We start from the raw sequence: 55631 nt of genomic DNA, 5'->3' as shown, positions 1-55631 counted from the left end.
CGACCGGCGAACGCAGAATCAGCCGGGCACCGTGGACGAATACCCCAACTGGCGCGTCCCTCTCACCGACTCCGATGGCAACCCGTTGCTGCTGGAGGAGGTTTTCACCTCGGCGCGTGCGGCGCGGTTGTGTGGCGAGATGAACAGCGGTCTATAGTGAACATGTGATCGAATATCAGGCATCGTTGCTCGACTTTGCGCTGCCAGATCCGGCGGTCGGTTTCTCGTCGGTTGCGAACATCCGGCGGACGTGGCTGTCTTCCAGCGCGTGGGTCGATCATCTGCCCGGTTGGCTCACCGGGTCCGAGGCGTTGTTCGACCGTCTGCTCGAACACGTGCCGTGGGTCGCGGAGCGCCGGTGGATGTATTCCCGTCAGGTCGACGTCCCCCGTCTTACCTGTCACTACGACACTGGTGAGCGGCTCCCGGACCCGATGCTGGTTCGGGCGCGTCGGCTGGTTTCTGACCACTACGAGGACGAGATGGGTGAACCACTGACCAGCGCGGGACTGTGCCTCTATCGCGGCGGCACCGATTCCGTGGCGTGGCACGGCGACACCCTGGGGCGGGGCAAGACCGAGGACACCGTCGTCGCCATCCTCTCCCTGGGGTCCGAGCGGACGCTTGCTCTGCGTCCCCGGGGTGGCGGCGCGGCACGGCATCGCTTTGCCGCCGGCCATGGTGACCTCATCGTCATGGGCGGCTCCTGCCAGCGGACTTGGGAGCACGCGGTGCCCAAGACCACGCGTCCGGTGGGCCCGCGCATCAGCGTCCAGTTCCGAGCGCGCGGCGTACGCTGACGCGATCAACAACCTCATCCCGAACCTCATCCCGGTCCCGGTGAAGAATCGCGCCGGCCTCTGGAGGTGTGCATCGGCCTCCTATGGGGGTGTGCATCGGTCCTCGCGATCTGACCCGTCGGACGGGTCAAAACACGAGGACGCGTGCCCCCATACCTGAAGCCGTGGCCGACGGTCCGAGGCGCCGAACTCCCGAGTCAGATGAACGCCAAGAATGTCGGACCTGTCTGAAACGGTTGTTCCATGACACAGACCGCCGTTCGTCCGCCCGTGACCGAGACCCCCGCGCCGGCTTTCGACGTGCCCGGCTTCATCCGGCGTTTGCGCCGAGCGCTCGACCTGAGCCAGATCGAACTGGCGGAGCGCATCGGGGTGTCCCAATCCACGATCGCCCGTTGGGAGACCGGTGCATGCGAGCCGTCGATCAGTGTTTTCGCCCAGATGATGGCCATGGCCGACTGGGTCCTCACCGTGCAGGATGTCGACGAGACCGAACCGGTGCCGCCGATGCGGCCGGACGGCGTGCGCGATGCCGCCGGCAGGCGTCGCCCCGCTCACCTGGACGTGACCTTCGAGCCGCCGCTCCCGTTCTGTCACGGGCGCAAGGTGACGGATCGCAGGGCATGGGGGCGGGATGCGCGGGACTGGTCGCGGCGGCACACGGGGATGGTTCCCGACGACCACCCCACCGAGGCGCACATTCGGGAGCACCTTGCGGAGTGGCAACGTGGCAACGAGGAACGAAACCGGCAGTTCGCGGAGCGCTTGAAAGCGGCCATGATCGCCCGTGGGGAGCCAGACCCCGACACATGGGAGTGCGAATGCCTGGTCGGCTGTTTCGAGGTCGCCGGATGTTTGGTGTCCTGCGACTGCAAGTGTGAACCCGCGCTGTTCGAGCCCGGCGGCACCGAGCCGGTCGCCTGGACCGATGTCGCAGCAGAGCTCTCGTTTCTTCTGAACTGAATCGGGCCGAATCAGTCCGGTTTGGCCTCGGTGCCCGCCTCGTTGGTGCCCGTCTCGTCGGTGGCCAGTTCGTCGATGGTTGTCTCGGCTTGGGTGCCCGACGGCAGGACGCCCTCGGTCGCGATGCCGCGCTCGCTGAACAGCACTTGGATGTCCGGGACGCGTTCGGGTGAGACGGCGGCTGTGAGGCCCAGCAGCACCGTTGTGCGCAGCCCTGCCTCCGCCGCGTCCAGTGCCGTGGCCCGGACGCAGTGGTCCGTAGCGATTCCGCAGATGTCGACGGTGTCGACGTCGTTGGTCCGCAGCCAGTCGGCCAAGGGTTGGCCGGCGGTGGTGGCTCCTTCGAAGCCGGAGTACGCGGCCTCGTGCTGGCCCTTGAAGAACACCGCGTCGAAATCGCGGAACTCCAGCGCAGGGTGGAAATCGGCGCCCGGAGTCCCCGCCACGCAATGGGCCGGCCACGTGTCGACGAAGTCGGGTGCCTCGGCGAAGTGCGGGCCCGGATCGATGTGATGGTCACGGGTGGCCACGACGAAGTCGTAGTCAGGGTCGCCGACCCCGGTGCGCCCGCCCAGCAGTTCGGAGATCCGCGCCGCCGTTGCAGCGCCACCGGCGACCGCCAGTGAGCCACCCTCACAGAAGTCGTTCTGAACGTCGACGACGATCAGCGCGTGCTTGGCTGCCTGTGAATCGGACATCAGTCATCCTCATCGAGATAGATGGTGCGAATGAGTGCTTCGCCGCGCGACATCTTTCGGGCCGCCAGCGGAAGCTCCGCGAACGACTGCGCGTGCCGTTCCCGAGCCTCGGCCAGCGTGGTGCGCCCGACGATCTCACCCTTGGTGACCATGGGAACGAGCAGCGGCCGATCGTTGTGGTCGCCCTTCGGTGGAGTGCCGACCCCGATCACCTCAGCCTCCGCGATGTCCTTGTCGTCGAGCCTGCGGAGCGCGAACTTGCGGCCGCCCACGGTGGCCTTGTTCTTCGACTTCTTGGCGACCGGGACCATCGCGGCGTCCTCGGCGTCGGAGTCGGCGCGGGACACGAGCTTGTAAACGAACCCGCTCGTCGGGTGCCCCGACCCCGTGACGAGCGAGGTGCCGACGCCGTAACCGTCGACCGGCGCGCCCGCCAAGGCGGCCAGCTGCCATTCATCCAGATCAGAGGTGACGATGATGCGGGTTTCGGTGGCGCCGAGTGAGTCGAGGAGCTGGCGTACCATCCGCGACATCTCCGGCAGATCGCCAGAATCGAGGCGGACCGCGCCGAGGCGCCCTTCGGTGAGGCGGACGCCGGTCCGCACCGCCTCCTCCACGTCGTAGGTGTCGACCAGGAGGGTGGTGTCGTCACCGAGCGTGTCCAGCTGCGCGCGGAACGCGTGCTCCTCGCTGTCGTGCAGCAGGGTGAAGGAGTGGGCGGCGGTGCCGGCGGTGGGTACGCCGTAGCGGCGGCCCGCCTCGAGGTTCGACGTCGATCCGAAGCCCGCCACATAGGCCGCGCGGGCAGCGGCGACCGCGGACTCCTCGTTGGTGCGGCGCGAACCCATCTCGATGCAGGGCCGGCCTTGTGCCATCGCCACCATCCGGGAGGCAGCGGACGCAACGGCGGAGTCGTAGTTGTAGATCGACAGCAGCACCGTTTCCAGCACGACGCACTCCGCGAACGTGCCCTCCACGATCATCAGCGGGGAGCCGGGGAAATAGATCTCGCCTTCGGGATAGCCCCAAATGTCACCGCCGAAGCGGTAATCCGCGAGCCACTGGCCGAGTCGGTCATCGATGATCTGGTGCTCGTGCAGGAAGTCCAATTCGGCTTGGTCGAAGCGGAAGGCCTCGATCGCGTCGAGTGCGCGCCCCACGCCGGCGACCACGCCATAGCGCCGTCCTTCCGGGAGGCGGCGCGGGAACAGGTCGAACACCGAGCGCCGGAACGCGGTGCCGGCCCCCAAGGCGGCCCGGACCATGGTCAGCTCATAGTGATCGGTCAACAATGCCGTCGAAGGCAGATGTGCGGTGCTGGGCGTCGAGGCAGTCACCAGGTCAGCCTAACGGGATGCCACGGAGCCCTGCAGGGGTGCCGGCCGACGGAAAGGGCGCCGCGCTTCGGCTGGACTGCGGGCGTGAGTGGAAGTCCGGCACACCTTTGTCAGAATGGACCCTATGTCCGAGACACCTGGAGGGCCGGTCCCCAACAGCGGGACCGCCGTGGCGGAGCGCCCCGCCGAGGAGACCGTCGCCCAGAATCCGTGGGTGACGATCGTGTGGGACGACCCGGTCAATACCCAGGTTTACGTAACCCATGTCTTTGTGACCTATTTTCACTATCCCAAGGCCAAGGCGCGTCGACTCATGCTCCAGGTCCACAACGAGGGCAAGGCCGTGGTGGCTTCCGGAAGCCGTGAAGAGATGGAGCGGGACTGCAACGCGATGCACCAGTACGGTCTGTGGGCCACCCTCGACAGAGCGGAGTGACCATGGCGCGCTATGCGTACGACGGTGAGACCGTGACTCTCTATCTCACCAACAACGACATCGAGTTGCTCGACTCTCTGGCCGACCGACTCATCGAACTCCTCTGCGAGGGCCAGCCCGAGACGTCTGCGCCGGCGGCTGACGATCCGTTCGCGCGCTGGGAAGCGGAACTGGCTGCGCCCGCGGAGGTGGACGACGACGAGGTGTCGGACCCGGCCATGCAACGGCTGTTCCCGAACCCGTATCCGCACGATGCCCAGGCGGCGTCGGACTACCGCCGCTATGCAGAGGGCGACCACCGTCGCCGGAAGCTCGACGACGCACGGGTCGTGCGACGATGTCTCGCCAACGGTCTGCCGGTGCGCATCGTCGAGGACGACGTCGATCCGTGGCTCAAGACTCTCAACGCTTTGCGGCTCGTGCTGGCGACCCGGCTCGGTTTGGACGACGAGGAGGCGGTCGAGGAGATGCATCGTCTGCCCGATGACGACCCGCGGGTGATGATGGGGGCGGTGATGGACTGGCTGGCGTACATCCAGGGCATCATCATCGAACTCCGCGAACCCGGGCTGGGCGACTGAACGAGCAGGGTCCGCATGAGCATGGTCCGTATGAGCAGGTCCGCATGAGCAGGGTCCGCGCGCTCACCTCTTGACCCGTCGGGCGGGTCAAAGGGTGAGGGCTCGAGTTCACCTGCCGAAGCCAGTGTGACGCGTCTGACTCCCCATCAGTTAGGTAAGCCTTAGTTCTCGGGCATATGCTGATCAGGTGCCGGAAATCAACGACGAGCCTGGCCGGCTCAACTTGGCCACCGCACCGCAGCGGGTGCGCCTTGCGGTGTTGGAGGTACGCACCGAACCCCTGCTCGCGAAACGCCTCGGAGCGTTGGGTTTGCGCCCCGGTGCACCGATAGAGGTGCTGCACGGCGTCAGCGGTGGTGGGCGGGTGATCTCCGTCGCGGGGTCTCGCTTGGTGCTCGATCGGACGATCCTGCGCGCGATCCGCGTGGACGGTAGCGACCGCGCCATCCCTGCCGGCGAGGTATCCCGGTGAGCGAGCATCACACGAATCGACCCTTGGCGCTCAACGGCCCCGCGGCTGTTCCGAGCTGCCATGCGCCGGGCACCGGAGGCGGTGCCGGGCCGGGGGCGCCGGTGGTGGCTTTGGCGGGTACGCCGAACGTCGGCAAGTCCACCCTGTTCAACGGGCTCACCGGCGCCAAGGTCACCGTGGGCAACTGGCCGGGCACGACCGTCGAGGTCGCACGCGGCGCGTGGCGGGAACTGGCATGCACGTTGATCGACCTGCCCGGCGCCTACAGCCTCGATCCCAGCTCCCCCGATGAAGCGTTGACCCGTGCGCTGATCCTGGACGTGCCGGCCGGGGAGGCGCCGGATGTCGTGATCGTCGCGACCGACGCCGCGCACCTCGCCCGCAGCCTCTATCTGGTCACCCAGCTGCGGGAAGCTGCCGTGCGGGTGGTCGTGGCGCTCACGATGGTGGATGTCGCCAGGCACCGCGGCATCGCGATCGACGCCGATGCTCTGGGCGAGGCACTCGGTTGTCCCGTTGTCGCCGTGGATCCACGCCGTCGCTCCGGGCTCGCCGAACTCACCGCGGTGGTGCGCCGCACGCTGGCTGGGCCCGTGCCTGCTCCGCGTACCGTCATCCGACCCGACCCCGTCGACGACCTCGCGATCGAGGACGAGAGGTTCGGCTGGCTGGAGCGGGCCGTCACGGCCGGCACCCACGACAGTGGCCACACCCGCGCCAGCTGGTCCGATCGGATCGACCGCGTCGTCACGGCCCCCGTCCTGGGCCCCTTGGTCTTCCTTGCCGTCATGTGGGTGGTCTTCCAGATCACCACCACGGTCGCAGCGCCGCTGCAGGACGGCCTCGACACGCTGTTCAGTGGCCCCGTGTCCACGGCCGCCTCGGCGGGTTTCGCGGCTGTGGGGCTGAGCGATAGTTGGGTGGAGGGGCTTGTGGTCGACGGCATCATCGCGGGCGTCGGCATGCTGATGACGTTCGTGCCCCTGATGGCGCTGATGTTCGTGTTGTTGGCGATGCTCGAGGATTCGGGGTACCTCGCCCGCGCCGCCGTCGTCACCGACCGGCTGATGCGCTCCATCGGTCTGCCCGGCCGGGCGTTCCTGCCGCTCGTGGTCGGTTTCGGCTGCAATGTGCCGGCCATCAGCGCCACCCGGATCCTGCCTCAGGCCAGGCAACGGTTGCTGACCAGCCTCCTGGTGCCGTTCACGGCCTGCAGCGCACGCCTGACCGTGTTCGTGATGCTGGGAACGATCTTCTTCGGGAAGTACGCGGGCACCGCGGTCTTCGCCATGTATGTCCTCTCCATCGTGTTCGTCATCGGTGTCGGCCTGCTTCTCCGAAAGACGCTCATCCGGACACTGGGCCAGGACCCGTTGGTGATCGACCTGCCGCCGTACCAACGTCCCACCCTCCGCCTCACCGCCGCCGTCAGTTGGCAGCGGCTGCAGGGGTTCCTCCGCACCGCGTCCGGAATCATCGTCGCCACGGTCGTGGTCGTGTGGTTCCTTCAGTCGATCCCGGCCGTGCCCGGCGCCGGGTTCGCCGAGGTACCCGTGGTCGACAGCGTCTACGGCGTCCTGTCCCGGGCCATCGCCCCGATCTTCGAACCCGCCGGCTTCGGACAGTGGCAGACCGTGTCGGCTCTGGTGGTCGGGTTCGTCGCCAAGGAGGCGGTGATCAGCTCGTGGGCGCAGACGTACGCGGTCACTGACCCCAACACCACAGGCAGCACGGTGGCCCTCGGAGAGCAGATCACGCAGGCGTTCGCCATCTCGTCCGGTGGGCACGTGCTGCCGGCGGTGGCAGCGTTCATGGTGTTCCTGCTCGCGTACACGCCCTGCATCGCCACCCTCGCCGCCCAGCGGCGTGAGATCGGTGGTCGCTGGACGGCGATCGGAGTGGTCATCCAGCTCGTGGTCGCGTGGATCATGGCGGTGGCCGTCTTCCAGATCGGACGGTTGTTCCTGTGAGTCGCAGAGCCGATCCTCCTGACCCACTCCACCCGGCGGACCATGCCCGACAGGCAGACCGTGCCCGACAGGCAGACCGTGCCCGACAGGCCGGATCCGCCGGTCCGCTGCGCGCTGTCCTGGCCGCGTTCGCCGGGGGTGCGGTGACTCTGGCCGAGGTAGGCAGCCGGACGGGTCTGCCTCCCGACCTGGTCCGGTTGGCGGTCGATCGCCTCGTCGCGATGGGTCGACTCGAGGCGGGGGAGCTGAGCACGGGATGTCCGTCCGGCGGATGCGGTGGGTGTGCGTCGGGGAGTGCGGATGGTACGCCGGGGTGCGGCTCCGCAAGCCCCTCCAGCGGTCGCCGCGGACCTGTGCTGGTCACACTGCGGCTGCGGGATCGGTGAGGGCTCGCGGGAATGACACGCGGCTGTGCCGAACGCGATGCACGCGGCACAATGAGCGACTGTGACCCCTGACCAAGTGAAGCCGGACCGCGACGCCCCGATCGGGATCTTCGACTCCGGGTTCGGCGGTCTGACCGTGCTGCGCGCGGTGGTCGACCAGTTGCCCGAAGAGGACATCATCTATCTCGGGGACACCGCGCGGGCCCCCTATGGCGAGAAGACGATCGCCGAGGTCCGGGAATATGCCCTGGAATGCCTCGACCACCTCGTTGACCTCGGGGTGAAAGCGCTCGTCATCGCCTGCAACTCGGCGTCCTCGGCGGTGCTCCGCGACGCCCGGGAACGCTATTCGGTGCCGGTCATCGATGTGATTCTGCCGGCGGCCCGGCGGACGGTCGGTGCTACCCGCACCGGACAGGTCGGCGTCATCTGCACTGAGGCCACCGCCACATCGCGGTCCTACGACGACGCGTTCATCGCCGCGCCGCAGATCCACCTGAAGACCCAGGCCTGCCCGCGGTTCGTCGAGTTCGTCGAGGACGGGATCACCGGCGGGCCCGAACTGCTGGGGGTTGCGCGGGAATATCTTGCGCCTCTGCAGGCCGCCGACATCGACACGCTGATCCTCGGTTGCACGCACTATCCGCTGCTGACCGGCCCCCTGTCCTATCTGCTCGGCGACTCTGTGACGCTCGTGTCGAGCGCGGACGAGTGCGCGAAGGCCACGTATGCCCGCCTCACCGCCCTCGATCTCCTCCACACGCCGAGGGCTGCGAACGGCCATCGCCGGCAGCAAGGCCGTCGGCGGTTTCTCACCACCGGCAATCCCGAACGGTTCGAGGGGATCGGGCGCCGGCTGATCGGCGATCTGGTCGCGGACGTCGAGCAGTTCAGCTGAGGGGTTAGCCCTCGCACTGTGGTTGTCCGAACCGGCGTTAACCTCTGGTGCTGTGTCGCGCGGTCCTCGCGGCTAGTTCGAATCAGAACCAAGGGTCCCCATGTCTCAACTGGCTGCTGCCGATCATCGATATGACGTCTTCATCTCGTACGCGCGCAAGGCGTCTACCAAGCAGGCGCTCGCACTCAAGCGGGGCCTGGAGAAGTTCAACAAGAAGTGGAGTCAGCCGTTCAGCACCCGTGTCTTCCTCGACGACAAGGCCTTGGTTGCGGCGCCTTCTCTGAAAGCTGCGATCCTCGCAGCTCTATCGAAGTCCCGATTCTTGGCGGTCCTGCTGACTCCTGCTGCCGCCAACTCACAGTGGGTGAACGAAGAGATTCAGTGGTGGCTGGAGAACAGGGAACCCGAAACACTGATTCTCGTCCACGCCGCGGGTGACGATGCCTGGACAGGTGACAACTTCTCCGGCGATTCCGTCATTCCTCCCGCACTACGCCGGCTGCAGGATGAGCCACGTTGGGTCGATTTCACGTGGTTCGACGCGGCGACTGCTCCCGAATCAGACCCACGCATGACGGATTGCGTCCTTGAGGTGTTCTGTCCGATTCACGGACTTGACCGCACTGATGCGGTGGCCGCGAACGACCGCACTGTGAGGCGCAACAAGCGGCTCTTCCGGGGTGGGTTGGCAGGCCTGATCGGGTTGCTGGTGGTCAGCTTGGCGCTTGCCGGAACCGCGTACACACAGGCTCTCGAGGCGCGGAGTCAAGCACGCGCCGCGACGTCGCGATCTCTTGCTGCCGCCGCGCGGCTCACCTCGCCCGACAACGACGTGCGCGCCCTTCAACTGGCGGTCAACGCAGTTGGTTTGGATGAGAATCCGGACTCGCTGGCAGCGTTGTACGCAACCTGGTTCGGGCAACCGGAGACGGGTGCGCAGCCCCAGAGCGGAGGCTCATTCGATGCCCCTGGGCAGGTGACAGCAGTCGTCTATCCAGCCGCGTCCGGGCCTGTCGTCGGTCTTGACGATGGCAGGGTCCTCCGTTGGGACGCGACGCAACAACAGCTCGTTGAGATCGGCTCCAGCGGAGAATCGGTGACATTCCTCTCCGCCAGCAACGACGGCATCGTCGTGGCTGCCAGCAGCGCCTTGCGCACCGTGGTGCTCGGCCCAGAGAAACAACTGCAGGGTGAAGGCGCCGGATGTGTTGCCCACTCCGGCGACCAAGTCGTTCTGGGTGGGGAGGTGATGGATTTGAATACCCAGAGACGTGTTGCTCTTTCGTTGCCGGTGCCGTTCTTCGACCAGTGCGCGTTCAGCGCTGATGACAGCTCGATTGCCATGTTGGCAGGGGGCGGATGGCTGCGGGTGGACGCGGCTTCGGGCAAGGTGGTCGCGCAGCAGGACTGGGCGGTCAACTACAACTACGGCTATCCCGTCATCTCCCCGGACGGTGAGAATTTCGTGCATCGGATGGGATCGGCCCCTGTCGCCAATGTCTACAGCGCCTCTGAGCCCGGGGACGTTCGGATGAGAGCCACGGTTGGGCCCGGCATCCATGCCCTCTACACGATCAGCGATAAGGGCGCCTTTATTGCCACGGCAGGTGGCAGGGATATCTACTTCTCAGAGACTCGCGCCGTGACGGATCCCGCCAGCAGCCCTTGGGATGCAGAGCCGACCGATTATCGGGTCCTTAACGGGCTGGGCGACGCGACCGCCTTGGCGCTGCGTGGGGACGGCGGGGGGTTGGTCGTTGCCGCAGGGCGCCAAGTTGCCATCTGGAATGTCGGAGTGCCCTTCCGGGGAGGGGCAGCGTCGGATGCGCCGCTTCCCCAACCCGAAGGTCTCATTGGGAGACGGATGGCGGTCAGCCCTGACGGGCGCCATGCGCTCGTCTGGACGGGGATGGAAGAGAGATCAGAGGTCTTTTTGATCGACGGGGAGACCGCCAACACAGTGCGCTTGAATATTCGACTGGCGACCTTTGACCAGGGCATTGCCTGGGCCGAGGATTCCACCGCGTTCGCTGTTCTGGATTTCGGGGGGAATCCTGTGGGGTGGTATGCGCCGGACGGCGTCGAACTGCCATCGTCAGCAAGTGCACATTTCACCCCGGCGAGGTCTGTCGATGCAGGACCACAACGTCTTGGTCCGCCGGATGCTACTGGGGTAGTGCACGTCCTGGGCGAAGGCGGTGCGCCGATGTTCACCTTCAACGAGTGGGATCCAGCTGCCAACTCTCGTGGGGAGTTGCAGACTCTTACGCAAATCTCTGCCAACGGGGCAACGATCTATTCCGTCACCAGCCCGGACCCGAAATGGGCTGGACAGTCGATTCGCGTGTTCGCCGTCGACAAGAACGAGGTTGTTCGCAAAGTCTGCTCGCAACTCGTGGGATCCAGTCCGATGAGCGACGAGGATTGGGAGCGATGGGCGCCTGGCATGGCCCGACCTCAGATCTGTCGTTAGCCGTTCTTTCGTGAAGTTGGCGCTCACCTTCTGACCCGTGGGGCGGGTCAGAAGGTGAGGACCCGATCGATGTCATCCGGACCCGTTAGCGTGAGGCTCGTGGAACTCACGATCATCGGCTGCTCCGGCTCGGCGTCCGGGCCCAAGTCCCCGGCGAGCTGCTATCTGGTCCGCCACGACGGTTTCAATCTCGTGCTCGACATGGGGCCCGGCAGCTTCGGTGGGCTGTGGCGACATATCGCCGTGAGCGACGTGCACGCGATCGCCTTCAGCCACCTCCATCCGGACCACTGTCTGGACCTTTGTGCCTTCAACGTGGCGGCGCTCTATTCGGCGAGCGCGCCCTGGCGTCGGATTCCGGTTTATGGCCCGCCGGATACGCAGGAGCGCATGAGTCGCGCGAACGAGCCGGTGCCCGGGACTCCGACCGACTGGGCCGTGGATTTCGTGGCCTGGGAGGAGACCCAGCAGGTCGGCCCGTTCACGGTCCGTCTGATTCCGGCTCCGCATTCGGCGCCGGCTTGGTCGATCCGGCTCGAGGCGGGTGGGCGATCGCTGGTCTATTCCGGGGATACCGGGCCCAATCCGGGCCTGATCGAGTTCGCCAGGGGCGCGGATCTGCTGCTTGCCGAGGCGTCGTTCCTGCACGCCGAGGACCTGCCGCCCGACCTCCACCTGTCGGGACGCCAGGCCGCCGAGCATGCGGCCGCTGCGGGAGTTCCCCGACTGGTGATCACGCACGTGCCGCCGTGGCACGAGGTGGCGGACGTGTTCGCCGAGGCCCGACCCCACTTCGGCGGGGAGCTCCAGATGGCATACCCAGGACTCTCCGTCACACTCGACTAAAGTGCGCCCCATGACGCGAGGCGATGGACGGGCACTTGACCAGCTGCGAGATGTGCGGTTCACGCGCAACTGGCTCGACCATGCGGAGGGATCGGTGTTGGTCGAGTTCGGCCTCACGCGCATTTTGGTCGCGGCGTCGGTCACCGAGGGAGTGCCCCGTTGGCGGCGGGGATCGGGGCTGGGGTGGGTGACGGCGGAGTACGCCATGTTGCCCCGCGCCACCCATGACCGGTCGGACCGTGAATCGGTGAAGGGCCGCATTGGTGGGCGTACTCACGAGATCTCCCGGCTCATCGGTCGCAGCCTGCGCGCCGTCATCGACTATCAGGCGCTCGGGGAGAACACGATCGTGCTCGACTGCGATGTGTTGCAGGCCGATGGGGGGACGCGGACCGCGGCGATCACCGGCGCCTATGTGGCGCTCAGCGATGCGGTGAGCTATTTGCGCCAGCGGGACCTGCTCGTGTCGGAGCCCCTGACGGGATCGGTGCAGGCCGTGTCCGTGGGCATCGTGGGCGGGGTGCCGATGCTCGACCTTGCGTACGCGGAGGACTCCACCGCCGACACCGACATGAACGTCGTGATGTCGGGGGACGGCCGGTTCATCGAGGTGCAGGGAACCGCGGAACAGGCGCCGTTCGACCGTTCGGTCATGGACCAACTCCTGGATCTCGCCGCGAAGGGATGCGCGGACCTCGACGTGCTGCAACGCGAGGCGCTCGCCTCATGACGACGACGCCACCGGCGGGCACCGTGGTGCTTGCGACCCGCAACGCGAAGAAGCTCACCGAACTGCGCCGCGTGCTCGCGGCCGAGGGCATCGAGGTGCTCGGGCTGGACGACGTCGCGGACTATCCCGAACCAGCGGAAACCGAGTCCACGTTCGAGGGCAACGCTGTGCTCAAGGCACGCGCCTGTGTTGCCGCGACCGGACTGCCCGCGCTGGCGGACGACTCGGGTCTGACGGTGCCCGCGTTGGGCGGGATGCCGGGCGTACGCTCGGCGCGCTGGGCCGGGCCCGGCTCGACCGACGCCGAGAACTTGGCGCTCGTCCTGCGCCAACTGGCCGACGTGCCCAATGACCGGCGCGGCGCACGCTTCGAGTGCGTCCTGGCGCTGGCGCTCCCGGACGGTCGGACCGAGGTGGCGCACGGCGCGGTCGAGGGCCGGCTGACGATGTGGGCGAGGGGGGAGAACGGGTTCGGATACGACCCCATCTTCCTTCCCGACGGCCACGACCGCACCACCGCCGAAATGGCGCCGGAGGAGAAGGATGCGATCAGTCACCGTGGCCGAGCGATCCGGGCGATGGCGCCCCTGCTCATCGCGGCGATGCGGGGGACGGCACGATGAAGCAATATCTCGATCTGCTCGACCACGTGCTCACGACGGGGGTGACGAAGACCGACCGGACGGGGACGGGGACGATCAGCGTCTTCGGGCACCAAATGCGGTTCGACCTGCAGGCGGGCTTTCCGCTGGTGACCACCAAGAAGGTCCATCTGCGCTCGGTGATCGGTGAGCTGCTGTGGTTCCTGCGCGGCGACTCGAACGTGGGTTGGCTGCAGGAGAACAAGGTGACGATCTGGGACGAGTGGGCGGACGCGGCCGGTGAACTGGGCCCCGTCTACGGCGTGCAATGGCGTTCCTGGCCCACACCCGACGGTCGCCACATCGACCAGATCCAGCAGGTAGTGGAGTCGATCCGCGCGAATCCCGACTCCCGGCGGCACATCGTGAGCGCCTGGAATGTGGGCGAGTTGGACAAGATGGCCCTCCCGCCTTGCCATGCCATGTTCCAGTTCTATGTGGCCCCGGCGCCGGCCGACGCGGCTGATCAGCGCGCGCGCCTGTCGTGCCAGCTCTATCAGCGGTCCGCGGACCTGTTCTTGGGCGTGCCGTTCAACATTGCGTCGTACGCGTTGTTGACGCACATGGTCGCCCAGATCTGTGGGCTCGGCGTGGGCGATTTCGTCCACACGCTGGGCGATGCGCATGTCTATCTGAACCACGTCGAGCAGGTCCGCACGCAACTCGCCCGCGAGCCCCGGGCACTCCCGCGTCTGACCCTGAACCCATTGGTTCAGAGTCTCGACGAGTTCGGGTTCGAGGACATCGCGGTGGAGGGCTACGATCCGCATCCCGGCATCAAGGCCCCGATTGCCGTATGACCCAGCAACGCACCCTGCCACCGACGATCACCGCCATCGCCGCCGTCGCCGCGAACGGTGTCATCGGTGTGGACAACACGATCCCCTGGCGCCTCGACGGCGATTTCGCCCGGCTGAAGCAGCTCACGATGGGCGGTGTGCTGGTAATGGGTCGCAAGACGTTCGACTCGATCGGGCGCCCGCTGCCCGGGCGGGACTCGTTCGTCGTGACACGCAATCCCGAGTGGCAGGCGCTTGGCGTACGCACCTTCGGCGACGTGGACGCCGCCCTCGACGCCGCCCTCGAGACCGGAAAACCAGTCTGGGTGTTCGGCGGTGGCGAGATCTATCGTCAGGCGTGGCCGCGCACGACCGCGCTCGAGATCACCCACGTGGAGCAGTCTCCGCCCGGCGACGCGACCTTTCCGGAGATCGATCCCGCGCAATGGCGGATGGTCGAGACGGAGGACCGCGAGGGGTTCTCGTGGGTGCGCTATGAGCGGATCAGGCGAGCTTGAGGATGAACTTCTGCTCGACGCGGTCCGTGATCGGGTGGCGCCGCGTCTGATTGGTGCCCTGCCAGCCCATGGCCTCATAGACGAAGATCGCGCGGATGTTGTCCGCATAGACCCACAGCTCGCCGGTGTCGAAGCCGCTGTCGCGCATCGCGCCGGGCACGGCGACAAGGATGCGTCGGGCCCAGCCTTCGCCCCAGTGCCCGGGAGCGACACCCATATAACGCATCTCGCCCACAGTGTCGTCCTCGGCCTCGCGAGCCGGCTGGACGGCGACGAAGACGAGCATCTCCTCGTTCTGCACCAGCGTCAGCAAAAAGGAGCGCTCTGAGGTGTCGAGCGTGTCCTGGATCAGCGGGATCGCCGCTGCATAGTCGTCGGAACTCGCGACGTTCTCGTCGCGTTTGGCGGTCGCATGGGCCCAGATGTGCGCCGCGCGATCAGCCGCTGAGGCATCGCGCGTCTTGACGATCTCCACTTGTTCTCCTCCTGCTCGTGGGGGCGGGCGCTCGGCGTGCCGAAGAAGGGACTCGAACCCTCACGCGCACGCGCACAGGAACCTAAATCCTGCGTGTCTGCCAGTTCCACCACTTCGGCCTGCGCTCCAGTGTATGCCGCGGGCTGGCATCTCGTTCTCGGGTGGTTGAGCGCTGGACTAGGTCAAATGCCCAGCTCGCGGCGCAAGCGGGCGACGTGGCCGGTGGCCTTGACGTTGTATTGAGCGATGGCGACCGTGCCGGCACCCGACTCGTCGACATCGATCACGAACGTCGACCGGATAACTCCTTCGACTTCCTTGCCGTAGAGCTTCTTCAGGCCGAACGCGCCATAGGCCTTCATCACCGAACGATCAGCGTCGGACAGCAGGGGGAAGCTGATCGATTCCTTCGCGACGAAACGTGCCAGCTTGGCCTCCGCGTCGGGGGAAATGCCGAGCACCTCGACGCCGGCACCGGTGAACTCGGCGTCCGCAGCCGTGAAATCGACGGCCTGGGTGGTGCATCCGGGTGTCATGGCGGCCGGATAGAAATAGACGACCACACGCAGACCGGCGAAGTCGGACAGGGAGACGGTCTTGCCTTCGGCGTCGGGCAGGCTGAACGCGGGTGCCGGATCGCCGGCTGCCAATCGGGTCGTCATGGCCACACCCTAGCCCGCTGGTGGCGGACGACCGGTGCTGTATAGGCTGTCGGACGAGCCGCTCCGGCGGCGGAACCGTCAGTTTGCAGGACCCCGGACAGGAGCACCATGGCCGATCAGACGTCCCATCGGAGCCGGTCGCAGATCGAGGCCGATCTCGCCGCCACCCGAGCCCGGCTGTCCGTAGCCCTCGAGGACCTCATCGACCAGGTGCATCCCGCCAAGGTCAAGCAGCGGCAGGTGTCGAACGTCAAGACCCTGGTCCGGGGCGAGGTCGACAATGCGAAGGCACAGTTCAAGACCGTCGCCGGTGACTGGCGACTCGATCGCATCGCGATGATCGGCGGCTCGGTGGTTGGTGCCATCGTGCTGGTCGCGGTCCTGCGCGGCATCGTTCGGCGCGGGAAGGTGAAGGGCGAGCTCGCCAAGTGACCGATCTCGATCCGTCCGGTGACGCCCTGCCGATCCGGATGTTGCACGACCGTGTCCTGGTGTCGACCGAGGGCGAGTCGGGCGAGCGGCGCAGCGGCGGTGGCATCCTGATTCCCGCGACCGTGGCAATCGGCCGTCGGCTCACGTGGGGTCGGGTGGTTGCGGCGGGTGGAAGCGTACGCGCGGTCAAGGTGGGCGATCGGGTCCTCTTCGATCCGCAGGAGCGCGCCGAGGTGGAGGTGCGGGGCAAGGACTATGTCCTGCTGCGCGAACGTGACCTTCACGCGGTCGCCGCTGAGCGACTGTCCGAGGGGCACACGGGCCTGTATCTATGAGCGTTCGGGCCGTCGCGTTTTGACCCGTGGGACGGGTTGGAAAACAACGACCCGAGAGCGTTCCGCTGAGGGAACCGGATTTGCGCGACGTGGAGGGCTTGGGTAATGTTTCACCTCGCGCGCACCGCTAGCTCAACTGGCAGAGCAATTGACTCTTAATCAATGGGTTCAGGGTTCGAGTCCCTGGCGGTGTACTGAACGAAAGGCCCTCTGACCAGGAGTTTTCCTGGTCAGAGGGCCTTTGTTCTTTGTCCGGCACAGGATCTAGAGATCGCCAATCCTTGCCACTTGTGGGCCAGCGCCCTCCTGGCTGGCCGACGAGCTATCGCGAGGGCGGCACCCCGCAGGTGGCGGTGGCGGTGTTGCCATCGGCGTCGGTCGCGGTCACCACGGCATCGCCCTTCAGGACGACTTTCTTGTTGACCGCGCCGGTGAACGGCGACACGGACGGTTTCGCACCGGGCGCTTGGGTCAACTTGATCGTGGTGCCGTCGGCGTACGGTCCGAAGACAGCCGCGGACTGTGCATCCTTGATCGTCAGCGTGACCGGAGCGGCGCCGCCGCTGGACTCGAGTCGGATGAAGCCGGACTGGGCCGCGTTCGGCATGACCTTGCCCGAAGGATTGGGCCCGGGAGCGCAGGTAACGGCAAGAGGCGACACCGGTGCCTCCTTGACGGTGACGGTGACTTTTTGGGTGTATTCAGCGGTTGCGGCGGCGCCGTTGATCGAGAACGGCACCGAGCAGGTCAGCGTCGCTCCCGGGGTGGCTCCCGGAGCGACGGTCAGCGTCTCGTCGAACACCGCGTCCGAGCCGCTGGGCACCGTTCGGGAGGCCGGGGTCAGCGAGATGCTGAGACCGGCATCGCAGATCGGCGCGGCCGTGACGGTCGCCGGAATGCTGGTCAGTCCCGAAAGGATGGTCGTGGACACGGCGGCCGCGTCGACGCCGGTGTAGAGGCTGCCGCCCGTCCCTTGGCTGATCGCGGTCGCCTGACCGGTTTGGTCGAGCCCTAAGTTCGGAATCCCGGCGTCGATCGCCACCACTCTGACGCCGCCAGCGGACAGCGAGGCGATCGCCTCGACCATCGTGTGACCGTTGCTCGGATCGTGTCCGTAGGCGTTACCCACCCACACGACGATGCGGGACGAACCCGTCCGCCACGCGATCGCTCCGCCGTCGCTCACCTGCCACAGGGCGTTGATCTGGTCCTCCGGCCAGTCGTTGCCGTTGGTCAACGGGATGCTGTCCACCGCTGTCTGGGCCACCGCTGCATCAGAAGTCAGGTTAGTAGCGACCGCGAACGGAATCAGGTCGGTCATATCGGCATAGGTCGCCACCGCGAACTGGGCATCCGGCTGCGCGGCCTTCACCGAGGTGATGATGTTGTTCATCCCGGACCGCACGTTGGCGATGGCGCCGGACATGCTTGCCGTGTTGTCGATAAGGAACAAGATGTCGGGCTTGGGCGAGATGCTGGGGGTCGAGACCGTCTTCGTGATGTGGACGACGTCGCCCGGATTGAGTGAGTCGGATACCGAGATCGGGTTGACCCCGGCACCGAATGCCAGGGCTGGGACGCTGATCAGGGCTGTCACCGCGCCAAGGGCGGTGGCAATAATTGTGCGAGCACGCATCAGGGACTCCTTCAGAGATATGCGTTGGTGCACCCTGATCAGGGCCAGGCTGGTCCGGTCAGGTGCGCACAGGCTAATAAGTCCAAAAGGGCCGGCGCAAGGCTCAGCGGGAGGTCTCCAGTCGGTGCCGCGCAGCGCGCCAGGACGTGACCGTCAGTGCCAGCGAGCAGATGAACATCGGGAGATGCAGGACGCCCATCCACCACCCGCTCGGGCTCAGGACGAACCAGGTCAGCAGGTTCCATGTGGCGAACAGCAGACCCACGCTGCCGACGGCGACGCGCAACCACGCCGGATGGGCGTCGGGCCGCAGGAACAGCGCTCCGGCGACGACTGTGGTGACCATGCAGAAGGTGACGCCGGCCCCGTTGGTCAGCAGGCCGTCCCACCCTGGGACGGGATGGCCGGCGACGACGGCGTACGGGAACGCTGCCGCGAACGCCATCAGCGGCACCGCCCACAGCCGGCCGGTCCGCAGCGGTGCGGCGTCCGCCGCGGTCCGACCGAGACTGATCAGACAGGCCGCGGCCAGGGCGAACTGGACCACGGCGTTGCCCGCGAGAAAGGCGAGGCCGGTGCCGGGCAGCACCGACGCGTTCTGGAAGAGGCCGGTGATGACGGACATGACCGCGAAATACGCGATCAACAGTCGGGGCGAGTGCCGGCTCCCGGTCACCGCGAGGATGCCGATCGCCACGAGCGCCCCCTTCGCGATCGGCAGCAGCACGGGCACCGACTCCGACAACGGAGCGGAGAGCACCCGCTGAACGACCTCGGCCACCTCAGGGCCGCTGACCAGTCGACCGGCCACCACGGCGGGCACGAGCATATTCAGCACGATCGGAACCACCAGGAACAGCCAGATCGGTCGTCGACGGGAACGGTGACGCATGGGGATCCTCTACTTCGCGCGCTGGTGGCAGCGTACTCCCGCGTCGATCCACGCACCTGCGTCGCGCGCGAGAGCGTCCCGGACTAGGCTCCTGCCGCAGGCGCAACGAGGCGTACGCAGACGGAGGGCTCCCATGAAGCTGCACGAATTCCCGCGGTATCCGCTCACCTTCGGGCCCAGTCCGCTGCAGCATCTGAAACGTCTCACCCAACACCTCGGCGGGGCCCAGATCTGGGCCAAGCGGGAGGACATCAACAGCGGCCTGGCGTTCGGTGGGAACAAGGTGCGGAAGTTGGAGTACATCGTCCCGGACGTCCTCGACTCCGGCGCGGACACGCTCGTCTCCATCGGTGGCTATCAGTCCAACCACACCCGGCAGGTCGCGGCCGTCGCTGCGCATCTCGGGCTCAAGTGCCGGCTCGTGCAGGAGACCTGGGTGCCCTGGGACGATCCCATGAACGACCGGGTTGGCAACATCCTGCTCTCGCGCATGATGGGCGCCGACTCGCGCCTCGACCCGCACGGATTCGACATCGGCATCCGCGATTCCTGGAAGGAAGCGCTCGCAGAGGTGGAGGCCAAGGGCGGCAAGCCCTATCCGATCCCCGCAGGCGCGTCGGAACACCGACTCGGTGGTCTCGGGTTCGCCAATTGGGCATTCGAAGTGGCCGAGCGGGAGAAGGAACTCGGCGTGCTGTTCGACACCATCATCGTCTGCACCGTCACCGGTTCCACCCATGCCGGGATGATTGCCGGTTTCGCCGCACTGGAGGATCTGACGGGCGTCAAGCGTCGCGTGCTGGGCATCGACGCGTCTGCGACTCTCGAGCAGACCCGGGACCAGGTGGGTCGGATCGCCCGGCACACGGCCGAGCTGATCGAGCTCGGCCGCGACCTCCGCGATGACGAGATCCAGGTGCTGGAGGGGTGGGCGGGGGAATTGTACGGCCTCCCCGTCGACAGCACGATCAACGCCATGGCCCTCGGTGCTCAACTGGAGGCGATGATCACCGATCCCGTCTATGAGGGGAAGTCGCTCGCCGGCCTGATCGACCTCGTCAAGTCGGGGGAGATCGGCAAGGACTCGACGGTGCTGTACGCCCACCTCGGCGGTCAGCCCGCGCTGAATGCGTACCACCGCCTGTGGGATTGACCCCTAGTGGCCGGTGAAGGGCTTGACGACGCCCAATCCGCACTCCCGGTCGTGGAGCGGGTGCTCCTCGCGGTGGAACTCGTCCCGGTCGGTCGAGTGGTCAGTTATGGCGAGGTGGCGGAGCTCGTCGGCACGAGCGCTCGACGGGTCGGTGCGGTGCTCAAGCTGCACGGTGGGGCGGTGCCGTGGTGGCGTGTCACCAACGCGCAGGGCGAACTACCTGCACCGTTGCTGGCCGAGGCCAAGACGCACTGGTCCGCCGAGGGGATCGGGATCGCTGCCTCCGGCCGTGGGTGCCGGAGGGCGCAGCACCGGGCGGATCTGACGGCGCTCGGTGCGGCGTACGACCGCGTCGCTTTTTGACCCGCCCCACGGGTCAAAGGGTGAGGGCGCAGACTCTCCCACCTGGATCCGGGCGCCGGAGCGCCAACTTCACGCCCGCACGGCCGCCAACCGCGCCCGCCGCAACGCGTCGTGGGCGGGCAGATAGAGGGGATCCAGCTCGTGGCCGAGCGCCAGCTCGAGCAGCCAGTCCGCGAGGGCGGGGTTGCGGGGAAGGACGGGGCCATGGGGATACATGCCCACGACCGTGCCCTGCAGGGCACCCTCGGTGCCGTCGTTCGCGTTGCCGACCCCGACCTCGACGTGGGCGAACGGCTGGGCGTCATCACCGAGATGGGTGTAACCACCGTGGTTCTCGAAGCCCGAGATCCACGCGTCGTCGCCGAACCGGCCGATCCAGCGGTGCAGGACCTCCCCGACAGCCCGGCGCGGCCCGCGGGTGGTGGTGACGTCCAGCAGGCCGAGACCCTCCCGGGGTTCGTCAGCGTCTCCGACGCCGAAACTGTGGCCGAGGATCTGATAGCCCGCACACACCGCGAAGACAACAGCGCCGCGGTCCACCGCACGATGCAGACCGCCGTCGGCCTTGAGCGCCTTGACCGCCGCGGTCTGTGCGCCGTCCTCGCCGCCGCCGAGCAGGAAGATATCGCCCGTTTCAGGCAGTGGCTGACCTGGCTCGACCCAGGTGACCTTGGTGTCGATGCCCCGCCACTCGGCGCGCTTCTGCAGCACCTTGGTGTTGCCCTGGTCGCCATAGATGCCCAGCAGGGACTGATAGACCTGCACGATCTCGAGGCTCATGCGAGCCCTCCCATCTTCCGCAGTTTCTGGAACGGGGTGTACGTCGCGATGACATCGATCGGCTCGGGGTGTCCCGCGAGGGCCTTCGCGAGGTCGGGCTCGACGCGGTGTTCGACCTCGGCGTAGGTGAGGCGTACGGCCAAATCGTCGGCCCGCGGACCGGATGCGATGACGGTGCGACCGGCCAACTGCTCGAAGTCGACGTCCCAGAGCCAGGACACGTCCTTGCCGTCGGCGGCCACGGAGTCGATCGCGAGCACCAGCGTCTCGGTCTCCGCGATCGGAAGCGCCTCGGCCCAGCCCGCGGGGTTCTTCGCGAGGAGCAGGCGTGCAGTGGTGGAGCCGAAACGGGCGGTGGCGAAGCGGCCGGCGGGGGAGGTGACGGTGCGCATCCCGCTGATCGCGGTGGCTGGATCGACGCCGAGCAGGGCCGCAGCGGCCAGGGCGCAGGCAGCATTGGAGACATTGAAGGCGCCGGGCACCCGCAAGTGGGGCTCCCACACGGTCCCGTCGGGCCCGATGATCGTGTCGCCCTGGACCCGCCAGGTCGTGGGTGGCTTGGCGAGGTCGCAGCCGGTGCAATGCCAATAGCCGGGAACATCCTCGGTCGGGTCGGTGCGCTCCAGGGTGGCCCCGCACTCCGGGCACAGCACCGAATCGGCATGCCAGACGGTCTCGGTGTCGACCCAGACGATGTCGTGGCCCTTCCGCGCGGCCCACACGATCAGCGGCTCCTCGGCATTCGCCACGACCACTGGACCACTGGCCCCGGCGCGCTCGAGCGCCTTGCGCCACGACGAACCGAGGGACTTGATCTCGTGGTGCCGGTCGAGCTGGTCGCGACTGAAGTTGAGCAGGACCAGCACTTCCGGGCGCCCGAGGCGGATCACGTCCGCCACCACCCGCTCGTCCGTCTCGAGCACCGCGATGTCGGCCCGGGGTGCCCGGCTCAGCGCCGATGCGATCCCGTAGTGCAGGTTCGCGCCGTCGGCGTTTGTCACCAATCGGCGCGCCGCACTGCCCAGCCCGGCGCGGACGGCCGCCGCCAGCAGATGCGTCGTGGTCGTTTTGCCGTTCGTGCCCGACACCACGACCGTTCGGCGGCCCTGGAGCAGTTTCGCGAGCGACCCCGGGTCGATGCGCTGCATCACCTGGCCCCTGATCGACGCACCGGATCCGCGGCGAGCGAGCCGGGAGGCGGTGGCGGCCAAGGCGCCCGCCATCACGGCAGTGTTGAGGCGAAGGCGCGAGAGCGTGGACATCGGTGGCGGCGTGGTGGCACGCCGGGTGAGCTCAGCGGACGACATGGCCCCCATTCTGTCCTAAGCCGGCGACCGAGCACCTGCGCGTGACGCGCGACGAAACGCGTACTTAACACGGTTGTTTCTCAGGCAGGCAGCAACTCGAGCTGGCTGAGCAGCGCGATCGTCTGCCCGATGCCGTCCTCCGCGCAGATCCGGGTGCGAACGTCCGCTGCCCGACGCTCGAAGCCGGCGGTATCGGGGCCCGCGACCAAGTCGTTCGTCAGGCGGGCGAGGCGTTCCGGTGTCAGCCGGAGGAAGGGAACCGGCTCGGGCCCGAGTCCGAGCCGGTGCAACCGCCACGCGTGATAGGGCTGGTCCGCTGCGAAGGGCGCGGCCACCGTCGGCCGTCCAGACCGCAGCCCCATCTGGGTGGTGCCCGCGCCGCCGTGATGGATCAGCCCGGCCATCTGCGGAAAAAGCAGGTCGTGCGGGGCGTCGGTGATCGCGTACGCGTCCTCGGCCACCCGCCCCGACGGCCCGGGGTCCGGTGCCGGGACGACCACTCGCCGGCCTGCCGCTCGGCCCGCGGCGATCGCCAGATCGAATCCCTCCCGACCCGTGGCGCCGGTCATGCTGCCCATGCCGATGAACACCGGCGGCGGTCCGTCGGCGAGAAACAGCTCGAGTTCGGGGTCGAGCCGGGCATCCGGGTCGGGTGCGAAGAGGAAGCCGGTTTGGTGTACGCCGGCGGGCCAGTCGGACGCGGGCGGAATCAGCACCGGGCTGGCGGCGACCACGCGCGGGTGTGCGTCAACTGCATCCCTGATCTGGTGGGTTCGCCACGCGGGTCGGCCGAGTCTGGCCCTGAGGGCCTTCGTGACGGGCGCGCCGACGGCCGTCACGAGCGACCAGTTGAGGTTGACTCCCCAGCGGTTGTACGCCTCCCAGCGCCTGAACCCATGCGCGAAATAGTGGCTCTCCCGGTGCAGCGTGGGGAACTGCCCGCTGAAGGCGATGGTGGCGACGGGACAGCCGCGCTCCTCCGCCAGAGTGGGGCCCACCCCGGCGCCGAGCACTCCGCTGAGCACAGTGTCGCCCGGTTGCACCGCGGACAGCACGGCGTCCGTCGCGGGCTCGGCCACGTGCCGCGCCCAGCGGTTCAACAGCCACCCCTGGCCGCCGGAAGTCGAGGCGAAGCGGCGCAGGCGCCCGGCCGTGGTGAGGATTTCGGCGAGCGACGCGTCGACCGGGACGAACGGCACGTCCTGCTGGGCAGCCAGCCCCGCGTACTCCTTGAGCGCCACCACCCGCACCACCGCACCCCGACGGCCCAGCGCGCCGGCGAGCCTCGCCATCGGCTCCACATCACCGCGCGAGCCGAGCGCCACGAACACGATGGCGGGCGTCACGCCGGATCGGTGGATCGGATGGTGGTGAGGATCTCCTCGGCGACCCGCTCGGGATGCTTCTCCGGCAGCCAGTGATCGGCGTCGATCTCCACGAAGCGATAGGGGCCCTGGCAATAGCGCTCGGTCGCCTCGGCCGCGACCCGGCCGAGATAGGCATCGCGGTTGCCCCAGAGATAGGTGGTGGGGACGGTGACGGGATTGTCGGCGAAGTACGCCCCGGCGGGCCGGGTCAAGAGTCCCCGATAGACCCCCAGTGTGGACCTCAACGCGCCCGGGTGGCGGAGCCAGCGGAGATAGGCACGTTCGTGATGCTCGGGAAGCCCGAGAGACGCCAGGCCGTTGCGCTTCAGGCCCCAGCCGAGGACGGCCTCGGGGAGTGCTGGGATTTGCATGGCAAGCATGTACCAACTCATCAACCCCTGTCGCGACCGCAATGATGCCCAGCGCGCCGCCGCCGGGTGGGGAGTGGCGATCGAGGTGAGCGTGCGCACGCGGTCCGGGTGCTGGGTCGCGAGAAGCCAGGCGATGCCCCCGCCCCAGTCGTGGCCGACGATGTGCGCACGGTCGATGCCCGCGGTGTCGAGCAGCGCGAGGGCGTCGGCGACCAAACGCTCTGTGCGATAGGCCCGCCGTCCCTCGGGCATCGCTCCGGCGGTGAAGCCGCGCAGCGCCGGAGCGAGACAGCGGACTCCGCCGGCGGAAAGCAGGGGGATCACATCCGACCAGGCGTGCGGCGTCTGGGGATAGCCGTGCAGCAGAACAGCGGTCTCCCCGTCGGTTGCGGTGATCCCCGAGGGTGCTGCGTCGATCACCTCGAACACGAGGCCGTCGTTCTCGAAGCGGTCCATTGTTTCTCCCGTCGTCCACCCCCATTCTGACTTATTCCACGACTGTGGAACAAGGGCTTCGGGTGCTCGCGCGGCAGAAGAACGGCGAGTGTGTCAGCCCTTTCGACGAGGGCTCTAGAGTATCGATATGTCACCCACCGCGCCGCCCATCACGATTGCGCTGGTCAACGACTATCAGGTGGTCATCCAGGGCGTCGCGCGCATGCTCGAGAACCACCCGCGACTCCGCGTTCTGGAGATCGATTCGCTGGCCGATCCGGACCGTCCGGTGGATGTGGTCCTGTACGACGCGTTCGCCGCCCAGCGGCGGGAGGCGGACCTGACCCGGCTCCTGCGGGACCCCCGCTGTGGGCGCGTAGTCGTCTATTCGTGGCACGACGGGGCAGCCGAGGTGCGGGAGGTTCTCGGGCTGGGCGTGCACGGCTATCTGTCGAAGGCCTTGGACGCACAGGAATTCGCCGACGCACTTGTGCGCGCCCACGCTGGCGAGCAGGTGGTCGAACCCAAGCCGGTCCCGGACGACTTCGCCGCCGGCGACTGGCCGGGACGCAGCCAGGGCCTGACCGCTCGCGAGGCCGAGATCGTTGCGCTCATCACTCAAGGGGTAACGAACCAGGACATCGCCCGCACGTGCTTTCTGAGCATCAACTCGGTGAAGTCCTATATTCGCTCCGCCTATCGCAAGATGGGCGTGCAGCGTCGCAGCCAGGCGGTGCGCTGGGGGATCGACCACGGCCTCCAGCCAAGGCCCGCCCGGGTGTCCGGCTCGGAGGTCAGCGGTCTCTGACCACCTTTTCGGGTGAGCCGCTCCCGCCGTCCGGCCAGCGCAGCTAGTGGTCCTGGCGCTCGTAGATGCGGATGCAGACCAACACGGACACGACCAGCCCGACCAGCCCCAGCGCCAGGAGGCCGAGCACTGCCCAGGACCCCCCCCGAGCCCAGGGACGCCACGAGCTCGGCCAGGGCTTCCTGCCCCAGGCCGAAGCCCACGACCCCGGAGATGGCCAGGGTGACGGCCAGCGCGACGAAGGATCCGGTGACCGCGCCCCAGCGAACCTGCAGCGGGATCATGAGCGACAGCACCACGAACAACGACCCGACCAGCGCGACCCCGGACAGCACGAGCCCTTCGATCGGCTCGCCGCGCACCACGGCCGCCAGGGCCGCGAACGCCAGCCCGATGACGACGGCGAGCGTCGTCACACCGACTGTGACGAGGTAGTGCGACACCATGACCGTGCGGCGCCGGACCGGGAGCGACCCGTAGAGCGTCGTCAGCTTGTTGGTCTCGGCCGTCCCGAAGAGGGTGAGGCCGATCATCATGCCGACCACCGCGAGCAGGGGCATCGAGAAGGTGACGCCGCCCGCGAACGCGAATACGGCCGACATCACGATGAAGATGGCGAACATGCGGCGCTGGGCGACCAGCGAGTGCAGGTCGAGGCGGAGCATGGGTGCGAGGTCAGACATGGCTCGGCTCCTTGGCGAGGTGGACGACGATCTCTTCCAGCGAGGGCTTCTCGACGACGACGCCGCGGCCCAGCGAGACGGTGTCCGGGGTGGACATCAGGCCTTCCCAGCCCTGCGCGTGTTCCCGCAGGCCCCGGACGAACGGGCGCACGGCGTCCAACTCGGACGCCGCCCCGTGCACCATGCGCCACTCGTCGGTGAGCTCGTCGCGGGCGGTGGACGCCAGCAATCGGCCCTCGTGGATGATCGTCACGTAGTCGGCGATCTTCTCCAAGTCGGTGGTGATGTGCGTCGAGAAGAGCACGGTGTGTGCCTCGTCGGTCATGAAGTCGGCCACCATGTCGAGCAGTTGGCTGCGCGCCAGCGGGTCGAGGCCGGAGGTGGGCTCGTCCAGGATCAGCAACTCGGCGCCGTGGCTGAGCGCCACCGCGAGCTGCAACTTCATGCCCATGCCGCGGGAGAGTTCCTTCACCTTCTTCGAGGCGTCGATGCCGGCCCAGGCGAGCAGGCTGTCGAACCGGCGCTGGTCCCAGGCCGGGTAGAACGGCGCGAGCGCGCGTCCGACGACGGCGGCCGTCCAGCCGGCGACATAGGCGGGCTGGTCGTGGACGACGCCGATCCGGTCGTGGCCGACCACGTCGACGATGCCGGCGTCGGGGAGGGCCATCCCGAGGGTGGTCTTGATCAGGGTGGTCTTGCCGGCGCCGTTGGCGCCGACCAGGCCCATGACGAAGCCGCGGGGCACGACCAGGTCGACCGGCCCCAGCGTGAAGCCGTCGTAGGTCTTGGTGATGCCGCGCAGCTCGAGGGGGTTCATGACTGCTCCTCGCTCTCGATGAGGGTGGCGAGCACCTGGTGGAGCTCGGCCGTGGTGAGGCCGGCGAGGCGCCCGACCCGGACGCCGTCGGCGAACAGCTCCTCGACCTCGCCGAGCGCCCGCTCCCGGACGAGCTCGGCGTTGCGGGGCAGCACGTAGCTGCCCTTGCCGGGCACGTTGGTCACGAAGCCCTCGGCGGCGAGGTCGGCGTAGGCGCGGGTGGTCGTGATGACACTCACGCGCAGGTCGCGCGCCAGCCCCCGGATCGACGGCAGCAGGTCACCCTCGGCCACGTCACCGCGCAGGATGGCCGCCTTGAGCTGCCCCTTGATCTGCTCGTAGATCGGGACGCCGCTGGTGTTGGACAGCACCACGTCGAGACCCATCACCAACTCCTCTACTGTATATGTACACCATAGACAGTAAGTACAGTCGGGTCAAGGCTCCCAGCCACGAGTGCGTTGTTGAGCTCGCAAGCGACGTCGCGCGCCATCGGGCGGATGCGGTCGAGGCCTCGACCAACTGTCGTCGAGCTGCGAGGGTGGGGAGTCAGCGCACCAGGGACGGGAGCAGGCATGCAGGCAGTCACGTGGCAGGGCATCGAGGACATCAGGACGATCGAGGTTCCGGATCCGGTGATCCAGGACCCCACGGACGCGATCGTGCGGGTCACGTCGACGGCGATCTGCGGCTCGGACCTGCACCTTTATTCGGTTCTCGCGCCGTTCCTGCAGCCGGGTGACGTGCTGGGGCACGAGTTCATGGGGATCGTCGAGTCGGTCGGCTCGGGGGTCGCCACCCTGGCCCCGGGCGACCGCGTCGTGGTTCCCTTCACGATCTCCTGCGGGCGCTGCTGGATGTGCCAGCGCGGGCTGTTCGCGCAGTGCGAGACGACTCAGGTCACCGCGCAGGACAAGGGGGCCAGCCTGTTCGGCTACACGTCCCTGTACGGCTCCGTCCCCGGCGGGCAGGCCGAGTTGGTCCGGGTCCCGCACGCGGACTTCGGCCCCGTGAAGCTGCCGGCCGGGGTGGACGACGAGCGCTTTCTCTATCTGAGCGACATCCTGCCGACCGCGTGGCAGGGGGTGGAGTACGCCGGCGTCGGCGCCGGAGACACCCTCGCGATCCTCGGTCTCGGACCGGTGGGGCAGCTGGCCGTTCGGGCCGCCAAGCAGCGCGGGGTCGAGCGAGTGATCGCGGTGGACCTCGTGGACGAGCGGCTGGAGCTCGCCCGCGAGTGGGGAGCCGAGGCGCTGGACCGGCGCCAGGTCAAGGACGTCGCGGAGGCGCTCAAGGACATGACGGGCGGCCGCGGTCCGGACGCGGTCCTCGACGCCGTCGGCATGGAGGCGCACGGCAACCCGGTCGCCGAGAAGGTCATCGCCGGCGCCGCACGCCTGCCGAAACCCGCGGGACGCGCGGCCATCCGGCACGCAGCGATCGACCGGCTGGACGCGGTGCACACGGCGATCGACGCGGTCCGTCGGGGCGGCACGGTGTCGCTGTCGGGGGTCTATGGCGGAATGATCGATCCGATGCCGATGATGACGATGTTCGACAAGGGCATCACGATGCGGATGGGCCAGTGCCATGTCCGCCGGTGGACCGACGACCTCCTGGCGCTGGCGCAGCGCGACGGCGATGTGCTCGGTCTGGAGACCCTGGCCACCCACCGCGTGGGCCTGGCTGACGCCGCTGAGGCGTACAAGATGTTCCAGACGAAATCCGACGGCTGCATCAAGGTCGTCCTGAAGCCCTAGCCGAGCAGGGACCGCAGCCGCTGGGCGTTGCGGACGGCGTGGCCGTGGCCGTCATTGTTGAAGTACGCCCAGACGCCGCGCCCCTGCCCCTGCCATTCCCGGATCCGATCCGCCCACCAGTGCAGATCGGCGTCGGAATAGGACCCGGCGTACAGGTGGTGGTGGTCGGGGCCGTGGAGCCGGACGTAGACCCGGGGTGCCGTCGCGCGCAGCACGCAGGGGAGGCCTGCCCCGGACAGGACGGTGTACGCCGCACCGTGCCGCTCGAGCAGACCGAAGACCTCGTCGACGACCCAGGTCGGATGCCGGAATTCGATGGCGACCGGGATCCGGTCGGGCAACTGCGCCAGGAAATAGTCGAGTCGCGCGTCGTCCCGCGCCAGGTCGGGCGGAAGCTGGACGAGCAGGAGCCCGGCCCGGTCGCCGAGCAGGTCCCAGGAGGCCGCGATGCGGCCGATCCAGTATTCCGGCTCCCGCAGCCGCCGCGCATGCGTCAGCGCCCGGGGCGCCTTGACCGTCAGCCTGAAGCCCTCGGGCAGGCGCCGCCGCCAGGACGTGAACGCCGCGTCGCGCGGCCACCGATAGAAGCTCACGTTGAGTTCCACGGTGTCGAACGCGGCGGCATAGCGGGCGAGGCGATCGGCGGGCCGGCAGCCGTGATAGAGGACCTCGTCCCAGTGGTCGTAGGACCAGCCCGAGGTCCCGATCCGCAGTTCCACCGTGCGCCTCTCAGCCCAGCAGGTCGAGTACGGCCCGCTCGAGATCGTCCTGCCGATTGCGCGAGTTGCGGTGCTTCTTCGTGGCGGCCTCGGCGATGGTGGAGCCGGATTCGTACGCGTCGATGATGCGGGGATCGATATAGGAGTTGCGGGCGATCGTCGGGGTGTTTCCGAGATAGCTGGCGACCTCCTGGGTCGCCTGTTTGATCGCCCGCTTGCGGGAGGCCTTGGTGGTTCCCGGCTCGTCGGACAGGGCGAGGACCTCGGCGGCGATGACCGTGGCGTGCCAGGTGCGGAAGTCCTTCGCGGTCAGTGCCCCGCCGAACAGCACGCTCAGATAGTCGTTGACCTCGGCGCCGGTGAGATCGCGCCACGTGGTGCCGTCCTTCCAGGCGAGCAGGCGGTCGCTGTCGTCGCTGCGTCGGCGCATGGTCTCCAGGACCTTGATCGCAGCCTCGTCGTCGACCGCGATCGTGTGGCTGATGCCGGACTTGCCGACGAACGAGAACACGAGCGTGTCGTCGCGTCGACGGACGTGCTGACGCTCGAGCGTGGTGAGGCCGAACGACCCGTGGGCGTCGGTGTACGCGTCGTTCCCGATCCGGAAATAGCCGACGTCGAGCAGCCGCACCGCCACCGCCGCGGCCCGCTCGCGCGGCATGCCGCTGAGCTCGAGGTCCTCGTTCACGCGCCGGCGGGCCTGCGGGAGCATCGCGGCCGCCGTGGTGACGCGGTCGAACTTGGAGCGGTCGCGGCGGGCGCGCCAGTCGGGGTGATAAAGGTACTGCCGCCGGCCCGCATCATCCGTCCCCGTCGCCTGCAGGTGGCCGTTGGGCACCGGGCAGATCCACACGTCCTGCCACGCGGGCGGGATCGCCAGGGACTTGGCGCGCTCGACCTGGTCCGCCGACAGCGGTTTGCCGTCGGCGTCGGCATAGCTGAAGCCTTTGCCGCGGCGACGACGCGAATAGCCGGGCTGGCGGGGGCTGACGCGGCGGAGTCGGACCATGGGCGCACCTTCCTGGATCGGATCAGATCAGCTCGGCATCGGCGAGCCGGATGAACCTCGTGCCGGTGGCGAGCAGCTGCGGCAACGCGGCCGCGAACCCCTCGGCGGTCGCGCCGTCGGGACGGTTCGCGTGGGCGATGACGATGTCGCCCTTCGTGACGGTACGCAGCGCCGCTGCCACTTGGCCGCTCGAGAGGGTCGCGCCCGCGTCGCCGTTCACGGAGAATCCGACGGGAATCTCACCGAGTTCGCGCACGATCTCGACCGCGACCTCGTCGTAGTGGGCGGTGCCGGACCGGAACCATCGTGGCGCCCGGCCGGTGATCGCCGTGAGCTTCTCGTGGCAGCCCAGGACTTCGTCGATCGCGGCGCCGACGTCCTTGGTGCCGTTGATGCCGTACGCGGCCCGCCCGTTCACCGACAGCGGTCGGTGGCTGGTCCCATGGTTGGCCATGTCGATGAGCCCGGTGTCGACCAGCCGTTCAACAGCACCCGGATTTGCGTCGATCCAGCGTGCGTTCACGAACACGCCGGCCGGAACCTCGTGCTCGACCAGCAGGTCAATGAGCCGCTGGTCGAGGGCCGCGCCACCCGGGCCGCCGCACAGATCGAGGGTGAGGAGCACGCCGTCCGCTTCGGTCCGGCCCGGCACGCCGGTGACGTCCAGACCCCACTCCTTGGGCACTCGGCCCGCGTACTTCTCCGACAATGCCGTCCTGTCCAACTCCGCCCGCGTCGGCACTGGGGTGGCGGTCGGGCCGCTGGTCGGTGAGGGTTCGGGCGCCGGGGCGCTGACCGTGGACGTGCTGTCGGGACCCGGTCCCGGGGCGCACGCCGCGAGCCAGGAGGCGGTGGCCAGACCGGCACCGATCACGACGCGGCGGCTGACAGCAGGGGACGGGTGGTGCATTCCTGCACGCTATCCGAGGGCGAGCCCCCTCGGCACCGAGCGCTCAATCGTTCCGGGGGGACAGATCCGACACCGCCGGTCCCTCGAGAACGGTGCCGTCGGCAGCGAAGCGAGACCCGTGCAGCGGGCAGTCCCAGGACTGCTCGGCGTCGTTCCAGCGGACGACCCCGCCCATGTGGGAGCACGCGCCGGGGATCCGGCAGGTCACTCCGCCCACGGTCGACACGGCCTCCGGCAGTCCGCCCGCCCCGCGGCCGACCACACCTTGGCCTTCCGCCGGTGGCTGGTCCGGCAGGCTGGTCAGTTCGGCCTGGACCCACCCCTTGGTCGCTTCGACGACCGCGCCGCCGACGAGCTTGGCGGTGCTGGTCACCCCGGCTGGCTTGGTCACCCGCTTGCGGAGAGTCTCGGCCCAGGGCTTGCCCGACAGCGAGCCGGGGGAACCGAGGATCTCCTGCGCGAGGCTGAGCGCGGCGGCGACCGCGTTCGTCATGCCCCACTTGTTGAATCCGGTGGCGACGAAGATCTGGCCGCCGCCGCGGGGGAGTTCACCGACGAAGGGGACGCGGTTGATCGACTGATAGTCCTGGGCCGACCAGGCGTGGACGCGCTCGGCGCCCGGGAAGTGTTCTTCGGTCCACTGGTCGAGGCCCGCCACCGCGTCGAGGGCGGAGTCCTCACGGCCAGTCACGTGGCCATTTCCGCCGACCATGAGCCACTGCTCACCGTCGACCGTGACGGTGCGGAGGGAGCGGGTGGGCTGGTTTGCGCTGAGATACATGCCGAGAGGAATGGTGCTGCCCGGGACCCGATAGGTCGCGGCATAGGACCGCAGAGGGAGCAGCTTGGCGAAATAGCCGCCCCGGTCGAGCACGGGCGCACCCGTGGCCAGGACCAGACGGTCAGCGGTCACCTGCCCGCCGGTCGTGGACACGGTGAGTGGGGAGCCGGGGTCGGCATCGGTCACCCGCACCCCCTCGATGAGCACCCCGCCACGATCCGCGTACTCCTCCCGCAGCGCGTCCAGCACCCGCAGCGGATGCAGCTGCAGCTGATCCGGCAGGGTCAGCGCACCGGCCGAGAAGGGGAGCTCGGTCTGCTCGGTCCAGTTGACGCGCAGCCCGGCGGCCTCGCAGGCGTCGAACTCTTCGCGCAGGGCGGTGAGTCCGCGGTCGGTGGTGGCATAGGTGTACGCGTCGCGGCGCTCATAGCCCACTTGGTGATCGTCGAGATAGCGGGTGAGCCAGGCCTGGCCCTCTCGGTTGCCGTCGAGATAGGCCTGCAGGACGTCCTCGGAGTGGTGGCGCAGGATGTCGGAGAACACCAAGCCCTGCAGCAGGGACAGCTTCCCGGTGGTGTGCCCCGTGGTTACCGCGCCGACGCGGCGGGCCTCCACGAGTGCGGTTCGCTGGCCGGCGCGGGCGAGCAGGACGGCAGTGACCAGTCCGGTCAGTCCGGCGCCGGCGACGACGGTGTCGAAATGGACCCCGACCGGCAGCGAATCGTTCGCAAGGGGGGAGAGGGGATGAGTCGCATGCCACACGGAGTCCATGGTCAACTGTCGCCAAAATGGCCGGCGCAGGCCACACCCTTTTGGGGGAGATTGACGTCCAGCAGGATGACGCCGACCGTGGCCTCCGTGAGGAAGGCCAGCGCGTCCTCGGCGGTCGCGCGATGTCTCGACGGTGAGCCCGAACGCGGTGAAATACTCACGCGTCGCGCCCGCGAGCTCCTGCTCGTCCTCCACGATCAGCACGTCTGTTTGCATCGCCCCTCCTGGGGCCGGTCTCGCAGCAACGAGCCATCATGGACCCATGACGATTCTGAAGATCAACGCGATCACGGTCCCGGCGGACAGCGGTGACGAACTGGCGCGGCGCTTCGCGCAGCGCGCCGGGGCAGTCGACGACCAGGACGGGTTCGAGGGCTTCGAGCTGCTGAAGCCGCTGGATGCGGACCGGCACGTGTGGCTCGTGATGACCCGCTGGCGTGATGAGGAGTCCTTTGCCGGCTGGATGAACTCCCGGGACTTCAAGGCCGCGCACGGTGGACGCGGCACGGAGGCTCCGTCCGGTCACGACGGCCCGCCGACCGGCCAGAAGCCGGTCGGGATGAGCGCTGAGCTGTGGAGCTATGAGGTGGTGGACCTCGGCTGAGTCGGATCGTCCGCGGGCCAGCCCTCGTGCAGGAGGGCGAGGGCGGCCGCCTGATCGAGCAGCGGTTGCCGCATCTCCTCGTGCAGGAACTGCAGCAGTGCCTCGGACAGCTCCGCGTGGTCGGAGGTGACGGAGTCCACGGCCACGGCGGCATGCAGGTTCTCCGCGAAGGCCGTGATAGCCGTCTGCGCCACGCAGCTGTGGGTGGAGACGCCGCACACGAGCACGTGTGCGACGCCGCGTCGATCCAGCGCCGCCTTCAGCCCGGTCCCGTGGAACGCGCTGTCCCGAGTCTTGACGATCTCGACGTGATCGCGGGTGTCGAGATCGGCCAGGAACGCCGCCTGCTCCGTCCCCGGGAACGCGAACCCCTGCCGGTCCGCCCGCATGTTCAGCGTCCACGTCGAGCCGTCACGCTGGTGCTCGGTGCGCACCAGCACCACCGGCCTCCCGGCGTCGTGTGCCGCCCTGATCAACTCGTTGACGCACGCGAGCACCGCGTCCTTCTTGTCCGCGAGCCCGGGCAGCTCGAAATAGGAGTTCTGCATGTCGATGACGAGCAGGGCGGTCTCGCCGGACGGTTGCGCGAGTTGGGCCGGGCCGGGCGAATCCGGCTCGGTCATGTGCGCCACCAGGTGTCCCGGATCTCTACCGGCGTGGTCCGCTTGTGCCGCGTGCGCCACCAGATCGTTTCGATCTTCTCCGCCACCTCCTCGGGCACCTCGCGCCCCTCGAGATAGTCGTCGATGTCGTCATAGAGCAGCCCGAGCTCGTCTTCGTCGGAGCGGCCCACATTGTCGTCGAGCAGATCGGCGGTCGGCACCTTGGCCCACAGCTGTTCCGGGGCGCCGAGGTGCTGCAGCAGCTGGCGGTTCTGGCGCTTGTTCAGCCCGAAGAGCGGCAGGATGTCGGCGGCGCCGTCGCCGAACTTCGTGAAGAACCCCGTCACGCTCTCAGCGCCGTGGTCGGTGCCGATCACCAGCAGCCCCAGATCTCCCGCCAGCGCATATTGCGCCACCATCCGGAGCCGCGCCTTGGTGTTGCCCTTGGTGAAATCGGTGAGCGACGTCCCGACGGCACGCAGATATTCCGACTCGAAGCCGTCCACGCCCGGTGCGACGTTGTAGGTCACGGTTTGGTCGGCCCCCACGAACTCCACCGCGGCTGCCGCATCCGCTTCGTCGTGCTGCACGTTGTAGGGCAGCCGCACCGCGACGAAGACCGACGTCCCGCCGGCCGTGCGTACGCGCTCCGCGGCCAACTGGGCCAGCCGGCCCGCGAGTGTGGAATCGAGCCCGCCCGAGATGCCCAGGACGTAACCCTTCGCGTGGGCCGCAGCCTGATAGTCGGCCAGGAACTGGACCCGGCGTTCCACCTCGGCCGCGGGGTCGATCTCGGGGAGCACCCCGAACTCGTCGATGATGGTCTGCTGCAGTGGTCGCATTGCACCATTGTGGCCGGTCACGCCCGGCAGGGCACCACACCCCTGGGGGCGGTGACCTCAGGCCGGACTATGCCCGACGCTCGTCGCCTTCGGTCGCTTGGTGATGAACGGCAGGACCGCACCGACGAGGGCGATGATGCCGACCACGGTGTAGGCGCGGACGTAGTTGCCCTCCGTGCCGATCAGGGCGGAGATGAGCAGGGGGCCGACCACGCCGCCGATCGACCAGGCGATGAGCATGAGGCCATAGATGCTGCCCGCGTTCTTGAGGCCGAAGAAGTCGCCCGCCGTCGACGGCATGGTCCCGAACGCGCCGCCATAGCAGAGATAGATCAGCGCGGCGAGGACATAGAACAGGGCAGGGTTGGTCGCGCGCGGGATGAGGATCAGGCACACACCGAGGATCACCAGGATGCCGATGAACGACGGCATGCGGCCGATCTTGTCGGACAGCGCGGCCCAGCCCATGCGGCCGCCGCCGTTGAACAGGCCCATGACCCCGACGAGCGTCGCGGCCGCAGCGGGGGAGAAGCCGGCGACCCCGGAAGCCGTGGATGCCGCCTGGGAGACCAGTGAGATGCCACCGATCACGGCGATGGCGAGGATGGCGGTCAGCAGATACCACTGCGGCGTACGCAGAGCTTCCGCCTGGGTGAAGTCCCGGCCAGGCGTCACCTTCTGGGTGGGCGTCTCGTCCTTGGCTCCCGCGACCGTGTAGCCGGCGGGCGGGTTCACAAACGTCGACGCGCCCAGCAGACCGGCGACGAGATAGGCGATCCCGAGCCAGAGGAATACCTTCGTCGGGAACTGCTGATAGTCGGCGCTGCCGGAGATCATCGCCTGCGCGACGGGCGAGGTGATGACGGCGCCGAAGCCGAATCCGCCGACGGCGATGCCGGTGATCAGACCGCGCTTGTCGGGGAACCACTTCTGGAGGAGGGCGATCGGCACGATGTACGCCAACCCCAGTCCGAACCCGCCGATCACGCCATAGCCCAGGATCAGCAGCCACAGATCATCGGCGCTGCGGGCGAAGCTCGCGAGGATGATGCCCAGCGCGTAGAGCACGACCCCGGCGAGCCCGACGATGCGGGGCCCGCGCTTGTCCTGGATCCGGCCGCCCAGGAACGATCCGACGAAGATCATGCCGATCGCGACCTCGAAGGGCACGGCGGCGACCATCGGGGAGAGTCCGAAGGACTCCTCGGACTGCAGCGCCTTCGCGAACGTGCTCCAGGCATAGACCGCGCCCAGGGCGAGCTGCACGAGCAGGCCGCCGATGAGAATGAGCCACCGATTGGGTGTGCGGGACGTCGAGGTCGATGTCGGGGTGTCCGAAAGGTGCGCCATTGAATCCTCCTCGGCCGGTCACTGGCTTGTCAGCGTACGGGTCCCGATTCCCGAGTGGGATCGAGGGCACGTCCCGTCTTGAACATTGGTATGTCACAGCGGTGAACTAGCATCGCGCTGATGGTTGTCCCCGCCTATCCCGACTGGGTTCTCGAGCTCGACGACGACCGCATGCTGCGGTTGTTCGGTGCCGAGTCCCTTCGTCGCGGCCGCGTCTATGCCGCGCAGTCACGGGTGAGCGGCATCAGACCGGCCACCAACATCGTGGCCGCGCAGGTGGCGGGGAACGGCTATCACCCCTATCAGACGACCGTTGCGGCGCCGACCGGTGTTGATTCGTTGGTGACGTCCTGCTCCTGCCCGGTCCGGCGCAACTGCAAGCATGCGGTCGCGCTGATCCTGCACATGCGGACCGGTCTCGAGCGCCGGGCCGCCGGCCCCGTGGCGCCGGCCGCCGGACCCTCCTGGCAGCAGGCCCTGACTCCGCTCGTCGGAAACCGCGCGACCCGCAGCCGCGGCGGCGGACGGCTGGCGCTGCAGCTCAACCAGGGGCAGTCCGGCTTCTGGCTGCGGCCCCTGCGCAGCGGAACCCGGGAGCCGTGGGTGAGGTCCGGCGCCGAGTGGGAGGACATGCGGTTCGGCTTCGGTGGTCAGCTGGCGGCCTCTCAGCGGGAGCCGCTCGCGCGGCTGCTGGCGACGCGACGCACCGACGCCTATGGCGCTCATCAGCAACGGATCACCCAGCTGATGCTGGCGGACCTCCGGCCCGAGGCCTGGGTCGAGTTGCGGCAGGCCGTGCAGAGCGGCGTCGACCTGCTCCCCGGCTCGGGTCTGCAGGGCACACAGCTCCCCCCGATCGAGCTGATCGACGACGCCTTCGTTCCGACGGTGGTGATCGATCAGGTTCCGGCCGGCCTGCAGGTGACGACGATGGTCGTTCTCGAGGGCAGGGAGTTCGCTGTCGACGGGACGTCGTTCGTGGGCTATCCCGCGAACGGTGTCGCCCTGCAGGCCGACGATCGGCTCCTGCTCGGGCCGCTGTCCCGCGAGCTCACGCGGGACGAGCACAGCCTGTTCGCCCGGAGCGGGATCGTCGAGGTCCCGAACAGTGATGTTGGTCTGTTCGCCAGCGGCTTTCTGCCCCGGCTGCGGGACCGTTTGGAGGTACGCCTCCATGACGGTGTGGAACTCCCCGAACCATCACCGCCGACCTTGGTCGGACGCATCCAATTCGCCGCTGTCGGCGCCACCGACCTATCCGACACTGTCGGCACCACCGACCTATCCGACACTGTCGGCACCACCGACCTATCCGACACTGTCGGCACCACCGACGAAGGGGAGCCGGTCGCCGGCGGTGCCCGGTGGGCCAGCGTCGACTGGGGCTATCGCTATCGGATCGGCGAACAGACACACTTGGTGTCGGCCACTCCCCGGGCCGATGATCCACCGGTCCGCGACCTGAAGGCCGAGGCAGGGATTGCGAACTCGCTTCCCGCGGGGCCGTGGCGCACTCAGGCGGAAACCACCCACCACCCCGACGCCGAACAAGCCCAGCTCCGATCGGTCACGATCAGCGGTCGCGCGCTCATCACGTTCGTGACCGACGTCCTGCCTGCGCTGGCCGGCCGGGACGACGTGGAGCTCGCGATCGAGGGCCAGACGCCCGCGTTCCGGGAAGCCGAGACCGCTCCCGAGGTCAGCCTGCGGGTGACCGAGCCCGAGGCGGGGGACTGGTTCAACCTGGGCGTGGAGATCACGGTGGACGGTGAGCAGGTCCCGTTCGAGCCGCTCTTCCGGGCACTGTCGCTGGGCGAGGACCACCTGATGCTGGACTCCGGGACCTGGTTCTCCCTCGACCGTCCGGAGCTGGATCAGCTGCGTCGGGTGATCGAGGAAGCGCGCGGGATCATCGACCACGACGACGACACCTTTCGGCTGCGCCCCGAGCACGCGGGCCTGTGGGAGGAACTGGTCTCGCTCGGCGTCGTCGCGGAGCAGTCGGACGCCTGGCGGGAGGCGGCGTCGGCATTGCTGGACGTCGAGCAGCTTCCGGAGATCCCTGAACCGGCGGGGCTGAATGCCGAGTTGCGGCCCTATCAGAACACCGGTCTGCGCTGGCTTGCGTTCCTCTGGCGGTCGCGGCTGGGTGGGATCCTCGCCGATGAGATGGGTCTGGGCAAGACGGTCCAGGCGCTCGCCCTGGCCAAGGCCGCGGAGGAAGCCGGCGAATTGACGGCCCCGCTGCTGGTCGTGGCGCCCACCTCGGTGGTGGCCACCTGGGCGGCCGAGGCCGAGAAGTTCACCCCCGAGCTGCGGGTCGTGGCGATCACGCAGACCGAGAGTCGCCGGGGCGAGGGGTTGGCGGATGCCGTGGCGGGGGCGCAGGTGGTGCTGACGTCCTACACTCTGCTCCGCCTCGAGGCCGACAGCTATCACGCGCTCGAATGGTCGGCTGTGCTGTTGGACGAGGCCCAGTTCGTGAAGAACCGCGCTTCGAAGGCCTATCAGGCGGTGCGCAAGCTGCGGGCGCGGACGAAGATCGCGTTGACCGGCACGCCGCTGGAGAACAACCTCATGGACCTCTGGTCGCTGCTGTCGATCACCGCGCCCGGGCTGTTCGCGGATCCGAAGAAGTTCGGCGACGTCTATCGCAAGCCGATCGAGGGCGGGAACAATGAGGTTCTCGAGCGGCTCCACCGGCGGATCCGGCCGTTGATCCTGCGCCGGACCAAAGCGGCCGTCGCGACCGAACTGCCCGAGAAACAGGAGCAGATCGTGCCGATCGAGCTCAGCCCGTCGCATCGCAAGATCTATGACAAGCACCTCGCACGCGAGCGCCAGAAGATCCTCGGGCTGATCGGCGACGTGCGCCGCAACCGGATCACGATTCTCCGGTCGCTCACCCTGCTGCGGCAGCTGGCGCTGTCGCCGGCGCTGGTGAAGGAGGAGCACGCAGAGCAATCCGCCAAGATCGATGTTCTCGTCGAGCGGCTGAGCGAGGTGATCGCCGAGGGCCATCGGGCGCTGGTGTTCAGCCAGTTCACGGGCTTTCTGGGGCTGGTCCGGGATCGGCTGGCCGCGGAAGGGATCGCGTACGAATATCTCGACGGCCGCACCCGCGACCGCGCGGCCCGCATCGCTGCCTTCCGGGAGGGGGACGCGCCCGCCTTCCTGATCTCGCTGAAGGCCGGTGGGTTCGGGCTCACGCTGACGGAGGCGGACTACGTCTTCATCCTCGATCCCTGGTGGAACCCCGCAACCGAGGCACAGGCCATCGACCGGACCCATCGCATCGGCCAGGACAAGCCCGTGAACGTCTATCGCCTGGTCGCGATGGACACCATCGAGGAAAAGGTCGTGGCCCTGCAGGAGCGCAAGCGGGATCTGTTCGATGCCGTCGTCGGGGCAGCATCGGACCTGGCTGCTCCCTTGAGCGCCGAGGACATTCGGGGTCTGTTGGAGCACTGATTTCTTTGGGGAAATCGCGCACACCGTCCGATCAGATGTGCACCACTTCCAGGTGGCCGCGCAGCTCGGCCCGCCGCTGGTCATCGGTGCCGCTCAGGCGGTGATCGCCGACGATCCGACCATCGACGAGCAACAGCACCCGGTCGGCTGCGGCGGCCACCTGCGGGTCGTGGGTCACCATGACGACGGTGCTCCCGGTGCGCGCACGGTCCGCGATCAAACCGAGCACGCGGGCGGCGTTGGCGGAGTTGAGGGCGCCTGTGGGTTCGTCACAGAAGAGGATCTCGGGGTCGTTGATGAGGGCCCGGCAGAGCGAGACGCGTTGCAGTTCGCCACCCGACGCCTGGGTGAGGTCCCGGTCGGTCAAATGGCCGACGCCCGCAGACGTCATCAGTGCTCGCGCGCGGTCGACGAGTTGTGCGCGGTCTCGGTGGCCGGCGACGAATCCGGGCAGCACGATGTTGTCGAGCAGGTTCAACGTGCCGAGGAGCCGCGGCTGCTGGAACACGAACCCCATCCGGGTCAGCCGCAGGTCCGCGAGTTGCTTCTGATTCAGGGTGGTGAGGTCATGGCCCAGCAGGTGCACCCGCCCAGAGGTTGGGGGGTCGATGCCGCTGAGACAGTAGAGCAGCGTCGACTTGCCCGAGCCGGACGGGCCCATGATGGCGACGAACTCGTCGGCACCGATCTGGACGTCGATGCCGTCGAGGATGCGTGTGCCGCCGAAATCCCTGATGAGGCGGGTTGCTTCGATCATGGTCATTCCTCCGTGACGCTGCGGACGGACAGGTGCTGCAAGTGGGTGGATCCCAGTGCGCTGCCGGTCACGACAGCGGACGCCAGGACGAGGGGCAGGGAAAGGGCGGCCAGCCATGGCATCCCTTGGAGTTGCAGGCCGGGGGCGCCGAGGAATGCGCCGGCTGCCGGGGCGACCAGGAATCGGCCCGTGAGCGCCGCGATGATCGCGCCGGCGAGGAGACCGCAGGCCAGCAGCGCCAGATAGCGGACGTTGAACGTTCGGCGCAGACGCCCGTCGGAAACCCCAATGCCCCGGAGGACCGCCCATTCGCCGGCTCCCGTGGCGAGCACCAGGTGCAGGAACAGCGCGGTGAGCCCGAGAGTCACCACGCCCGCGAGCACAATCGCGGCGCGCACCAAGAGATCAAGGTTGTCCAGGACTGACCCCATTGTCTGCCGGGAGACATCGTCGACACCCAGGATCACTGCGCCCGGGAACTGCTCGTGCCACCGGGCGACAGTCGCAGCGCGGTCCACGTTCGGGGCGAGGAGGATGGCATGAGTCCAACCCACGACCTGCTCGTCGGGCACCTGCCAGACGCCCTTGGCCGTGCGGCCACCGTTGGTGATGTCCTGATAGACGCCGCTGACCCGGAGTGGGCGTTCACCCAAGGCATCGCGGAACATCACCTGATCACCGACCCCGACTTCGCGTTCGCTCGCGACCCGATAGGACACGGCCACCTCATCGCGGGATGTCGGGGCACCGCCGTCCGCGTACTGCAACGGAAAAGCCGCATGGTCGCCCAAGTCGACAGGGACCTGCTCCCAGCCATCGGGAGTTTTGACCTGTCCGCGGATCTGGGTGAAGGCTGCCCGGCGCGCGATCGCGGGATCCGAAGCGAGGCGCGAGTCGAGCGTCCTTGCGGTCCCGGCGTCACGCGTTTCAATGAGAGCGTCGCTGCGGCCTATGCCGAGATATGTCACAAAACCCGGTGCCCGCATCGTCGTCGCAACCTGCGCTGGCAGGAAGCACATGAGGGCGAGCAGCGCGAAGACCAACACAAGTCCGATCTGGCCCGGCGTCGAGGCGCTGCGCAGGCCAAGCCACGTCGTTGCCGGCAGTCGGGACCGCGACAACCGCCAGCGCCAGAGCCAAGGCCGCCGCGTCGCGGTGGTGGCGCGCATGGCCGCCAAGGCAGGAATCCGGCTCACCGGGCGCAGCAGCCACCAACAGAAGGCGACCGACCCGGCCGCGACGACGACGGCTGCACCGATCCAGGCCACGACCGTGGCCGCGTTCGAGGTCGGCGAGCCGATCTCCAGCAGAGCTCCGCGCGTGAGCGGTCCCTGGAGCACGGGGGCGAGTCCGGCGCCCAGAGCGGCTCCGAGAACGGCGAGGAGGAGATATTTGGTGAGGTATGCGCGGCGGATCCAGGTCACCGGCAGACCGACCGCCTTCATCGCCCCGATCTGACTCAGGTCGGCGGCGACGGCCGTGCGAATAGCGAGGCGAACTGTGAGAGCCCCCACGGCCGCCACGAGCGCCGCGACCATGGCGACGAGGATGGCGACCAGCATCGAGGACACCCCGGCCAACAGGCGAATGGATCCCGCGTCGATGGCGGGACCTTGGGCGGGGAGGCCTGCGGCAGTGTATGCCGCCAAGACCTCCCCCGACTTCGCTCCCTCGACGAGCCGGAATTCGATGAGGTGCTCCGCGGGAACGTGCGCGGCGATCCACGCTACGTCGTCCGGGTGGAACAGCAGACGCTTGGAGGTGACCAGGGGTGGGGTTCATCTGCGAATCCCGCAAGAAGGAGCTGACGACGAAGTCGCGCGTTTCGCTGCCCAGCCGCAGCCTGACCTGGTCGCCGGGCTGCAACTGGTCGCGATAGACCAGCGGCATGGCGACTTCGCCGGGTTCGGGGGCAAGCCGCCGGTCGTCGAGATCGAGCAAGAAATCGAAGCGGGGACTCTGCACCGTCGCGGCTGGCTCAAGGACGGAGTCGCCTTGCGGTCGGCCAGCCAGCTCGAGCTGGGTCAGAGGCAGTGGATAGGTCGCGAGCACCTGCGCATCGGCGATGGCCGGCTGACCCTCGGCCCAGGACAGGACAACCCGCTCATCGAGTCCGCCCGCATGCATCTGCAGGACGTGCGGCACCGCGGCCCGCTCGAAGAGCCGATCAAGGGCGCCGGAGACCGACGTGACCGTGCCGGCACCTGCCGCAAGGAGCGCGCTTGAAACAATCAGCAGGATCGCCAGAGCGACGCTGGTGACCCGGTTGCGGGTCAGGTCCCCGCGGACGAACTTCCACAGCACAAGGGTTCTCCTAGGTGACGAACCCCAACAGGTCGGTCAGGGTTCCGGGGCGGGCGCCGAGCAACCGCTCCGCTTGGGTGACGAAGATGGCGATGGCCTGGCCGCGATCCCGACCGGGCCGCTCGATCAGGCCGCTGTCGAAAAGGAATGCTGACGCGGCGAGAATGACGTCGATGCTCTCCGCGGGATGCGAGGTGTCGAACGTGCCCTCCTCGACACCCTGTTCGACAATGCGGGCGAGGACGGGACCCAAGTCGGTAACGAGTTTGGCAAGCACTTGGATGTGGGCGGTCACGTCGAGCGCTTGCTCCAGGTGATCGGTCAGGTTCTGAACGTGTTCGTCGCTGCGCTGGCGACCCCAGAACAGGATGATCTTCTCCGGCGCGCTGAGGTCCGGCGCATCCGCGATCTGCGCAGCCTCGGCGACCTGTGCGGCCACCTGTTGATCGACGAGCGTGTGCAGCAAACCTTCCTTGGAGGGGAAGTGGTGATAGAACGTGCCCTTCGCAATGCCGACCCGCTCGAGGACGTCGTTGATCGTCGTCGCGACATAACCCTTCTCGGCGAACAGCGCCGCGGCCGCGGCCAGGATCTCTGCCTTGCGTTCCTCGGGCTGCTTGACGATGCGATTCATGGGCCCTCCTGGCGTCAGTCTAGGTAACCGACCGACCGTCGGTTGGTCATCTCGGAATTCGGGCCTCGATCGCCTGATCGAAACGCCGGAGTCTGATCTGCTGCCTGGGCAGGACGAGGGCGGGAGAATAGGGGAAGATGAGGGGCAGATAGAACGCATTACCGGGCCGGAGGAAGATCCATGCCGAACCAGCTCTCGACGGAGAAGCGAGTCCTGATCGTCGGGCTCGGGATCGCCGGCATGTCTTCCGCGATTGCTCTGCAGCGGGCCGGTTGGCATCCCGTGATCGTCGAGAAGTCCAGAGTGCGACGACAGGCTGACTACTACACCAGCTTCGACCGCACCGGCCGCAAGGCAGCGGAGAAGCTGGGTGTGTTGGAGTCGATCCATCAGCGCACGCCAGAGAAGCGCACGTTCCTCCAAGTGGATCAGGACGGTCAATTGGTCCCGGTCGCCCGTTCCACTGTGAAGGCGAGCGACCCTGCCGTTGTCCTTCGCAGTGACATCGAGAACGGGTTGTGGTCCGCGGTCGAGGGCGAGATCGAGGTGCGGTTCTCGACGCGGGCGATCTCGATCGAGGACGGATCACACGGGCTGCTCGTGTTGCTGGAAAACTCGGCGACCGGCCAGCGGTCCGAGGAGCAGTTCGACTTGCTGATCGGTGCCGACGGCATGCGGTCGACCGTGCGACGGCGGATCTTCGGGCCGGATGAACGCTTCCTTGTGCCGTTCGACTCGATGGTGTGCCAGTTCGATCTGGATGAGCCGCTGCAAGGTGTGGACCCCGAGGCCACGGTCGTGATGTCGGAGACGGATCGGGCGCTCGGCATCTTTCCGTTCAGCGACCGCCAGCCTGCCGTGCGCTTCGCCTATCGCACCAAGAACGTCAACGCCCAGTCAGGCCGACCGCCGATTCAAATTCTGCGCGAAGTCTTCGCGAAGGACATCCACAAGCCCGTCGTCGCCCAGTGCCTCGATGCCCTGGAGCGCACCAATGACTATCTGTTCGACTCCGTGCACCAGGTGCACATGGATTCCTGGCGCAAGGGCCGCGTGATCCTGCTCGGGGATTCGGCGTGGTGCCTGACGCTCTATTCGGGGATGGGCACTTCGGCGGCCCTCCACGGCGGCGTCGTGTTGGGGGAGTGCTTCGAGCGGCACCCGGAGAGCCTGGATGACGCAATCGCCGCTTGGGAGCGCAGGTTGCGACCGTTCATCTGGGGCAATCGGGTGCTGGCGGGTCCGTTGCACGAGTGGTTCGTGCCGTCCCGGCCACTGGTGACCTCTGCCATTGCCGCGGGGTGGAAGGTCTCCGAGGCGGTCATGCGGATGCGCCCGGGGCGCAGGGACTGAGTCCCGGACGCATCCTGTCTGGCGCTCGTCTCCGGTGGTGCGGAGCGCTCTCGGTTCTTGTCGGAGGCCTCGTCTAATATCGTTCACATGTTCGATATTGAGATGAAAAGCGTAACTACTGGATCTATCCCGGCCCATGGCCACGAGCGGATCGCTTGGCCCGTTGATCCGTTGCCGCCGGAAGAGTGGACGGCATGGTGTGCGGCGGATGCCGAGCGCTTGGACGTCGAGGCGATCGAGGCTTGGCTGGCGGGTTCGTGGTGTGCGGATGCGCTGGATGCTGACTGCGAACGGGGCCTTCACGCGGACTTCGAGGGAGATGGCGGCAGTCCGCCGACGGACCCGGATCCCCCGCCGGGTGGTCGGGATGGATTGAGCGGTGGGTTGGACCAGTCCGAGGTGGCGTTGTGGCGACACGTGCTGGCCGAGGCGGTGCTGCCGCATGAGGAGGCAGCTTTGGTGGGTCTATTGCGGGAGCTGGAGGATCTGAGGTCGGCTGCCGCGGCGGTGCAGGCGCGGGTGGCGGTCGCGTTCGATGCCGCGCGGCGCCAGGGTGAGGCGGATCGAGGGGTCGCGCCATCGAAGCGGGGCAAGGGGATCGGCGGCGAGGTGGCGCTGGCTCGGCGTGAGTCTCCGTTTCGCGGTGGGCGTCTGCTCGGCTTGGCGAAGGCGCTGGTTCATGAGTTGCCGCATACCCTGCGGGCGTTGGCGGCCGGAACGTTGAACGAGTGGCGTGCCACCATCGTGGCACGGGAGACCGCCTGTCTGGGGGTCGAGGACCGGCTGGCGGCTGATGCGTGGCTGGCTGAGCATCTGGTGGCGCACCCGACGCTGGGGGATCGTCGGTTGGCCGCCGATATTCAGCGCAAGGTGATCGAGCTCGATCAGGCGGCGGTGGTGCGGCGTCGGGCCAAAGCAGCGGGTGGTCGGCGGGTCAGCACACGTCCGCTGCCTGATGGCATGGTGCAGTTCACCGCGATCCTGCCGCTGGTTCAGGGGATTGCTCTGCTCGCCGCACTGAAGCAGGCTGCTGACGCGCACCGGGCCGCGGGCGGTGATCCTGAGGGTGGTGAGCAGCGCAGTCATGGGGCTGTCATGGCTGACACCCTGTTCGAGCGTGTCACCGGTCGGCCCGCTGAGGACCCGGCCGATGTCACGGTAAATGTGGTGATTACCGACGAGGCGCTGTTGTCGGAGTCGGAGGAGCCCGCTCATGTCGACGGCTATGGTCCGATCTCGGCGGCTTGGGCGCGTCGGCTCATTGCCGACACGGTCGACTCCAGCCAGCTGATTGCGCTGCGGCGGCTTTTCCGGGGCCCGGGGCGAATGATCCGCATGGAGACGGCGAGTCGCCGTTTCACGGGAGGGCTGCGCGATCTGATCGCGCTGCGTGACCAGCAGTGCCGCACGCCGTGGTGTGACGCGCCGATTCGGCACACCGATCATGTCAGGGGCCATGCCGAAGGCGGATCGAGTTCCTATCGGAATGGCCAGGGTCTGTGCGAGGCCTGCAACTACGCCAAGCAGGCCACCGGCTGGCGGGCAACCGCCAAGCAGGACCCGACCCGCGGTCACGTCGTCACGGTCACGACGCCCACCGGTCATTCCTACGAGTCCACGCAGCCTGCCGGCCCCGCCTGAGGAGGATAGATACGGGAGTACGGTGGAAAAGTGAACCCCGATTCGCCGGAACTCTGGACGATCGGACACTGGGTGTGCTCCGAGCAGGCGTTCCTCGCGGCGCTGCTCGGCGCTGAGATCGACGTGCTCGCCGACGTCCGTGCTCAACCGGGTTCCCGGCGCAGTCCCCAGTTCAGCAAAGACGCCATGCCCACGTGGCTGGCGGCAGCCCAGATCGACTATGTCCACCTGCCCGGACTCGCCGGGCGCCGACCCAAGCAGCCCGGCATCCTGCCCGAGCTCAATGCGGGCTGGCGCAACCAGAGCTTCAAGAACTACGCCGACTACACTTTGACGGCGCCCTATGCGGACGGCTTGGCCGAGCTCATGGACCTGGCATCCGACCGTCGGGTCTGCATCATGTGTGGTGAGCCCATGCCTTGGCGCTGCCACCGCTCCCTGATCGCCAACAGCCTCACGGCACGCGGCTGGACCGTGTGGCACCTGTCCACCAGCGCCGCGCCGCGCCGTCACCAGCTCGGCGCCTGGGGTGCCGAGCCCGTGGTGGCCGAGGACGGCACGATCGTCTATCCGCCGGTGTGAAGACGTTCCGTCGGGTGCATCATCTGCTCGGCGAGCAGGTTTGTGGGCGAAGTGGGCCACGGCTGGGCTAATGGCAGCCGGGAGACTCGCTTCGCTGGCCTCGTGAGTGGATTTGGTGTGGGTATACCCCCACCAAAGTCACTCACCAGAGGGCAAGCCGAGGTCATGGGCTCGTCCATGCGGTCAGCAGGGCGGGCGACGACCCAAGGCGGCTGCGGGCACCCGGCCCACTGTCAGGCCTCCGACCCATGGGCGAGCCCCTCGCTGGTCAGCGTGCGCGACACCGGTCCAGCACCCGAAGGCAGGCGGTTGCGTGCGTCGTGCACGACAAAGCCCGCCCTGACTGCTTCTGTTGTCAGAGCGGGCTCCGATTTGGGGTGAGTAACGGGACTCGAACCCGCGACCACCTGGACCACAACCAGGTGCTCTACCAACTGAGCTATACCCACCATGTGCCCCTGCCGGGGCGACTATGAACAATACCCCAGATTCTCCGGGGTGTGAAATCCAATAGCCTCAGGTGCTGGCGGACGCGGTCGCATTGGACGCATCAACCGCGCGTACCCCCGTCAACGCCCCCGCATGTCGCTCCGCCAGCGCTCGGCAGGTGTCGGTGTCGGGACCGGGCTGGGGCACGAAGAGGGCGTCCCGGTAGTACCGCAACTCCTCGATCGATTCCTGGATGTCGGCGAGGGCACGGTGGTTTCCGGACTTCCCGGGGGTGTTGAAATAGATCCGCGGGAACCAGCGACGCGCGAGCTCCTTGATGCTGGACACATCAACGTTGCGATAGTGCACGTGGGCTTCGAGGGTGGGCATGTCGCGGGCGAGGTACGCCCGGTCGGTGCCGATCGTGTTCCCGGCCAAGGGCGCCTTGCGGGGTTCGGGGACGTACTCCCTGATGTACGCCAGCACCTGCTCCTCCGCATCGGCCATCGACAACCCGTCCGCGAGCAGCGGCAACAGGCCCGACTTGGTGTGCATCTCACGGACGAAGTCACCCATCTTCGCGAGCGCCTCGTCGCTGGGCTTGATCACGACGTCGATTCCTTCGCCGAGCACCTCCAGGTCGGGGCCGGTCACGAGGGCCGCCACCTCGATGAGGGCATCCCCACCAGCCAGGTCGAGGCCGGTCATCTCGCAATCGATCCATACCAAAAGGTCATTCACCCGCCCCACTCTAGGACGCCGTCCCTTCTTCGTCGCGGAACATCCGCACCGCACCGGGTCGTCGGGGCAGCCAACGGGTGAACCAGGCGGCGCCCAACCAACACACCGCGCCAACGGCGAGCGACGCCGACCACAACGGAGCCAGCGCAACGATGGCACTCACCAGCAGGGGCCCGCCCGCGTTGCCCGCGTCGGTCAGCAATCGCCACGCGCCGAGGAATTTCGCACGGGCGTTGACCGGCGCGGAGTCCGAGCCGAGCGTCATCACGATGCCCGCCGAGAACCCGTTCGCGACCCCCAGCAGAATCGCGACGAGCGTCACGGTCAGCGGGCCGTGCGTCAGTGGCAGGATCGCGAATCCGACACCGAGCACGACGAGGGTCGGCACGGCCGAATAGAACCGCCCGAACCGGTCCATGATCCAGCCGGACGGATAGAACATGCTCATGTCCGCGAGCGCTGCGAGCGCGAAGATCATCGCGATCGTCTCGGGGGAGAGCCCGACCGCCTCCGCCCACAGTGGCAGGACGCTCAGCCGCGCCGCTCTGCCCAATTGGACGACCATCCCGCCCATCCCGAGCGTCGCCAGTGCCTGCCACCGCGACCGCACCACCTCGACCATGCCGGGCCCTCGCACGGTGCCGCGTGGTGCGCGCCCCTCGACATCAGGCAACGCCCCGGTGAGGACGGCAGCCACGATGCTGAACGCGGCCGCTGCGGCGTACGCGGCCGAAAGACTGACCGTCGCCACGACCAGCGCGCCGATCATCGGGCCGAGGAACTGGCCGATCCGATAGACGCCACCGAGCGTCGAAAGCGCGCGGGCGCGTTGGTGGGCGGGGATGACTTCGGTGAGGTACGCCTGCCGCGCCAGCCCGATGACCGCGCCGGCCAGACCTGCTGCGAAGACACCCACCCCCAGGATCCAGACGCTGTTGGCCTGCCAGCAGAGCAACAGCGCCGCGGCCTCCAGCAGCGCCGCTCCGACCAGAGCTCGCTTCTCGCCGAACCGGGACGCGATCATCCCCGCCGGAATGTCCCCGATCAGCTGGCCGAAGCCGAACAGCGCCACCAGGAACGCCGCTGCTTCCAGGCTTGCCCCCATGTCCCGCGCCGTCAGGGCCACCAGCGGCAGCACCGCGCCATGTCCGGTGGACACGAGCAGCGTCGGCACATAAGCAGCAACCGCGATCCGGCGCCAGTCGAGGGATTGAGTCACCGGCCCACCGTACGCCCGCGGGCCCGGCCGCAAGCAACTCAGCCTTCGTGTGCGCTCTGCGCCCCGGGCGAGACTCGAACTCGCGGCCAGCCGCTTAGAAGGCGGCTGCTCTATCCAACTGAGCTACCGAGGCAGGTTCGGGACCAGGCGGTCGAACCACGCCCGATTCTAAGACCATTCCCGGAGGATCGTTTACACGTCGACGGACACCTTGCGGGCAGCTTTGGCCTCGACCTCACGCAGGTACTCTGGCGCCGTGCAGCCGGCGACCATCGATGAGCGGAGAGACCTCCGCCGCAACAACCTGCCGCTCCCATCCGAGCGCAGGCCTTGGATCGAGCGTTTCCTGCGGTCGAAGTGGACGTGGATCGTGCTGGCGTTGTTGCTGGTGGAGGCCGCCGCACTGATCGCGGTCGGATTCCAGATGGTGCCGGACCGTCCCGTGCCCGGAGGCGTCACCTACGGCACCGGCATCGAGGCGGTCGGGCCGGCGACGAAATATGCGCTCATCACCGTCATCCCGCTCAGCCTGCTCTTCCTGTGGGCGGACCGGTTCCGGCCGCAGAGCTTCTGGGTGTGGCTGATCACGTTCGGCTGGGGCGGGACGATCGCGGTCTGGGCGTCGTTCAACATCAACACGTTCGCCGCTGAATACATGTCCATCGTCGGACCGGGCGACCCCCGGGCGGCCAGCCGTGCCGCCACGTTCATCGCTCCGTTCGTCGAGGAGGCGATGAAGGGCGTCGTCCTCTTCCTCGTCGCGATCGTGCTGCGCTATCGCATCGTCAGCAAGCTGTCCGGCATCGCGTTGGGCGGCCTGGTCGGCGCGTCGTTCGCGTTCGTGGAGAACATCTACTACTACGCGAGCACCTATCGTGCGGCCTCCAATACGAGCGGTGCCGGGGATCCTGACGAGCGGCTCGCTGAGATCTTCCAGCTGCGCGGGATCCTGACCTTCTTCGGCCACCCGCTGTTCACGTCGATGATCGGCATCGGCATCGCCGTGGCGCTGCGGTCCAAGTCCAAGCTCGTGCGAGTGCTGGCGCCGGTGACCGGCTTCCTGGTCGCAGCACTTCTCCACATGTTGTTCAACGGCACGGCGTCCATGGGCCTGCCGACCAACGTGCAGTTGCTGCTCCTGCTGTTCGTGGCCTATCCGATGGTCATCAGCCTTGTGATCTTCACCATCCGACAGTTGATCGTGGAGAAGCGCCTGATCCGGGCGCGGCTCACCGATTATGCGCGGATGGGGTGGCTGCCGGACACGGACGCACACTGGGCATCCCGGTTGACGACGCGCGTACGCGTCCTCTGGCAGGCACTCTGGGAGGGCCGCTTGTTGTCGACCTGGCGTCTCCAGCGAGCCCTGACCGAACTGGCCTATTTGCGGGACTCCATGGCTCGTGGTCTCGTCGACGATGGCGGCATGGTGAGGGAGAAGGAGCTCTTCGCGCGGATCCGCGGGCTCCGGCAGCGGGGTTTTGTCGCACCCAGGGAACGGACGAGTTACCCGTGGACCCGGCGGGGGCGGCGTACTCCCGACCCAACCTGGGCGCCACCTGCTCAGATTTCTCAGGGCGATCCGAGGGTTCCGAGTGGGGTGCCGCTAGGATCCGGTGGAACCACATACTCTCCAGTAGATCCCCGCTGGGCGCCACCCGGCACCTAGGAGGCCCAATGGCCAGCAGCCGTCTGCAGGAAGCTCTCACGGAGTTGCGGCAGGCGGTCGCCCCGGCCCAACTGCCGCTCACGCTGCCCGGCGCGTCCGATCAGACTCGTGCGGTGCGGGAGATCACGGCGCAACTGGACGATTACATCCTGCCCCGGCTGGCAACGCTCGACGCGCCGCTGCTGGCCGTGGTCGGCGGGTCGACCGGTGCCGGCAAATCGACGCTCGTCAATTCGCTCGTGGGACGCGAGGTCACCAGGCCCGGCGTCATCAGGCCGACCACCAAGGCGCCCGTGCTCGTCCACCATCCGCAGGACCGCATCTGGTTCGAGGGCGACCGGATCCTGCCCGGACTGTCCCGCACGACCGGCCATTCCAACGACCAGCGCGAGCTGCAGCTCGTCGTCGAGGACACGATCCCGCCGGGGCTGGCGATTCTCGACGCGCCCGATGTCGACTCGGTCGTGGAGGAGAACCGGCGTCTCGCCGCCCAATTGCTCGCTGCCGCCGATCTGTGGTTGTTCGTGACGTCTGCGGCGAGGTACGCGGATGCGGTGCCCTGGGAGTTTCTTCTCCATGCTGCGGAGCGCAGCGCGGCGGTGGCCGTGGTGCTTCAGCGGGTGCCCCCGGCGGCGATGGGTGACATCCCTGCGCACTTGGGCCAGATGATGACCGAGCGCGGTCTCGGCAGCTCGCCGCTGTTCGCCGTGCCCGAAACGACCGTCGACGAGGAGGGACTGCTGCCCGACGCAGCGGTCTCACCGATCCGGACGTGGCTGGCCACGTTGGCCGCCGACGCCGCGACCCGACAGGAGGTCGTCCACCAGACACTCGACGGGGCGATCGGTGCGCTGACCGCGCGTACTCCCGGCTTGGTCCGTGCGCTCCAGGACCAGGAGTCAGCGCTGGCGCTCCTGCGCGAGGACGTCGACAAGTCCTATGCCGAGGCGGTCCGCACGGTCAATGTCCAGACGGCGGACGGCACGTTGCTGCGCGGTGAGGTGCTGACCCGATGGCACGACTTCATCGGGACCGGCGAGGTTTTCCGGATCCTCGACCAGAAGATCGGGTGGCTCCGCGACCGCATCATGAACGTTTTCCGCGGCCAGCCGGCCGGGTCGGAGAAGGTCACGGTGGCTGTCGAGTCGGGTCTCGAGGCACTGCTGCGCGAGGAAGGCGAGGCGGCGGCCGAACGCGCCGAGGCCGCGTGGCGCGCCAACCCCGCGGGCCGGGAACTGCTGGCCCGCGCCGGGGAGGACCTGTCCCGCTCGTCGCGTGACTATCCCAACGACGCCGCCCGGATGATCCGGGACTGGCAGGGCGCCGTGCTCGACATGGTCGCGGACGAGGGCGCGGAGAAGAAGTCGCAGGCGCGCTTCCTCGCGTTCGGTGTCAACACCGTCGGGTTGGCGCTGATGATCGTGGTGTTCGCCTATACGGGCGGTCTGACGGGGGCTGAGGTGGGGGTGGCCGGTGGCACGGCGGCCCTGGCGCAACGGTTGCTGGAAGCGGTGTTCGGTGATGACGCGGTGCGCAGACTCGCAAAGAAGGCGAAGGCCGACCTCGACGCCCGCGTAGAGGCTTTGATGGCGGAGGAACTGGCGCGCTTCCACCAGCTGCTCGAGTCGGTCAGCGTCGATCCGGAGCGGGCGGAGTCCATCAGGTCGGCGACCGATGCAGTCGAGACCGCTCGCGCTGCGGGCGATCTGCCCGTCGCGCCCGCGATGGCGCGCGATGCCGAGCGGGAGCGGGTCGACCTGTCGATCGCGGAGGACGGCCCGAGGGAATTGGAGGGCGAGATGTCGGGTACGCCCTATGCCCTCGAATCAGGACCAAGTGAGCAGGAAGCCGGCGGTCGCGACATCGTGGACGCCGAGATCGTCGAGCACCCCCGGGACGGAGCGCACGATGGCCGCTAGGGACAAGGCCGCCAAGGACCTCGGTGCTCGGCTGCGAGCGCTGCGGCAGGCCGCGGAGAATGCCCGGGGTCGGGTCGACGACGACGTCGTGGATCCGGCGCTGCAGGTTGTCGATCGGGCAGGCCGGCGGCTGGAGGTGTCCGGCGATGCCACTGTTGTGGCCTTGGGTGGCGCCACCGGCTCCGGCAAGTCGTCGACGTTCAACGCGCTGACCGGGACGGAATTGGCGGTGCCCGGAGTGCGTCGACCCACCACCCGGCGCACGCTCGCGGTGAGCTTCGGTGCCGACTCGGCGGACGACTTGCTGGACTGGCTCGAGATTCCCAACCGCCATCGCGCCGAGCCCGGTCCCGGCAGCTCGAAGGAACTCGAGAGCGGGGAAAAGTCGCGCTCGCTGGTTCCGTTCGGACAACGGGGCGGCGGCGATCCCGCGCGTGAACTCGACGGCCTGGTCCTCCTGGATCTCCCGGACCACGACTCCACCGAGGTGACGCACCGTCAGGAGGTCGACCGTCTGGTCGAGTTGGTGGACATGCTGATCTGGGTTGTGGACCCGCAGAAGTACGCCGACGCCGCCCTTCATGACCGCTATCTCAAACCGCTGGCCCGCTATGCCCCGGTGATGATGGTGGTGCTCAACCAGATCGACCGGTTGAGCGCCGCGGAGCGAGAACGTTGCTTGACCGACCTCCGCCGGCTCCTGGATTCGGAGGGTCTGGAAAAGGTCGAGATCGCAGCCATCAGCGCCACCACCGGTGAGGGAGTCGGGGAGTTGCGGTCCCGGATCCGCAAACGCGTCGCGGCAAAGAAGACGGCGGCCCAGCGCCTGGTCACCGACGTCGACGCCGTCGCCGAGAAACTGGCCTCTGCGTCCGGCATGGAGAAGGCCGGGCAGGTCAGCAAGGATTCCGCCGTCCGGCTGAACAAGGCGCTGGCGGTGGCAGCGGGCGTGCCCGTCGTGTCGGAAGCCGTCGGCAAGGCCTGGCGGCACCGCGGAGGGATCGCCACCGGCTGGCCCGCGCTGGCGTGGATCGCCAAGTTCCGGCCCGACCCGCTGCGTCGGCTCCACCTGGACCGCTGGGGGTTGGGCAAGCGTGGGAAGGAGATCGACCCCGCACGGGTCTCCCGGACCTCTCTTCCGGCCACCACCTCGGTGCAGCAGGCCCGCGTCGACTCGGCCGTGCGCGATCTGGCGGACGAAGCAGCGGAAGGTCTGCCCAGGGGCTGGGCGCTCGCGGTCCGGGATGCCTCACGGACCCACCAGGACGTGCTGCCCGACCAACTCGACCGGGCCATCGCCACCACCGAGCTCGGCCTCGATCAGAACCACGGCTGGTGGATCTTCGTCAAGGTTCTGCAGTGGCTGTTGATCGCCTGCGTGGTCGGAGGACTCGCCTGGCTGGGGGTGGCGTTCGTGATGCTCTATCTGCAGCTGCCGCCCCTGCCCGACATCTATTGGTGGGGGCTGCCCGCGCCGACTGTCCTCGTCGTCGGTGGCGTCCTGGCCGGGTTGTTGGTCGCGCTGCTGGCGCGAATCGGTGTCGAGGTGGGTGCGCGCAGAGCCGAGCGGCGGGCCCGGTCGGAGCTGATCTCCTCGATCGCTCGGGTTACCCGGGAGAAGGTCGTCGAGCCCATCAACGCCGAACTCGATCGGCACGACCTCGTGCGCACGAGCCTGGAGGAGGCGCTGCGCTGATCTCGCGGGGCCAGTCGCCTTCCCGATCGGCGGCTCCCGCTGCCGGGTTGTCCACATCCGTTCTGCATTGCCGAGCGCTGTCCACAGGCGGACGTCGCACGAGGTCCGCCGGACGCCCTATCTCGCAGTGTGCTGACAGGGACCACCGACCGGTGGGCGATGACAAAGGAGCGCACATGGAACCGATCGTGACCATCAGCGGCCGCCTCGGCACGAACGTGGATTTCAGCAAGAAGGACGGTGGCCTCGAGGCCGCGTCGTTCCGAATGGCGACGAGCAGGCGGTTGTTCAAGGACGGGCAGTGGAGTGACGGGCCGACCTCCTGGGTGACCGTGAAGTGTTTCCGCGAGTTCGCCACGAACGTCTCGATGAGCCTGCGCAAGGGGCACCCGGTTGTGGTGACCGGCCGTCTCGAGGTGGAGGAGTGGGTCAGTGATCAGGGCGTTCAACGCCAGACGACCGTGATCTATGCCCATGCGATCGGCCATGATCTCAAATTCTGCGTGAGCACCCACCACAGGCTGGAGCGCAACCGCTCGGAGCCCGCGCCGCCGGACGGCACCGACGCCGATCGTGAGCATGGCTTGCCTGAACCAGCGCACAGCGGCCGGCAGCCGGACGGTGACGAGTTCGAGTCAGCGGAGGACTTCGTCGCCGGCATCGCTGAGCGTGTGGGTTCCCACTGAGACCGTCGGGCTCGCGGCGTGAGCGATCCGCCGTGAGCCCGACGCATCAGGTCGAGCGCCGCTAGGTGTACCCGGCCATCAGGTTGGTGACAGTCGGCTGATGGGTGGGAGCCCGTTGAGTGCGCTGTGGCCTCGTTC

55 protein-coding genes and 4 tRNA genes (1 of these 59 running past the window's edge) are annotated in these 55631 nt (G+C 67.9%); 31 read left to right on the top strand and 28 right to left on the bottom strand.

Features of this window, described 5'->3' with window-relative positions:
* The 3 genes from malQ to ACQ260_RS05575 all read left to right on the top strand — a co-directional run.
* On the top strand, positions 1-157 hold the end of the coding sequence (gene malQ, locus ACQ260_RS05585; protein ID WP_432558429.1) for a 4-alpha-glucanotransferase. 1982 nt of this gene lie to the left of the window's left edge; 157 of the gene's 2139 nt are visible here — the last part of the coding sequence; its start codon lies beyond the left edge, outside the window; it ends in the stop codon at positions 155-157.
* A 7-nt stretch (positions 158-164) separates the two neighbouring features.
* Complete coding sequence (locus ACQ260_RS05580) at positions 165-800, top strand: alpha-ketoglutarate-dependent dioxygenase AlkB (RefSeq protein ID WP_432558428.1); 636 nt, start codon at positions 165-167, stop codon at positions 798-800.
* Positions 801-1043: 243 nt separating this feature from the next.
* Positions 1044-1763, top strand: a complete 720-nt coding sequence (locus ACQ260_RS05575; RefSeq protein ID WP_432558427.1) for a helix-turn-helix domain-containing protein — start codon at positions 1044-1046, stop codon at positions 1761-1763.
* Positions 1764-1774: 11 nt separating this feature from the next.
* On the opposite strand, the gene ACQ260_RS05570 is transcribed toward ACQ260_RS05575, so the two are convergent.
* On the bottom strand, positions 1775-2461 hold the full coding sequence (locus tag ACQ260_RS05570) for an isochorismatase family protein (protein ID WP_432558426.1): 687 nt from the start codon (positions 2459-2461) through the stop codon (positions 1775-1777).
* The gene (locus ACQ260_RS05565; protein ID WP_432558849.1) at positions 2461-3726 is read right to left on the bottom strand and encodes a nicotinate phosphoribosyltransferase; all 1266 of its coding nucleotides are present in this window, start codon (positions 3724-3726) and stop codon (positions 2461-2463) included. Before ACQ260_RS05565 ends, ACQ260_RS05570 begins: the two co-directional genes overlap by 1 nt.
* A 196-nt stretch (positions 3727-3922) precedes the next feature.
* On the opposite strand from ACQ260_RS05565, the gene clpS reads away from it, so the two are divergent.
* From clpS to ACQ260_RS05510, 11 genes are all read left to right on the top strand, one after another.
* Complete coding sequence (gene clpS / locus ACQ260_RS05560) at positions 3923-4234, top strand: ATP-dependent Clp protease adapter ClpS (RefSeq protein ID WP_432558425.1); 312 nt, start codon at positions 3923-3925, stop codon at positions 4232-4234.
* Between the two features lie 2 nt (positions 4235-4236).
* Positions 4237-4815, top strand: a complete 579-nt coding sequence (locus ACQ260_RS05555; protein WP_432558424.1) for a DUF2017 family protein — start codon at positions 4237-4239, stop codon at positions 4813-4815.
* A 187-nt stretch (positions 4816-5002) separates the two neighbouring features.
* Positions 5003-5287: a FeoA family protein gene (locus ACQ260_RS05550; protein ID WP_432558423.1), complete on the top strand. Its 285-nt coding sequence runs from the start codon at positions 5003-5005 to the stop codon at positions 5285-5287.
* Entirely contained in the window at positions 5284-7257 is a 1974-nt protein-coding gene (feoB, locus tag ACQ260_RS05545) for a ferrous iron transport protein B (protein WP_432558422.1), read from the top strand. Before ACQ260_RS05550 ends, feoB begins: the two co-directional genes overlap by 4 nt.
* Before the next feature lie 447 nt (positions 7258-7704).
* Positions 7705-8541 carry a glutamate racemase gene (murI, locus tag ACQ260_RS05540; RefSeq protein ID WP_432558421.1) on the top strand — a complete coding sequence of 279 codons (837 nt, stop codon included), beginning with the start codon at positions 7705-7707 and terminating at the stop codon, positions 8539-8541.
* A 100-nt stretch (positions 8542-8641) separates the two neighbouring features.
* Complete coding sequence (locus ACQ260_RS05535; protein ID WP_432558420.1) at positions 8642-11014, top strand: TIR domain-containing protein; 2373 nt, start codon at positions 8642-8644, stop codon at positions 11012-11014.
* 99 nt (positions 11015-11113) lie between these two features.
* On the top strand, positions 11114-11860 hold the full coding sequence (locus tag ACQ260_RS05530; RefSeq protein WP_432558419.1) for an MBL fold metallo-hydrolase: 747 nt from the start codon (positions 11114-11116) through the stop codon (positions 11858-11860).
* A 10-nt stretch (positions 11861-11870) separates the two neighbouring features.
* The gene (rph, locus tag ACQ260_RS05525; RefSeq protein WP_432558418.1) at positions 11871-12590 is read left to right on the top strand and encodes a ribonuclease PH; all 720 of its coding nucleotides are present in this window, start codon (positions 11871-11873) and stop codon (positions 12588-12590) included.
* A complete protein-coding gene (gene rdgB / locus ACQ260_RS05520) occupies positions 12587-13213 on the top strand; it encodes an RdgB/HAM1 family non-canonical purine NTP pyrophosphatase (protein ID WP_432558417.1) in 627 nt (208 codons plus the stop codon). Before rph ends, rdgB begins: the two co-directional genes overlap by 4 nt.
* Positions 13210-14031: a thymidylate synthase gene (locus tag ACQ260_RS05515; RefSeq protein ID WP_432558416.1), complete on the top strand. Its 822-nt coding sequence runs from the start codon at positions 13210-13212 to the stop codon at positions 14029-14031. Before rdgB ends, ACQ260_RS05515 begins: the two co-directional genes overlap by 4 nt.
* Positions 14028-14528: a dihydrofolate reductase gene (locus ACQ260_RS05510; protein ID WP_432558415.1), complete on the top strand. Its 501-nt coding sequence runs from the start codon at positions 14028-14030 to the stop codon at positions 14526-14528. The genes ACQ260_RS05515 and ACQ260_RS05510 overlap by 4 nt, the downstream gene beginning before the upstream one ends.
* On the opposite strand, the gene ACQ260_RS05505 is transcribed toward ACQ260_RS05510, so the two are convergent.
* From ACQ260_RS05505 to bcp, 3 genes are all read right to left on the bottom strand, one after another.
* A complete protein-coding gene (locus tag ACQ260_RS05505) occupies positions 14515-15003 on the bottom strand; it encodes a GNAT family N-acetyltransferase (protein ID WP_432558414.1) in 489 nt (162 codons plus the stop codon). The genes ACQ260_RS05510 and ACQ260_RS05505 overlap by 14 nt on opposite strands.
* 37 nt (positions 15004-15040) lie before the next feature.
* Positions 15041-15122: transfer RNA gene (locus ACQ260_RS05500), tRNA-Leu, on the bottom strand.
* A 63-nt stretch (positions 15123-15185) separates the two neighbouring features.
* Positions 15186-15665, bottom strand: coding sequence for a thioredoxin-dependent thiol peroxidase (gene bcp / locus ACQ260_RS05495; RefSeq protein WP_432558413.1), 480 nt, complete (start codon positions 15663-15665; stop codon positions 15186-15188).
* Positions 15666-15773: 108 nt separating this feature from the next.
* On the opposite strand from bcp, the gene ACQ260_RS05490 reads away from it, so the two are divergent.
* The 3 genes from ACQ260_RS05490 to ACQ260_RS05480 all read left to right on the top strand — a co-directional run bounded on the left by ACQ260_RS05490 (position 15774) and on the right by ACQ260_RS05480 (position 16626).
* The gene (locus tag ACQ260_RS05490) at positions 15774-16097 is read left to right on the top strand and encodes a DUF3618 domain-containing protein (RefSeq protein WP_432558412.1); all 324 of its coding nucleotides are present in this window, start codon (positions 15774-15776) and stop codon (positions 16095-16097) included.
* Positions 16098-16135: 38 nt separating this feature from the next.
* A complete protein-coding gene (locus ACQ260_RS05485) occupies positions 16136-16432 on the top strand; it encodes a GroES family chaperonin (protein WP_432558848.1) in 297 nt (98 codons plus the stop codon).
* Between the two features lie 121 nt (positions 16433-16553).
* Positions 16554-16626: transfer RNA gene (locus ACQ260_RS05480), tRNA-Lys, on the top strand.
* 128 nt (positions 16627-16754) lie between these two features.
* Here ACQ260_RS05480 and ACQ260_RS05475 read toward each other — a convergent pair.
* Together ACQ260_RS05475 and ACQ260_RS05470 are read right to left on the bottom strand one after the other, a co-directional pair.
* On the bottom strand, positions 16755-18068 hold the full coding sequence (locus tag ACQ260_RS05475; RefSeq protein WP_432558411.1) for a vWA domain-containing protein: 1314 nt from the start codon (positions 18066-18068) through the stop codon (positions 16755-16757).
* Positions 18069-18171: 103 nt separating this feature from the next.
* Positions 18172-18960 carry a hypothetical protein gene (locus ACQ260_RS05470; protein WP_432558410.1) on the bottom strand — a complete coding sequence of 263 codons (789 nt, stop codon included), beginning with the start codon at positions 18958-18960 and terminating at the stop codon, positions 18172-18174.
* Positions 18961-19093: 133 nt separating this feature from the next.
* On the opposite strand from ACQ260_RS05470, the gene ACQ260_RS05465 reads away from it, so the two are divergent.
* Positions 19094-20113, top strand: coding sequence for a 1-aminocyclopropane-1-carboxylate deaminase (locus ACQ260_RS05465; RefSeq protein ID WP_432558409.1), 1020 nt, complete (start codon positions 19094-19096; stop codon positions 20111-20113).
* Between the two features lie 51 nt (positions 20114-20164).
* Positions 20165-20476, top strand: a complete 312-nt coding sequence (locus ACQ260_RS05460; protein ID WP_432558408.1) for an MGMT family protein — start codon at positions 20165-20167, stop codon at positions 20474-20476.
* Positions 20477-20545: 69 nt separating this feature from the next.
* Here ACQ260_RS05460 and ACQ260_RS05455 read toward each other — a convergent pair whose 3' ends face one another.
* The 4 genes from ACQ260_RS05455 to ACQ260_RS05440 all read right to left on the bottom strand — a co-directional run bounded on the left by ACQ260_RS05455 (position 20546) and on the right by ACQ260_RS05440 (position 24757).
* Entirely contained in the window at positions 20546-21256 is a 711-nt protein-coding gene (locus tag ACQ260_RS05455; protein ID WP_432558407.1) for a type 1 glutamine amidotransferase, read from the bottom strand.
* Positions 21253-22404 (bottom strand): Mur ligase family protein, encoded by a 1152-nt coding sequence (locus tag ACQ260_RS05450; protein WP_432558847.1) that lies wholly within the window; start codon positions 22402-22404, stop codon positions 21253-21255. Before ACQ260_RS05450 ends, ACQ260_RS05455 begins: the two co-directional genes overlap by 4 nt.
* 239 nt (positions 22405-22643) lie before the next feature.
* Entirely contained in the window at positions 22644-23909 is a 1266-nt protein-coding gene (locus ACQ260_RS05445; RefSeq protein ID WP_432558406.1) for a glycosyltransferase, read from the bottom strand.
* Complete coding sequence (locus ACQ260_RS05440) at positions 23906-24757, bottom strand: alpha/beta fold hydrolase (protein WP_432558405.1); 852 nt, start codon at positions 24755-24757, stop codon at positions 23906-23908. The genes ACQ260_RS05445 and ACQ260_RS05440 overlap by 4 nt, the downstream gene beginning before the upstream one ends.
* Before the next feature lie 127 nt (positions 24758-24884).
* On the opposite strand from ACQ260_RS05440, the gene ACQ260_RS05435 reads away from it, so the two are divergent.
* Positions 24885-25544 carry a LuxR C-terminal-related transcriptional regulator gene (locus ACQ260_RS05435; protein WP_432558404.1) on the top strand — a complete coding sequence of 220 codons (660 nt, stop codon included), beginning with the start codon at positions 24885-24887 and terminating at the stop codon, positions 25542-25544.
* On the opposite strand, the gene ACQ260_RS05430 is transcribed toward ACQ260_RS05435, so the two are convergent.
* The 3 genes from ACQ260_RS05430 to ACQ260_RS05420 are packed head-to-tail and all read right to left on the bottom strand — an operon-like array spanning position 25433 to position 27430.
* Positions 25433-26227: an ABC-2 transporter permease gene (locus tag ACQ260_RS05430; RefSeq protein WP_432558403.1), complete on the bottom strand. Its 795-nt coding sequence runs from the start codon at positions 26225-26227 to the stop codon at positions 25433-25435. The genes ACQ260_RS05435 and ACQ260_RS05430 overlap by 112 nt on opposite strands.
* Entirely contained in the window at positions 26220-27044 is an 825-nt protein-coding gene (locus ACQ260_RS05425) for an ABC transporter ATP-binding protein (RefSeq protein ID WP_432558402.1), read from the bottom strand. Before ACQ260_RS05425 ends, ACQ260_RS05430 begins: the two co-directional genes overlap by 8 nt.
* Positions 27041-27430, bottom strand: a complete 390-nt coding sequence (locus ACQ260_RS05420) for a GntR family transcriptional regulator (RefSeq protein ID WP_432558401.1) — start codon at positions 27428-27430, stop codon at positions 27041-27043. The genes ACQ260_RS05425 and ACQ260_RS05420 overlap by 4 nt, the downstream gene beginning before the upstream one ends.
* Before the next feature lie 189 nt (positions 27431-27619).
* Here ACQ260_RS05420 and ACQ260_RS05415 point away from each other — a divergent pair, with 189 nt between their 5' ends.
* Positions 27620-28804 (top strand): zinc-dependent alcohol dehydrogenase, encoded by a 1185-nt coding sequence (locus tag ACQ260_RS05415; protein ID WP_432558400.1) that lies wholly within the window; start codon positions 27620-27622, stop codon positions 28802-28804.
* Here the strand turns inward: ACQ260_RS05415 and ACQ260_RS05410 are convergent.
* The 4 genes from ACQ260_RS05410 to ACQ260_RS05395 are packed head-to-tail and all read right to left on the bottom strand — an operon-like array spanning position 28801 to position 32985.
* Positions 28801-29523: a DUF72 domain-containing protein gene (locus tag ACQ260_RS05410; RefSeq protein ID WP_432558399.1), complete on the bottom strand. Its 723-nt coding sequence runs from the start codon at positions 29521-29523 to the stop codon at positions 28801-28803. The two genes, ACQ260_RS05415 and ACQ260_RS05410, sit on opposite strands and share 4 nt — an antisense overlap.
* 10 nt (positions 29524-29533) lie before the next feature.
* Positions 29534-30532: a DNA topoisomerase IB gene (locus tag ACQ260_RS05405; protein WP_432558398.1), complete on the bottom strand. Its 999-nt coding sequence runs from the start codon at positions 30530-30532 to the stop codon at positions 29534-29536.
* Positions 30533-30554: 22 nt separating this feature from the next.
* A complete protein-coding gene (locus ACQ260_RS05400) occupies positions 30555-31442 on the bottom strand; it encodes a polysaccharide deacetylase family protein (protein WP_432558397.1) in 888 nt (295 codons plus the stop codon).
* 43 nt (positions 31443-31485) lie between these two features.
* Positions 31486-32985, bottom strand: a complete 1500-nt coding sequence (locus ACQ260_RS05395) for an FAD-dependent oxidoreductase (RefSeq protein ID WP_432558396.1) — start codon at positions 32983-32985, stop codon at positions 31486-31488.
* 271 nt (positions 32986-33256) lie between these two features.
* On the opposite strand from ACQ260_RS05395, the gene ACQ260_RS05390 reads away from it, so the two are divergent.
* A complete protein-coding gene (locus ACQ260_RS05390) occupies positions 33257-33598 on the top strand; it encodes an antibiotic biosynthesis monooxygenase family protein (RefSeq protein ID WP_432558395.1) in 342 nt (113 codons plus the stop codon).
* On the opposite strand, the gene ACQ260_RS05385 is transcribed toward ACQ260_RS05390, so the two are convergent.
* From ACQ260_RS05385 to ACQ260_RS05375, 3 genes are read right to left on the bottom strand one after another with little or no spacing between them, the layout of a single operon-like run.
* On the bottom strand, positions 33574-34221 hold the full coding sequence (locus tag ACQ260_RS05385) for a cysteine hydrolase family protein (protein WP_432558394.1): 648 nt from the start codon (positions 34219-34221) through the stop codon (positions 33574-33576). The genes ACQ260_RS05390 and ACQ260_RS05385 overlap by 25 nt on opposite strands.
* Positions 34218-35042, bottom strand: a complete 825-nt coding sequence (gene nadE, locus ACQ260_RS05380; RefSeq protein WP_432558393.1) for an NAD(+) synthase — start codon at positions 35040-35042, stop codon at positions 34218-34220. The genes ACQ260_RS05385 and nadE overlap by 4 nt, the downstream gene beginning before the upstream one ends.
* A gap of 57 nt (positions 35043-35099) precedes the next feature.
* On the bottom strand, positions 35100-36392 hold the full coding sequence (locus tag ACQ260_RS05375) for an L-lactate MFS transporter (RefSeq protein WP_432558392.1): 1293 nt from the start codon (positions 36390-36392) through the stop codon (positions 35100-35102).
* 120 nt (positions 36393-36512) lie between these two features.
* Between ACQ260_RS05375 and ACQ260_RS05370 the strand changes: the two genes are divergently transcribed.
* On the top strand, positions 36513-39863 hold the full coding sequence (locus tag ACQ260_RS05370) for a DEAD/DEAH box helicase (protein WP_432558391.1): 3351 nt from the start codon (positions 36513-36515) through the stop codon (positions 39861-39863).
* A 31-nt stretch (positions 39864-39894) separates the two neighbouring features.
* On the opposite strand, the gene ACQ260_RS05365 is transcribed toward ACQ260_RS05370, so the two are convergent.
* Together ACQ260_RS05365 and ACQ260_RS05360 are read right to left on the bottom strand one after the other, a co-directional pair.
* Entirely contained in the window at positions 39895-40620 is a 726-nt protein-coding gene (locus ACQ260_RS05365; RefSeq protein WP_432558390.1) for an ABC transporter ATP-binding protein, read from the bottom strand.
* A 2-nt stretch (positions 40621-40622) separates the two neighbouring features.
* Complete coding sequence (locus ACQ260_RS05360; RefSeq protein ID WP_432558389.1) at positions 40623-42182, bottom strand: FtsX-like permease family protein; 1560 nt, start codon at positions 42180-42182, stop codon at positions 40623-40625.
* Between the two features lie 193 nt (positions 42183-42375).
* Between ACQ260_RS05360 and ACQ260_RS05355 the strand changes: the two genes are divergently transcribed.
* Positions 42376-42846, top strand: coding sequence for a hypothetical protein (locus tag ACQ260_RS05355; protein WP_432558388.1), 471 nt, complete (start codon positions 42376-42378; stop codon positions 42844-42846).
* Positions 42847-42934: 88 nt separating this feature from the next.
* Here ACQ260_RS05355 and ACQ260_RS05350 read toward each other — a convergent pair whose 3' ends face one another.
* A complete protein-coding gene (locus tag ACQ260_RS05350) occupies positions 42935-43558 on the bottom strand; it encodes a TetR/AcrR family transcriptional regulator (protein WP_432558387.1) in 624 nt (207 codons plus the stop codon).
* Between the two features lie 180 nt (positions 43559-43738).
* Here ACQ260_RS05350 and ACQ260_RS05345 point away from each other — a divergent pair, with 180 nt between their 5' ends.
* From ACQ260_RS05345 to ACQ260_RS05335, 3 genes are all read left to right on the top strand, one after another.
* Positions 43739-44911: an FAD-dependent monooxygenase gene (locus ACQ260_RS05345; RefSeq protein ID WP_432558386.1), complete on the top strand. Its 1173-nt coding sequence runs from the start codon at positions 43739-43741 to the stop codon at positions 44909-44911.
* A gap of 87 nt (positions 44912-44998) precedes the next feature.
* Positions 44999-46552 (top strand): HNH endonuclease, encoded by a 1554-nt coding sequence (locus ACQ260_RS05340; protein WP_432558385.1) that lies wholly within the window; start codon positions 44999-45001, stop codon positions 46550-46552.
* A 30-nt stretch (positions 46553-46582) separates the two neighbouring features.
* A complete protein-coding gene (locus ACQ260_RS05335; RefSeq protein ID WP_432558384.1) occupies positions 46583-47134 on the top strand; it encodes a DUF488 domain-containing protein in 552 nt (183 codons plus the stop codon).
* Between the two features lie 373 nt (positions 47135-47507).
* Here the strand turns inward: ACQ260_RS05335 and ACQ260_RS05330 are convergent.
* From ACQ260_RS05330 to ACQ260_RS05315, 4 genes are all read right to left on the bottom strand, one after another.
* Positions 47508-47583 (bottom strand) — tRNA-His (locus tag ACQ260_RS05330).
* 67 nt (positions 47584-47650) lie between these two features.
* Entirely contained in the window at positions 47651-48304 is a 654-nt protein-coding gene (gene orn, locus ACQ260_RS05325; RefSeq protein WP_432558383.1) for an oligoribonuclease, read from the bottom strand.
* Between the two features lie 10 nt (positions 48305-48314).
* A complete protein-coding gene (locus tag ACQ260_RS05320) occupies positions 48315-49523 on the bottom strand; it encodes an MFS transporter (protein WP_432558382.1) in 1209 nt (402 codons plus the stop codon).
* Positions 49524-49582: 59 nt separating this feature from the next.
* Positions 49583-49656, bottom strand: a tRNA-Arg gene (locus ACQ260_RS05315).
* 123 nt (positions 49657-49779) lie between these two features.
* Between ACQ260_RS05315 and ACQ260_RS05310 the strand changes: the two genes are divergently transcribed.
* The 4 genes from ACQ260_RS05310 to ACQ260_RS05295 all read left to right on the top strand — a co-directional run bounded on the left by ACQ260_RS05310 (position 49780) and on the right by ACQ260_RS05295 (position 55493).
* Positions 49780-51192, top strand: coding sequence for a PrsW family intramembrane metalloprotease (locus ACQ260_RS05310; RefSeq protein ID WP_432558381.1), 1413 nt, complete (start codon positions 49780-49782; stop codon positions 51190-51192).
* An 8-nt stretch (positions 51193-51200) separates the two neighbouring features.
* On the top strand, positions 51201-53111 hold the full coding sequence (locus ACQ260_RS05305; RefSeq protein ID WP_432558380.1) for a dynamin family protein: 1911 nt from the start codon (positions 51201-51203) through the stop codon (positions 53109-53111).
* Positions 53101-54807, top strand: a complete 1707-nt coding sequence (locus ACQ260_RS05300) for a dynamin family protein (RefSeq protein WP_432558379.1) — start codon at positions 53101-53103, stop codon at positions 54805-54807. The genes ACQ260_RS05305 and ACQ260_RS05300 overlap by 11 nt, the downstream gene beginning before the upstream one ends.
* Positions 54808-54983: 176 nt before the next feature.
* On the top strand, positions 54984-55493 hold the full coding sequence (locus ACQ260_RS05295) for a single-stranded DNA-binding protein (protein ID WP_432558378.1): 510 nt from the start codon (positions 54984-54986) through the stop codon (positions 55491-55493).
* Positions 55494-55631: the final 138 nt, after the last annotated feature.

The organism is Ammonicoccus luteus (assembly GCF_050880385.1).
Taxonomy (GTDB): Bacteria; Actinomycetota; Actinomycetes; order Propionibacteriales; family Propionibacteriaceae; genus Enemella.
This window is presented reverse-complemented; position numbering and strand designations above follow the sequence as displayed.

What these genes read in the sequence shown, in the direction of transcription:
- ACQ260_RS05400 (WP_432558397.1), bottom strand. Translation starts at nt 31,442, where the DNA reads ATGCACCACCCGTCCCCTGCTGTCAGCCGCCGCGTCGTGATCGGTGCC.
- ACQ260_RS05565 (WP_432558849.1), bottom strand. Translation starts at nt 3,726, where the DNA reads ATGGTCCGGGCCGCCTTGGGGGCCGGCACCGCGTTCCGGCGCTCGGTG.
- ACQ260_RS05390 (WP_432558395.1), top strand. Translation starts at nt 33,257, where the DNA reads ATGACGATTCTGAAGATCAACGCGATCACGGTCCCGGCGGACAGCGGT.
- ACQ260_RS05430 (WP_432558403.1), bottom strand. Translation starts at nt 26,227, where the DNA reads ATGTCTGACCTCGCACCCATGCTCCGCCTCGACCTGCACTCGCTGGTC.
- ACQ260_RS05455 (WP_432558407.1), bottom strand. Translation starts at nt 21,256, where the DNA reads ATGAGCCTCGAGATCGTGCAGGTCTATCAGTCCCTGCTGGGCATCTAT.
- ACQ260_RS05575 (WP_432558427.1), top strand. Translation starts at nt 1,044, where the DNA reads ATGACACAGACCGCCGTTCGTCCGCCCGTGACCGAGACCCCCGCGCCG.
- ACQ260_RS05535 (WP_432558420.1), top strand. Translation starts at nt 8,642, where the DNA reads ATGTCTCAACTGGCTGCTGCCGATCATCGATATGACGTCTTCATCTCG.
- ACQ260_RS05345 (WP_432558386.1), top strand. Translation starts at nt 43,739, where the DNA reads ATGCCGAACCAGCTCTCGACGGAGAAGCGAGTCCTGATCGTCGGGCTC.
- ACQ260_RS05465 (WP_432558409.1), top strand. Translation starts at nt 19,094, where the DNA reads ATGAAGCTGCACGAATTCCCGCGGTATCCGCTCACCTTCGGGCCCAGT.
- ACQ260_RS05415 (WP_432558400.1), top strand. Translation starts at nt 27,620, where the DNA reads ATGCAGGCAGTCACGTGGCAGGGCATCGAGGACATCAGGACGATCGAG.
- ACQ260_RS05305 (WP_432558380.1), top strand. Translation starts at nt 51,201, where the DNA reads ATGGCCAGCAGCCGTCTGCAGGAAGCTCTCACGGAGTTGCGGCAGGCG.
- ACQ260_RS05570 (WP_432558426.1), bottom strand. Translation starts at nt 2,461, where the DNA reads ATGTCCGATTCACAGGCAGCCAAGCACGCGCTGATCGTCGTCGACGTT.
- ACQ260_RS05440 (WP_432558405.1), bottom strand. Translation starts at nt 24,757, where the DNA reads ATGGACCGCTTCGAGAACGACGGCCTCGTGTTCGAGGTGATCGACGCA.
- ACQ260_RS05450 (WP_432558847.1), bottom strand. Translation starts at nt 22,404, where the DNA reads ATGCAGCGCATCGACCCGGGGTCGCTCGCGAAACTGCTCCAGGGCCGC.
- ACQ260_RS05375 (WP_432558392.1), bottom strand. Translation starts at nt 36,392, where the DNA reads ATGGCGCACCTTTCGGACACCCCGACATCGACCTCGACGTCCCGCACA.
- ACQ260_RS05350 (WP_432558387.1), bottom strand. Translation starts at nt 43,558, where the DNA reads ATGAATCGCATCGTCAAGCAGCCCGAGGAACGCAAGGCAGAGATCCTG.
- ACQ260_RS05555 (WP_432558424.1), top strand. Translation starts at nt 4,237, where the DNA reads ATGGCGCGCTATGCGTACGACGGTGAGACCGTGACTCTCTATCTCACC.
- nadE (WP_432558393.1), bottom strand. Translation starts at nt 35,042, where the DNA reads ATGCGACCACTGCAGCAGACCATCATCGACGAGTTCGGGGTGCTCCCC.
- ACQ260_RS05365 (WP_432558390.1), bottom strand. Translation starts at nt 40,620, where the DNA reads ATGATCGAAGCAACCCGCCTCATCAGGGATTTCGGCGGCACACGCATC.
- ACQ260_RS05425 (WP_432558402.1), bottom strand. Translation starts at nt 27,044, where the DNA reads ATGAACCCCCTCGAGCTGCGCGGCATCACCAAGACCTACGACGGCTTC.
- ACQ260_RS05385 (WP_432558394.1), bottom strand. Translation starts at nt 34,221, where the DNA reads ATGACCGAGCCGGATTCGCCCGGCCCGGCCCAACTCGCGCAACCGTCC.
- ACQ260_RS05340 (WP_432558385.1), top strand. Translation starts at nt 44,999, where the DNA reads ATGTTCGATATTGAGATGAAAAGCGTAACTACTGGATCTATCCCGGCC.
- ACQ260_RS05435 (WP_432558404.1), top strand. Translation starts at nt 24,885, where the DNA reads ATGTCACCCACCGCGCCGCCCATCACGATTGCGCTGGTCAACGACTAT.
- clpS (WP_432558425.1), top strand. Translation starts at nt 3,923, where the DNA reads ATGTCCGAGACACCTGGAGGGCCGGTCCCCAACAGCGGGACCGCCGTG.
- ACQ260_RS05475 (WP_432558411.1), bottom strand. Translation starts at nt 18,068, where the DNA reads ATGCGTGCTCGCACAATTATTGCCACCGCCCTTGGCGCGGTGACAGCC.
- ACQ260_RS05470 (WP_432558410.1), bottom strand. Translation starts at nt 18,960, where the DNA reads ATGCGTCACCGTTCCCGTCGACGACCGATCTGGCTGTTCCTGGTGGTT.
- ACQ260_RS05490 (WP_432558412.1), top strand. Translation starts at nt 15,774, where the DNA reads ATGGCCGATCAGACGTCCCATCGGAGCCGGTCGCAGATCGAGGCCGAT.
- ACQ260_RS05405 (WP_432558398.1), bottom strand. Translation starts at nt 30,532, where the DNA reads ATGGTCCGACTCCGCCGCGTCAGCCCCCGCCAGCCCGGCTATTCGCGT.
- rph (WP_432558418.1), top strand. Translation starts at nt 11,871, where the DNA reads ATGACGCGAGGCGATGGACGGGCACTTGACCAGCTGCGAGATGTGCGG.
- rdgB (WP_432558417.1), top strand. Translation starts at nt 12,587, where the DNA reads ATGACGACGACGCCACCGGCGGGCACCGTGGTGCTTGCGACCCGCAAC.
- ACQ260_RS05300 (WP_432558379.1), top strand. Translation starts at nt 53,101, where the DNA reads ATGGCCGCTAGGGACAAGGCCGCCAAGGACCTCGGTGCTCGGCTGCGA.
- bcp (WP_432558413.1), bottom strand. Translation starts at nt 15,665, where the DNA reads ATGACGACCCGATTGGCAGCCGGCGATCCGGCACCCGCGTTCAGCCTG.
- ACQ260_RS05420 (WP_432558401.1), bottom strand. Translation starts at nt 27,430, where the DNA reads ATGGGTCTCGACGTGGTGCTGTCCAACACCAGCGGCGTCCCGATCTAC.
- ACQ260_RS05510 (WP_432558415.1), top strand. Translation starts at nt 14,028, where the DNA reads ATGACCCAGCAACGCACCCTGCCACCGACGATCACCGCCATCGCCGCC.
- ACQ260_RS05485 (WP_432558848.1), top strand. Translation starts at nt 16,136, where the DNA reads ATGTTGCACGACCGTGTCCTGGTGTCGACCGAGGGCGAGTCGGGCGAG.
- ACQ260_RS05370 (WP_432558391.1), top strand. Translation starts at nt 36,513, where the DNA reads ATGGTTGTCCCCGCCTATCCCGACTGGGTTCTCGAGCTCGACGACGAC.
- ACQ260_RS05360 (WP_432558389.1), bottom strand. Translation starts at nt 42,182, where the DNA reads ATGCTGGTCGCCATCCTCGTCGCCATGGTCGCGGCGCTCGTGGCGGCC.
- ACQ260_RS05515 (WP_432558416.1), top strand. Translation starts at nt 13,210, where the DNA reads ATGAAGCAATATCTCGATCTGCTCGACCACGTGCTCACGACGGGGGTG.
- ACQ260_RS05295 (WP_432558378.1), top strand. Translation starts at nt 54,984, where the DNA reads ATGGAACCGATCGTGACCATCAGCGGCCGCCTCGGCACGAACGTGGAT.